A 57,255-nucleotide genomic window follows, 5' to 3' on the forward strand; every position below is an offset into this window, starting at 1 on the left:
GTTCAACTCCCAGCCGCCGCGCCACTTCTCCTGGTCCTCGTAGCGGCGCGGATAGCCCTGGCCCGGGCGGGTCTCGACGTTGTTGAACCAGACGTACTCCATGCCCTGCCGGTTGGTCCACGCCTGCTTGCAGGTCACCGAGCAGGTGTGGCAGCCGATGCATTTGTCGAGGTTCATGACCATCGCGATCTGAGCCATCACTCGCATGTCAGTACTCGACCTCCTGGCTGCGGCGGCGGATGACCGTCACCTCGTCGCGCTGGTTGCCCGTCGGGCCCAGGTAGTTGAACGCCCAGCTCAACTGGGCGTAGCCGCCGATGAGATGGGACGGCTTGAGGATCAGCCGGGTCAGCGAGTTGTGGATGCCGCCGCGCTTGCCCGTCGCCTCCGTCTTGGGGACGTTGACCGTGCGTTCCTGCGCGTGGTGCATGTAGACCGTGCCGGCCGGCATCCGGTGCGAGACGACCGCGCGGGCCACGACCACGCCGTTGCGGTTGACCGCCTCGATCCAGTCGTCGTCCCGCACGCCGATCGCGTCCGCGTCCTGCGGGGACATCCAGATGGACTGGCCGCCCCGGGAGAGGGCGAGCATGAACAGGTTGTCCTGGTACTCGGAGTGGATGGACCACTTGTTGTGCGGAGTGAGGTAACGGACCGTCACTTCCCGTTGCCCGTCCGGGCCGAGCTTCGGTTCGTTGAACAGCTTGTTCATGTCGAGCGGCGGCCGGTACACGGGAAGCGCCTCGCCCAGCTCGTGCATCCAGTCGTGGTCGACGAAGAAGTGCTGGCGGCCGGTGAGCGTGTGCCACGGCTTGAGGTGCTCGGTGTTCAGCGTGAAGGCTGTATACCGTCGACCGCCGGCCTCGCTGCCTGACCACTCCGGCGAGGTGATCACCGGGACGGGCGCTGCCTGGGTGTCGGCGTACGTGATCCGCTTGCCCTCGTGCTCGGCGGCCAGATGGGCCATCTCCTGGCCGGTGCGCTCCTCCAGGGTGTGGAAGCCCTGGGTGGCGAGCCGGCCGTTGGTGGTGCCGGACAACGACAGGATGGTGTTGGCCGCCTTCACCGCCGTATCCAGGGACGGGCGCCCCGCCGCAGGGCCCTCGCGGACCACGCCGTTGAGCTCCCGCAGGTGCTCGACCTCCTCGTCCGGTCTGAGGGCGATTCCCTTGCAGGGCAGGCCCAGTTGCTCCACCAGCGGGCCGAGCGCCCGGAACTTCGCGCCGATCGCCGTGTAGTCCCGTTCGACGACCGTCAGGTTCGGCATGGTGCTGCCGGGGACCGGATCGCACTCGCCCTTCTTCCAGTCCAGGACGACCCCGCCGGGCTGGGCGATCTCGCCCGGGGTGTCGTGCTGCATGGGGGTCGCGACCAGGTCCTTGCGGACGCCGAGGTGCAGGACGGCCATCTCGCTGAGCCGGTCGGCCAGCGCCTTGAAGGTGTCGAAGTCGGTGCGGGCCTGCCAGGGCGGGTCCACGGCCGGGGTGAAGGAGTGCACATAGGGGTGCATGTCCGTGCTGGAGAGGTCGTTCTTCTCGTACCAGGTTGCCGCCGGGAGGACGACGTCCGAGAGCAGGGTGGACGACGTCTGCCGGAAGTCCAGGGACAGCAGCAGGTCGAGCTTGCCCTCCGGGGCCTCGTCCCGCCAGGTCACGTCCCGTGGTCGCTCGGCGGGTTCGGCCTCCGTCGCGCTCAACGACGAGTTCGTGCCCAGCAGATGCTTCGTGAAGTACTCGGCGCCCTTCGCGGACGAGCCCAGCAGGTTGGCCCGCCACAGCGTCAGCACGCGCGGCCAGTTCTCGGGGGCGTCGGGGTCCTCGCAGGCGAAGTTCAGTGTGCCCGCCCGGAGTTCGGCCACCGCCTTCGCCACCGGGTCGCCGAAGGCGGCGCCCAGCTCCAGGGGGTTGCGGTCGAAGGTCGGGTACGACGGCATCCATCCCGCGCGTGCCGACAGGGCGAGACAGTCGGCGCCCGTCATCCCCTTGAACCGGCCCTCACCGAGCGGCGAGGCCAGGACGTCGGCGGTGAACTTGTCGTAGCGCCACTGGTCGGTGTTGAGGAACCAGTACGCCGTACCGATCATCTGGCGCGGCGGCCGCGACCAGTCGGAGGCGGCGGCGAGGGTGGCCCAGCCGGTGACCGGGCGGCACTTCTCCTGGCCGACGTAGTGCGCCCACCCGCCGCCGTTGCGGCCCTGGCAGCCGGTCAGCTGGAGGAGGGCGAGGAAGGCTCGGTAGATCGTCTCGGAGTGGAACCAGTGGTTGGTGCCTGCGCCCATCAGGATCATGCAGCGGCCCTTGGAGCGCTCGGCGGTGCGCGCGAACTCCCGGGCGATCTTGACGCACTTGGCGGCCGGGACGGAGGTGTGCACCTCCTGCCAGGCGGGGGTGCCGGGGGCCTCGGCGTCCTCGTAGGAGGCGGGCCAGCTGCCGGGGAGGTCGGCGCGCTGAACACCGTATTGCGCCAGCAGTAGATCGTAGACAGTCGTCACCAGGGGGCCGTCCGCACCTCCCAGCCGCGTCGCCGGGACGCCGCGCCGTACGACGTCACCGCGGCCCTGGCCGTGCTCGCCGCCCTCGGTGTCGAAGCGGGGGAGGAGCACCTCCACACCGGTCGCGATGTTCTGGCCGTGCAGGGTCAACGTCGGTTCGATCGGGCCGAGTTCGAGGTTCCAGCGGCCCTTGCCGGAGTCGGTCCAGCGGAAGCCGAGGGAGCCGTTGGGGACGACCGCGCGGCCGCTCGCCGCGTCCAGGACGACCGTCTTCCACTCCGCGCCCTCGCCGGACTGGCCGAGGTCGGTGGCGCGCAGGAACTTGGACGGGACGTAGCCGCCGTCCTTCTCGTCGAGGGTGACCAGGAAAGGGAGATCGGTGAACTTCCGTACGTAGTCCGCGAAGAACGGGGTCTCGCGGTCGACGAAGAACTCCTTGAGGATGACGTGGCCCATCGCCAGCGCCAGCGCGCCGTCCGTGCCGGGGTGCGGGTGCAGCCACTCGTCGGCGAACTTGGCGTTGTCGGCGTAGTCGGGCGCGACCACGACCACCTTCTGGCCCCGGTAGCGGGCCTCCGCCATCCAGTGCGCGTCCGGAGTGCGGGTCACCGGGACGTTCGAGCCCCACATCATCAAATACGCGGCGTCCCACCAGTCGCCGGACTCGGGGACGTCCGTCTGGTCCCCGAAGACCTGCGGGGAGGCCACGGGAAGGTCGGCGTACCAGTCGTAGAACGACAGCATCGGGGCGCCGATCAGGGAGTGGAAGCGGGCGCCCGCCGCGTGCGACACCATCGACATCGCGGGGATCGGGGAGAAGCCGGCGATGCGGTCGGGGCCGTACGTCTTGATCGTGTGGACGTGGGCGGCGGCGACGATCTCGACCGCCTCGTCCCAGGTGGCACGGACCAGGCCGCCCTTCCCGCGCGCTTGCTGGTAGCGGCGGCGGCGCTCGGGGTCGTTCTGGATGTCCTCCCAGGCCAGGACCGGGTCGCCGAGCCTTTGCAGGGCCTCGCGGTACAGCTCAAGGAGGACACCGCGGACGTACGGGTAGCGGACCCGGGTGGGGGAGTACGTGTACCAGGAGAACGCGGCGCCGCGCGGGCAGCCGCGCGGCTCGTACTCGGGGCGGTCGGGGCCGACGCTCGGGTAGTCGGTCTGCTGGGTCTCCCAGGTGATGATGCCGTCCTTGACGTACACCTTCCAGCGGCAGGAACCCGTGCAGTTCACGCCGTGCGTGGAGTTCACGACCTTGTCGTGGCTCCAGCGGTCCCGGTAGAAGGCGTCCGCCTCGCGGCCGCCCGTCAGCCCGATGCTGTGCAGGTCGGGCGCGGGCTTGCCCGGCCGGAAGAACCTCCCGGCCCGCAACAGCGCCGCACCCGGCTCGCTGGGCGGTGTCTGGGTGTCCGTCACATGCGCTCCCTTGCTTGCCCGTGCTTTCGAAGCTAGGGCTGAGCAGGGGAGCGCACCTGTCGGCGGCACCCGTTCGGGTCAGGTCAGGCCTTGCGGGCGACCCCCGCGTACACCGGGACGATGCCCTCCGTCTGCGCCTCGACGTCGACGGGCTCGGGGCGCCAGCCGGTCACCGGGATCACGCCCGGGCCCAGCAGATCCAGACCGTCGAAGAAGCGCGCGAACTCGGGCAGCGAACGCGGATAGAACGGGGTGCCGCTCCTGCGGAAGTGCTCGGCGGCCTTCCCGATCGCCTCCGGGCTCAGATCGGGGGTGACCTGCGACAGGATCACGTAGCTGCCCGGGGCGAGCTCGCCGACGTACCGCTTGAGCAGGCCGTACACGTCGTCGCCGTCGGGCTCGGCGCTCAGGTAATGGGTGAGCGCCACCAGGGACAGCGCGACGGGCTCCGCGAAGTCCAGGGTCTCCGCGGCCAGCCGCAGGATGGTGTCGGGGTCCCGGACATCCGCGTGTACGTAGGTGGTGGCGCCCTCCGGGGTGCTGTGCAGCAGCGCCTGGGCGTGCCGCAGGACGATCGGGTCGTTGTCGGCGTACACGACCTTCGAGTCCGGGGCGACCTCCTGCGCCACCTGGTGGAGGTTCGGCTCGGTGGGGATGCCGGTGCCGATGTCCAGGAACTGGCGGACCCCGGCCTCGGCGGCCGTGCGCACCGCCCGGTGCATGAACCGGCGGTTGGCGCGTGCCCCGCGCACCGCCGTGGCGTCCGAGGCGAGGATCCTGCGGGCCAGCTCCTCGTCCACCGGGTAGTTGTCCTTGCCGCCCAGCCACCAGTCGTACACCCGGGCGGGATGCGGCCGGCTGGTGTCGACGGTGGTGGGCGCGCCTTCGGGTCCGGTCATGCGGTGTCTTCTCCTCGGGAGTCGTCGGGGGCCGGAAGGTTGCGGTACGAGGCTCAAGCCCTGCGAGGCTCAATACGTCGCCCGGCGCTCCCGCAGGATCTTCTTGGTGCGCTCGGCCGACGCGGCACGCGCCGTCATGTGGTCCAGGGTCTCCAGATGCGCGGAGACCTCCGCGCGGGAGTCCAGATACAGGGCGCCGGTCAGATACTCGGTGAACGCCATGTCGGGCAGTTCCGGCTCGGCGAAACGGAACAGCGAGAACGGCGCGTACGTCCCCGGGTGCGGGCCCGCCGCGAACTCGGCGATCTGCAGGGTGACACGGTCGCGCTCGCCGAACTCCAGGAGTTTCTCCAGCTGTTCGGCCATGACCTCGCTGCCGCCGACCGGCCGCCACAGCACCGTCTCGTCCATGATCACCCACAGATGAGGCGGGTCCGGCTTCTCCAGGAGCCGCTGCCGGGCCATGCGCAGCGACACATGCCGCTCGATCGTCTCCGAGCCCTGCTTGGCGATCGTGCCCGCCTCCATGACGCCCCGCGCGTACGCCTCGGTCTGGAGCAGCCCCGGCACGAAGTGCGGTTCGTAGGAGCGGATGATGCGGGCGGCGCCCTCCAGGCTCACATACAGGCTGAACCAGTCCGGCAGCACATCGTGGAACCGCTGCCACCAGCCCGGCTGGTTCGCCTCCTCGGCGAGCGCGACGAAGGCGTCCGTCTCCTCCTCCGAGACGCCGTACGTCGACAGCAGCAGCTGCACATACGGAATCTTCAGCGCGACCTCGGCCATCTCCATGCGCCGTACGGTCGCCGGTGCCACGCGCAGGACCTTCGCGGCCTCCTCGCGCTTGAGCCCGGCCGCCTCCCGCAGCTCCTGGAGCCGCTTGCCGAGCACCACCTGGCCCACTGTGGGCGCAGGCCGCCGCTCACTCACGCCACGCCTCCCCTACGCGCCGAAGTATGCAGGGCAGTGTGTCATGTCCAGGTGCCGGCCTCACAGGGTCGGCGGTGAGGCGCTCACCACGTGCGGTCATTACCTCGGGGGTAATCGACCCTTCGGGGCGCGGGAGGGATCGTGGAGACATCGGGTTCCGGGCCGGCGCACTCCGGTCCGGAACCCGGCCCTTGTCCCCAACTCGACCCCGCCGGAGGGTGATTCGTCATGTCCGCCACCCAGCTGTCCGCCCTCGCCCGCACCTCCGACCCGCACACCGCCCTGCGCCGCTTCCTCGCCCTCGACGCGGCCGTGACCGGCGCGAACGCCCTCGCCTACCTGGCCCTCTCCGGGCCGCTGGGCTCCCTGTTGGGCGTCGACTCCACGCTGCTGCTCGAACTCGGTGTGTTCCTGGCCGGGTACGCGGCGGTCGTCGGCCTGCTGGCCTCCCGGGCCCGCCCCGCCGCCCTGCCGGTGCGAGCCGTCGTCGAGGCCAACCTCGCCTGGGCGGTGGTGAGTTGCGTCGCCCTCGCCCTGTGGCTGACCCCGTCGACGGCGGGCGCGGTGTGGACCGTCCTCCAGGCCGTGACCGTCGCCGGGTTCGCCGCACTCCAGCACATCGCCCTGAAGGCCCGTCAGGACATCAGCGTCTGAAGGTACTTGACCGTCGCCGGGTCGGCCGGGAGGAACGTCTCGATGGCCAGCTCGGCGACGGTCACGTCCATGGGCGTGTTGAAGGTGGAGATGGAGGAGATGAACGACAGCACCCGGCCCTCGTGCTCGATCCGCATCGGGAGCGCGAAGTACGGTACGTCCTCCAGCGGTTCGCCCGGCCCGGTGTCGGGCACCGGATAGGCCGCCACCTCCTCGTACAGCTCCCGCAACGGCTGTGAGCGGTGCAGCGCGATCTGCCGCTCCATCTGCGCGAGCAGATGCCCGCGCCACTCACCTAGGTTGCGGATCCGGGGTGCCATGCCCTGCGGGTGCAGGGTCAGCCGCATCGCGTTGAGCGGCGGTTCGAGCAGGGACTCCGGGACGCCGTCGAGTAGCATGAGGACGCCCCGGTTGGCGGCGACCACGTTGTACATCGCGTCCAACACCAGCGCCGGATACGGTTCGTAGCCCTGGATGAGCCGCTCGATGCCCTCGCGCAGGGCGCCCATGGCCGGGTCGGTCAGCGGGGTCTCCGGGAAGCGCGGCGCGTAACCGGCCGCCAGCAGCAGCGCGTTGCGCTCCCGCACCGGGACCTCCAGATGCTCGGCCAGCCGCAGCACCATCTCCTCGCTCGGCCGGGAGCGGCCCGTCTCGATGAAGCTGATGTGCCGGGCGGAGGAGTCGGCCCGCAGCGCCAGTTCCAGCTGACTGACCCGGCGCTGCTCGCGCCAGGCCCGCAGCAGCGGGCCGACGCCCTTGTCGGCGGCAGTGATGGTCATACGAGGACCGTAGACGACGAAACCGCGGTCGACGAAGGGGTACGCCTCTGAAGGGACCCTTCTGACCAGGGCTTCGGTGGGCCGGGTGTGGCAGGCTGAAGGAGAACCCGCAGCCTTGGAAGGAGCGACGTCATGCCCGTCGAACCGCTGTCGCAGAAGGAGATCGAGGACCGGCTCGCGGAACTCCCGGGCTGGTCGCTCGACGGAGACCGCCTCGCCCGCTCCTACCGGCTGCCCTCGCACTTCGCGGCCACCGCGATGGTCGTCCACATCGCCCAGGTCCAGGAAGGGCTCGACCACCACTCCGACCTCACGCTCGGCTACAACACGGTGTCCCTGACCGTGAACACGCACAGTGTCGGCGGCGCGGTCACCGAGAAGGACTTCGAGCTCGCGCAGAAGGTGGAGGCGCTCGCCCCCGGCCACGGGGCCCAGTGAGGTGCTGGACTACGACAAGGAGGCCGACGCCTACGACGCCAGCCGCGGCGGCGAACCCCGGGCCGCCGCGGCCGCCGACGCCGTCCTCGGCCTGATCCCCGCCCGTGCCGCACACCTCCTCGACGTGGCCTGCGGCACCGGCATCGTCACCCGGCGGCTCGCCCGGGCCCGGCCCGCGCTGCGGGTGACGGGCGCCGACCTGACGTACGGCATGGCCCGCATGGCCGCCGTACGGCTGCCCGGCGCGATCGTGCTCGGCGACGGCCGCCGACTGCCGTTCGCCGACGGGGCGTTCGACGCGGTGACCAGCGTGTGGCTGCTGCATCTCATCGACCGCCCCGACGACGTGCGCAGCATCGTCGCCGAGTGCGCCCGGGTGCTGCGGCCCGGCGGGGTCTACGTCACCACCGTCGACAAGGCCGCCGCGCACGACGTCGGCAGCGACATCGACGACGTCCTCGCCCCGCGCCCGCGCCGGCCCGCCCCGGACGCCGCGCCCCGCGTCGAGGCGTACGCCGCCGCACAGGGCCTGGTCGACGCCGGACGGGCCCGCTTCCCCGGCCGGGGCCAGGGCCGCAGCCCCCGCCGGACCGCCGCCGACCTGCGGCGCGGCTGGTTCACCCTGCTGCCGCCGGGCGACCCGCGCACCGAGGCGTTCGCCGCCCGCCTGGAGACCCTGCCGGACCAGGACCGGCCGCGCCCCGACCCCGTCTTCGAACTGCGCGCCTTCAGGAAGCCCGGGTGAACTCCATGACCCAGTTGGTCAGCCAGGTGTCCCCGCCGTCGAGCGAGAAGGCCTGCTCCCAGCGGGCGCCGGTGGGGGAGACGTCCGACCAGACGAAGCGGACCTGTACGTCCTTGCCGTCGTGGGTGTCGTCGCCGTGGAACTCCCCGCGGCCACCCGTGAATTGACCGAAGACGGGCGGGAAGAGGGTCCCGGTGCGGCTGGACGCCCAGTTGAGCGACCACTGCTTCTTCTCCGGGTCGAAGAGCCGCAGGGTCGCCCCCTTCGAGGCCAGGTGCGGCATGTCGATCTCGTCGAGGTTCGCGGTGCCGTCGAACAGCGCCCAGCAGCGGCTGGTGCCCGGGAACTCCTCCCAGTCGCTGTCCGGGTCGAGGAAGTCGGTGCGGCGGCGGTGCTGGACCTGCCACTCGCCGTGGAAGAAGTCGAAGTCGTGCGGGCTGCTCATGCGCGGTCTCCAGTGGTTCCTTCGGGCAGGGAGTCGGCCAAGTAGGCGGCCAGGTCCGGGACTTCGGGGGCCAGCAGGTGCCGTACCCAGGCGTCCCGTTCGTGCAGGATCGGCGGCAGTTCCCAGACGCAGCCGATCCAGGGAAGGTCGGGCCTGATGAAGTGGGTGGGGTCGTTGTCCGGACAGCCGAGGACGGGCTGGCCGGCGGACGCGCCCCGGAAGTGCAGGACGTTGTCCCACACCCAGCTGTAGGCGTTGAGATAGGCGCCGTCGTCGCCTCCCCGGTGCAGCACGACGAACGTCGCGGGCGGGGTGCCGTCCGGCTCCGGCAGCAGCTCCGGGAGGATCTCGTACGCCGCCTTCTCGACCTCGGGCGCGATGCCGGCCGGGTCGGCGGTGACGTGGTAGCGCTTGATGTGCCGGCCCGCCACCTCGATGGGGGGTGGGACGGTCAGCAGTTTCTCGGTGAAGCTCATGGCGGGACGCTATGGCGGCTTCACTGACACCTTCTGTCAGTGAAGTCTGGGATTCTGGGCCGGTGAAGTCCAGTCGCCTCGTCTCGATCCTGCTCCTGCTCCAGACCAGGGGCCGGATGACCGCCGCCCAGCTCGCCGAGGAGCTGGAGGTGTCGGTGCGTACGGTCTACCGGGACGTGGAGGCGCTGGGCGCGGCGGGCGTCCCGCTGTACGGCGACGCGGGCCACGCCGGTGGCTACCGGCTCCTCGACGGCTACCGCACCCGTCTGACCGGCCTCACCACCGACGAGGCCGAGGCGCTCTTCATGGCAGGTGTGCCCGGCCCCGCGGCGGAACTGGGGCTGGGGGCGGTGCTGGCGGCCGCGCAGCTCAAGGTGCGGGCGGCGCTGCCGGTGGAGCTGCGGGCCCATGCGGACCGGGTGAGCGGGCGGTTCCATCTCGACGCGCCCGGGTGGTACGCGGAGGCGGAGGAGACGCCTTATCTGTCGGCGGTCGCGGACGCGGTGTGGAACAACCGTGTACTGAATATCGTATACCGTAGATGGCGTGCGCCCACGGACGTGGAGCGGCGCCTGGAGCCGTACGGGCTGGTCCTCAAGGCCGGACGCTGGTACGTCGTCGCCGGTCCCGGTCCCGGTCTCGGTCCCCGGACGTTCCGCGTCGACCAGATCCTCGAACTCGCCACCTCCGACGAGGAGTTCGGCCGTCCGGACGGCTTCGACCTGGCCGCGTACTGGACGGCGTACCAGCGCGACTTCCATGAACGCCTGTACCGGGAGGAGGCGGTGGTGCGGCTGGCGCCGGGGGTGACGCACCCGAGAGCGAGCGCGTACGGGCCGGAGCAGTCCGACGGCTGGACCTTGGCGCGGGTGCCGATCGAGTCCGTCGACCGTGCTCTCGGGGAGTTTCTGTCCATGGGTGCGGACGTCGAGGTGCTGGAGCCGCCGGAGCTGCGCGAGCGACTTGCCCGAACTGTAAGGGAGTTGGCGGCGTGGTACGCCGGATGAGCGGCAACCTTCCCGCGCGCGGTGGCGACCGGGTAGTGGAACCCGTCCGCCCTCCCAGGAGGTACGTCTCGTGCAGCACCCGCACCCGCACCCCCACAAGCACCGCAGACGAAGGGCCGTCCTCTCCGCGCTGACCGCCACCGCGGCACTCGTCGCCGCCGGGCTCACCCAGCTGGCCACCGGTACGGCGGAGGCCGCAACCGCCCGCCAGGTGGAGGCACTTGACCGGGGCGTCGTCAGCGTCCACACCGACGCGGGCAACCTGGTCAGCTGGCGCTGGCTGGGTACTGACCCGGGCGACGTCTCGTTCAACGTCTACCGGGCCGGTACGAAGGTCAACTCGACGCCGGTCACCGGCTCCACCAACTACTTCCACTCCGGCGCCCCTTCCCAGGCCGACTACACGGTCCGCGCGATCGTCGGCGGAGTGGAGCAGGCCGACTCCGTCCACGCCATCCAGTTCCGCACCGGCTACAAGGACGTGCCCATCAGCCCACCGGCGGGCGGCACGACCCCGGACGGCGTCGCCTACACCTACGAGGCCAACGACGCCTCGGTCGCCGACCTCGACGGCGACGGCGCCCTGGACTTCGTACTGAAGTGGCAGCCGACCAACCAGAAGGACAACTCCCAGTCCGGCTACACCGGCAACACCGTCCTCGACGGCATCAAGCTCGACGGCACCCGGCTGTGGCGCATCGACCTGGGGCGCAACATCCGCTCCGGCGCGCACTACACGCAGTTCCAGGTGTACGACTACGACGGCGACGGCAAGGCCGAGGTCGCCATGAAGACGGCGGACGGCACGGTCGACGGCACCGGCGCCGTGATCGGCAGCTCCTCGGCCGACTACCGCAACTCCAGCGGCTACGTCCTGTCCGGACCCGAGTACCTGACCATGTTCAACGGCCAGACCGGCAAGGCGATGCAGAGCGTCGACTACGTCCCGGCCCGCGGCACGGTGAGCTCCTGGGGCGACTCGTACGGCAACCGCGTCGACCGCTTCCTCGCGGGCACGGCGTACCTCGACGGCGCCCGTCCGTCGCTGATCATGGCCCGCGGCTACTACACCCGTACGGTGATCGCGGCCTGGGACTGGCGGGGCGGCGCCTTCACCCGCCGCTGGACGTTCGACACCAACTCCTCCACCAACTCCGGCAAGGGGTACGACGGTCAGGGCTCGCACAGTCTGTCCGTGGGGGACGTCGACAACGACGGCAAGGACGAGATCGTGTACGGCGCGATGGCCGTGGACGACAACGGGAACGGCCTGTGGACCACGAAGACGGGACATGGCGACGCCCAGCACCTGGGCGACCTCGACCCCTCCCACGCGGGCCTGGAGTACTTCAAGGTGTCGGAGTCGTCGTCGCAGCCCGCCGAGCTGTACATCAACCCCGCCAACGGCACGGTCAATTGGAGCCTGGCCGCCTGCTGCGACAACGGGCGTGGCGTCGCCGGTGACATCTACGCCGGCAACGACGGCGCCGAGGTCTGGTCCGCCTCCGACTCCTCCATCCGCGACGAGGCCGGCGCGACGAAGGGCCGCGAGCCCTCCTCCGTCAACTTCCTCTCCTGGTGGGACGGCGACACCACCCGCGAACTGCTCGACGGCACCCACATCGACAAATACGGCACCTCCGCCGACACCCGCCTCCTGACCGGCGCCTCGGTCCACTCCAACAACAGCACCAAGGCGACCCCGTCCCTCTCCGGCGACCTCTTCGGCGACTGGCGCGAGGAGGTCGTCTGGCCGACGTCGGACAACACGGCGCTGAGGATCTACTCGACGCCCTACGAGACGACAACGAAGATCACGACCCTGCTGCACGACACGATGTACCGCACGGGCCTGGCCTGGCAGAATACCGCCTACAACCAGCCTCCCCACCCGAGCTTCTTCATCGGCAACGGGATGGCCACGGCACCCAGGCCGACGGTCTACACCCCCTGACGGAGAGCGCGAAGAGGCCCCGCCCGGCAGGCTCTGCATTCCGGACGGGGCCTCGTCAGGTGCGGTCGGTTCCCGTGGGATCAGGTCAGTTCACAGTGCACGACTGGTCGCCCAGCTTGAACGCCGTCGGTTTGCCGTTCGTCCCCGACCAGCTCCCCGTGAAGCCGAAGCCGACGGACGAGCCGGCCGCCACATTGGCGTTCCAGCTGACGTTCTTCGCCGTCACCGCCGAGCCCGACTGGGTCCAGTCGGCGTTCCAGAGCTGGCCGATCGTCTGGCCGTTGGGAAAGGTCCAGCCAAGTGACCAGCCGCTCCAGGCGGTTGAACCCGTGTTGCTGAGCTGGACGTCGGCCTGGAAACCGCCCGACCACTGATTGGTGATCTTGTACGTCACCGCGCAGGCGCCCGTGGGTGTCGGCGTGGGGTCGGTGCCACCGCCGCCGTCACCGCCGCCCGTGTCGGAGCTGTCGCCGTAGATGACACCGCGGCCGTTGGTCGACACATAGACGCGGCCGTACACGCGCGGGTCGCCGGTGATCGCCGCCCCTGTCCAACCCCACTGGTGTGCCGCGTCGTTGATGCGGGTCCAGGTCGAACCCTGGTCCGTGGAGCGGAAGATCCCGCGTATGCCGCCGATCTTCGCGCTGGTGTAGAGGGTTTGGTACGACGCCCCCGTCGCCGCCTTGCCGAAGCCGATCGTGTCGGCCTGCTCGACGTTGGAGAGCTTGGTGAACGTCGTACCGCCGTTCGTCGAGTGCCACAGACCGTACGCGCCGTCCGTCGCACCACCCGCCAGCCACACGTCACCCTTGGTGCCGGGCAGCGCCTTGAAGCGCACGCTGTCCCCGGCCGGAAGACCACTCGCCGCGCTCGCCGTGAAGGTCGCGCCGCCGTCCGTACTGACGTAGAACTTCCCGGACTTGAAGCCGTAGAAGGTCTTCGCGTCGACCCGGTCGGACTCGACGATCGCCCCGGCCGGGATCCCGCTCGACGCCGCCCAGGACGAACCGAAGTCCGTCGTGTACTGCACACCCGCACCCTCCGGGCTCCACACGAACCGGCTGCCGTCCGAGGCCGCCGCGACCGTACCGCCGCCGCTCACGCCCGAAGGGTCGGTCCCGGCGAACCAGTTGGCGCCGTTGTCCGTCGAGAACGCGATGTGCGGTCCCGAGTCGAGGTTGCCGACCCGGACGACCGTGTTGGGGTTGGTCTCGGCGAAGTCCAGACTCGTGGTCGTGGTGAAGTTCGGCTGGGTGTACATCATCGACGGCACCTTGGTGAGGTCCGTGTGCCGGAAACCGCCGATGTCACCGAGCGCGCTGAAGAGCTGGGCGCCGCCGGACGGGGGCGCGGCGAGGTCGTTGACCGCGGTCTCCTCCAGGCCCTGCACCATCGGTTTGATGGTGAACTGGCTGCCGCTGTCCCAGTTCCCGAGGTTCTCGGTGCCGTAGATCGTCGCGCCCGTCCCGTACATCATGCGGTTCGAGTCGAACGGGTCGATCTCCAGCGCCTCCGTCATCCACCCGAGCTTCGGTGTCTGCTCCGGCGGCGAGGGATTGGCGCCCCAGGTCAGCCAGGGCGAGGACGAGACGTCCATGGTGTAGCGGTTCGAGCGGTTGGGATACGACGTGTAGTCCCAGGCCCGCGTCCAGGTGGCACCGCTGTCCGTGGAACGGAAGATCTGGGTGTCCGGCCACCAGGAGCTGTAGCCGGTCGCCATCAGCGTGCCGGGGTGCTGCCGGTCGACGGTCAGTCCGCTGAAGCCGTAGTAGGTGTCGGCCTCGGCGACCGGGCTGATGTTCGTCCAGGTGCCGGTCGCGGTCGCGTACCGCCACAGCTGGCCCTTGCCGCCGTCGTACGGACCGCCCTTGTCGCTGTATGCGATGTACAGATAGCCGTTGACGGTATCCAGTACACCCTTGTGCGCGAGGTATCCCGTCGGCTGCCCGGCCACCCGCGACCAGCTCGCGCCCCCGTCCGTCGACCGGTACACCGAGTTCTGCAGATCCGCGACCCCGACGTAGATCGTCTGCGTCGCGCTGCCCGCCGTACCCGTCTTCTCGTCGAAGGTGACCCAGACGATGCCCTGGTTGTCGCTGGCGTAGCCGGAGGTGTCGCTCGGATCCTGCGCGTAGTTGCCGACGTTGGGGAAGTTCGTCACCTGCGACCAGGTCACCCCGGAGTCCGTCGACCGCCACAGGCCCTTGCCGCTGGGCGCGCCCAGATACAGCACGCTGTTCTTGTTCGGGTCGATCGCCAGCCGCTCACCCATGCCACGCCCCGGCATGTTGCCGCCCAGCTTGAACGGCAGATCGGTCTTCTGCCAGCTGGTGCCCCGGTCGGTGGAGCGCAGGATCGCCCCGTTCCCCGGATCCCAGCTGTTCGTGTACGTCCCGACCGCCGCGTACACCTTGTTGGGATCCACGGAGTCGGAGGCGAGGCTGGCCACCCCCGTGTGCCCCCAGTCGTCCCAGCCGACCGAGTCCAGCAACGGCGTCCAGGTCTTGCTCGACTCCACCCAGCGATAGGCCCCGCCGATGTCGGTCCGGGCATACGCCAGATTCTTCTCACCGCGATTGAAGACGATCCCGGGGACGAAGCCGCCCCCGTCGATCCGGGCGTTCTTCCAGGTGTACGTGTCGGCGGCGATCGCCACCTTCGAGGCGGTACCGGCGGCCAGCGCGGGCGGCGTACCCGCGAGCAGCCCGGCCGCGAGCGCCAGCACGGCCGTGAGGATGCGTGTTCTTCGCACGGGAGTTCCTTTCCGGGGCGTGAGGGAGGAGGGGGGAAGGTACGAACGGCAAGCGCTTTCCATAGAGCCCGAGAGGTGCCGGGCGACCCCCAGTGCGGGAGGGGGCCGCCCGGCGAGTCGGCCTCACCGTCAGGTGGCGAGACCTCGTACGGGGAGCTTTTGAGCGGTACCGCAGGAGAAGGGGCCGGCTGCCGCGCCCCTGTCTTTCAGGGGCGCGGGGAACTGCGCGACCAGCCACAACGGACCCGCAGTCGAAGTACGGCCCTCTTGGCGGAGCGCCCGGCGGGGGCTATTCCAGAAGCTCCGCGTACGAACCCATGGCCAAGGCGATGTCCGCCTGAGCCCAGAACCGGTGATACGTGAACGACGGCGCCGCACCGCCCGCGAGATACGCCTCGATCTTCGACCAGGCCGGATCGTCCTCGTAGAACGACCGGATCGAATCGAAGGTCGACGACGAGTTGATCGCGTCCCCGTTCGGCATCGTCCCGGTCCAGCCGGACGGGATGTACACCCCGTCGTCGAACCGGTTGTAGTCCGTGCGGGTCTCCGGGACGGCGACGCCCAGGGAGTCCTGGTAGTTGGCCCACATGCCGTCGAGGAGCGCCTTGGCCGTCGTCGCGGCCTGGGTGTCACCGGAGCGGTCCGCGTAGTAGGTCAGGGTCTTGGCGTACGCGGCGGTCACGCCGACGTCGTTGGTGTAGTCGGCGACGGTGACGTGAAGTCCGGTGTTGGCGCCGGGACTTGACGCGTTCCAGGTGTCGGGCTGGCCGGACCACTGGAGCGTCGCGGGGATCTGGTAGGTGCCGTCCGGGTTGATCGTGGTCTTGGACAGCGCCCAGTCGACCCACTTGTCGAGGACCGTCTTGGCCTGCGCGTTCCCCGTCTGCTGGTAGTACTCGGCCACCCGCTCCATCGACCATGCCTGGAAGCCGAACCACTGGTTGGACGGCGGGTCGTGATAGACGGGCTGCTGGTCGTAGTACATGCCGTAGAAGGTCGATGTACCGGCCGGCGGTGTCGCGTACCGGCCCGCCCAGCTGTTGGTCGCACCGCCCGCGATGGCGCCCTCGTCGGACTGGAGCCAGCGGTAGAACTCCAGCTGCCGGGTGAGCGAGGTGTTCCAGTCCGCCGCGCCCGTCGAGGACTTGGGCTTGAGGTCGGCGTACGAGCTGAGCGCGTAGGCGGCCAGGGGGTTCTGGTAGCCGCCGTGCGCGTGGCTGGAACCGATGCGCCAGGCCCAGCCGGCGCTGGTGTCCGTCGCGCCGCCCCACGCGTAGTACCAGGACAGCAGGTACATCGAGGAGTTCTTGCCGCTGCCCGCCGCGCAGGCCGACGGCCCGACACAATTCCCTATCTTCTTGAAGTACTTGTCGTACATCGCGTACCGCAGATAGTCGCCCATCTTCGCGGCCTTGCCGATGGTCGCGGAGACGTCGGCGCCCTTGCCCTGCTCCTTCGCCCAGACGTCCGCCCAGTACGCGGCCTGCACGGCGCGCGCGTCGGCGTCCGGGGCGTTGGTGAACTTCCACTGCCTGGCGTACGAGGAGTCACCGGTGAACAGGTCCAAGTACCCGTTCTTTCCACCGTACTTGAAGGAGTCGCAGGTCGGCTGCGGCACCGTCTCCCACACCGACTCCTGCGCACCGCGCTGGAAGGTGTTGATGTACGACGGTCCGGTGTCGGTCGGTCCCGCCTCGCACTTGCCGGGCGAGTTGCCGTAGCCGTAGACGTTGTCGACGTCCTGGAGCCAGTGCATACCGTAGACATCGTCCGTACCGTATGCGGTCTTCAGTTCACCGGCGATCGGATCCGATCCCACCGACACCCCGGTGTCCAGCTTCGCCGGATACTCGTTGGGCGTGTCCAGCTCGGGCGCGTACGTCGCCGGCTTCGAGGCGTTGTAGAAGGAGTTCGTCGGCTGGTCGGCGTGCGTGGGGATCATGTACTTCTCCATGATGTCCCAGGCGCCGTTGAACTTGGACCAGTCGCCGGTCACCTTGCCGTACATGGCCTGCAGCCAGAGAAGGTAGCTGTACGCCTCCGACGTGGTCTCATGGCCGTGGTCCGGCGCCTCGACGATCAGCGTCTCGACCGAGTGGTAGGGGATGCCCTCGGGGGAGAAGTAGCCGTTCGCCGGGTTGGTGATCTTGCCGTACAACTCCAGGAAACGGGCGTCGTACTGCCCCGCGGCGGCGATCTGGGTGACCGCCACCGACGCCTTGGCGTGCCCGGTCGCCGTCGACTCGAAGGTCGCGGCGCCCGTACCGGAGGCGTCGGCCGTGATCGTGACGTTCTGGGCCGTGTTCCAGTTCGACGGGGTGAAGGTCAGGGAAGCCCCGCCGGTCACGGACAGACCCGAGTTGCCGCTCGCGCGAGCGGTCGTCACGGTCACGTTCGCGGACGGCTGCGTCGACAGCTTCACCGAGTACGTGCCCGTCTTGCCCTGCTGGACGGCGAGTTGAGTGGCCGAGGCCACCACGGCGGGACCCGAGGCGACCGTGATGCCGACCGGTGTGGACTCCGCTGCGGCGCCCAGACTGTCGTACGCCTTCGCGAGCAGCGAATGACTGCCCACGGTCAAACTAGAGACCGAGAGCGAGTACGGCGATGTCGTATCGGTGCCCAGCAGCGTGGTGTTGTCGTAGAACTCCACCTTGCTGATCGTCGCGCCGTCGGCGGCCGCGGCGGTCGCCGCGAGCGGGACGGCGTCGCCCTGGGTGTAGACGGCGCCCGCCGCGGGGCTGGTCAGCACCGTGATCGGTGGCTGGTGCGCGCCGACGCAGGTGGTGCCGTTGACGGCGAAGGACGTCGGGGCGGCGTTGGTGCCGCTGTAGGTGAACTGCGCGCCGGTGGAGACCGCGGCACCGGCCGCGATGGTCCCGTTGTAGCTCGCGTTGTTCACCGTGATCGCCTGACCGGACTGGGACCAGGTGCCGTTCCAGCCGTTGGTCAGCTTCTGGTTGCCCGTGTAGGCGTACGTGAGGTTCCAGCCGCTGATGGCGTCCGTACCGCGGTTGGTGATCGTCACGTCCGTGGTGAAGCCGGAGCCCCAGTCGTTCGTCTTGTAGTCGACGCTGCACTGAACTGCGGCTGCCTGTGCGGGAGTTGAAGCCGCGCTCAGCATCGCGAACGGCAGGGCCAGGGCGGCCGCGACAGCCGTCCATAAGCGCCGGGCAGCCCGGCGTCTCCTTCTCGGTGCCATGTGCTGGTTCCTCCTTGCGGCTCGGAGAAGTCAAGGCTTGAACCAGTGGGAGCGCTCCCATAGTGGGGAGGAGGGTGTGAGGGGTCAAGGTGCTTGAAGAGTCGAAAAGATTCGATGAAAGTGGTTGAGGGAAAGTCAAGTGACTCCTCTGTTCTTTGCCGTCACTTGGCGCTAGCTTCGTGAGCACCAGTGGGAGCGATTCCATCAGTCGACGCGTCCGTCACGACGCGCTGATCTGCAAGGAGTCGCTCATGCGACACCCCCCGCGTTCAGTACTTTTAGTCGTCGCCGGCGCCGTGACCCTGCTCGGGTCCGTGACGGTGCCGGCGGTCACGGCGTCGGGAGCCACCCCCGTCTGCGCAGTGGCGTACTCCGTCACCAGCCAGTGGGACACCGGCTTCCAGGGTGCTGTGACGATCACCAACAACAGTGCGGCCATGAGCGGTTGGAGCCTGAGCTTCGACTTCGCGAGCGGCCAGAAACTGAACCAGGGCTGGAACGCCAAGTGGTCCCAGTCCGGTACGACGGTGACGGCGGCCAACGAGAGCTACAACGGCGCGCTCGCCACCGGCGCGAGCGTCAGCGCCGGCTTCCTCGGCACCTGGTCTGGGAGCAACCCGGTACCGGCCTCGTTCAAGCTCAACGGCACCACGTGCAACGTCGACGCGGACCCCTCGCCCACGCCGACACCCACACCGACGCCCACGCCCACCGATCCACCGGGTACGGGCGACGGTGCGCCGCCGGCCCTCAAGGTCTCCGGGAACAAGCTCGTGGACGCCGACGGCACCACCCGTCGTCTGCTCGGCGTCAACCGTTCCGGCGGCGAGTTCATGTGCGTGCAGGGCCGCGGCATCTGGGACGGTCCGGTCGACGACGCCTCGGTCAAGGCGATCGCCGACTGGAAGGCCAACACGGTCCGCATTCCGCTGAACGAGGAGTGCTGGCTCGGTCTGTCCAACATCGACTCGGCCTATTCGGGCGCCCATTACATCAACGCCGTCAAGGACCTGGTGGCGAAGGTGAAGGCGCACGGCATGACGCCGCTGGTCGAACTGCACTGGACCTACGGGCAGTACACCGGGAACTCGGCGGGCTGCTCCGACGTGCACGCCAGTTGCCAGAAGCCGATGCCCGACATGCAGTACACCCCGTCCTTCTGGACGTCGGTGGCCAACACCTTCAAGGACGATCCGACCGTCGTCTTCGACCTGTTCAACGAGCCCTACCCGGACCGCGCGACCGCCACGACCACCCAGGCGTGGCAGTGCTGGCGGGACGGCGGCACCTGCTCCGGCATCGGCTATGAGGTCGCCGGTATGCAGGATCTCGTCGACGCCGTGCGCGGCAGCGGGGCGAGGAACCTGATCCTGGCCGGCGGGATCGCGTACTCGAACGACCTGAGCCAGTGGCTCACGTACAAGCCGACCGACCCGGCGGGCAATCTCGCCGCCGCCTGGCATGTGTACAACTTCAACACCTGTGCAAGCGAGAGCTGCTGGAACTCGACGCTCGCCCCGGTGGCGGCCCAAGTGCCGCTGGTCGCCGGGGAGATCGGCGAGAACACCTGTGGTCACTCCTTCGTCGACCAGGTCATGAAGTGGTTCGACGACCGTGGTCTGTCCTATCTGGGATGGACCTGGAACACCTGGGACTGCTCGTCCGGTCCCTCACTCATCTCCAACTACGACGGGACCCCCACGTCGTATGGCATCGGGCTGCGTGACCATCTGCGCGCCCTGAACGGCTGACACCCGCAACCGAGAGGGATACCCGCACTCATGAGTCGTACGAGAACCGCGCTCCTCGCTGCCCTGGCGCTGGTCGCCGGGGCCTCCGGGACGGCGCTCGCCGTGGTCCCGGGAGACGTCGGCATCGCCGCCATCCCCTGCACCGTGGACTACAAGATCCAGAACGACTGGGGCTCCGGCTTCACCGCCGCCGTGACCATCACCAACAACGGGGCCGCCAAGACCAGTTGGGCGGTCAAGTGGGCGTACGCCGGGAACCAGAAGGTGACCAACGGCTGGAACGCCAAGATCACCCAGAGCGGGACGGCCGTCACCGCGCTCAACGAGAGCTACAACGGCACGCTCGCCACCGGCGGTTCGACCAGCTTCGGCTTCCAGGGCACCTACAGCGGCACCAACGCGATCCCGACGAGCTTCACTCTCGACGGGGTGGCCTGCAACGTCGACGACGGCGGCACCGACCCCACGGATCCCACCGACCCGACCGATCCCGGAACCGGCACCCGCGTCGACAATCCCTACAGCGGCGCCAAGGTGTACGTGAACCCGGAGTGGTCCGCACATGCTGCCGCCGAGACCGGCGGCAGCCGGATCTCCAACCAGCCGACCGGTGTCTGGCTGGACCGGATCGCCGCCATCAACGGCGTGAACGGCGGCATGAGCCTGCGCGACCACCTCGACGAGGCGCTGCGGCAGAAGGGCTCCGGCGAACTCGTCGTCCAGTTCGTGATCTACAACCTGCCCGGCCGGGACTGCTCCGCCCTCGCCTCCAACGGCGAGCTCGGCCCGACGGAGATCGACAAGTACAAGACGCAGTACATCGACCCGATCGCAGCGATCTTCGCCGACCCCAAGTACGCCTCGCTGCGCATCGTCACCACCGTCGAGATCGACTCGCTGCCCAACCTCGTCACCAACACCGGCAGCCGTCCGACGGCCACCCCGCAGTGCGACGTGATGAAGGCCAACGGCAACTACCAGAAGGGCGTGGGCTATGCCCTCAACAAGCTCGGTGACGTGGCCAACGTCTACAACTACATCGACGCCGGCCACCACGGCTGGCTCGGCTGGGACGACAACTTCGCCCCCAGCGCGGCCATCATGAAGGAGGCGGCCACCACCGAGGGCGCCACCGTCAACGACGTCCACGGCTTCATCACCAACACGGCCAACTACAGCGCCCTGAAGGAGAACAACTTCACCATCAACGACACCGTCGCCGGCAAGTCCGTCCGCGAGTCCAAGTGGGTCGACTGGAACCGGTACACGGACGAGCTGTCGTACGCCCAGGCGTTCCGGAACCAGCTGGTCTCGGCCGGCTTCAACTCCAACATCGGCATGCTGATCGACACCTCCCGCAACGGCTGGGGCGGCACCGCGCGGCCCACCGGGCCGGGTGCGACGACCAGTGTGGACACCTATGTCGACGGGGGTCGCTATGACCGCCGTATCCACGTCGGCAACTGGTGCAACCAGTCCGGAGCGGGCCTCGGTGAGCGGCCGCAGGCCAGCCCCGCGGCCGGGATCGACGCCTACGTGTGGATCAAGCCGCCGGGGGAGTCCGATGGGGCTAGCTCCGCCATTCCGAACGACGAGGGCAAGGGCTTCGACCGGATGTGCGACCCGACGTATACGGGTAACCCCCGCAACGGGAACAACCTGTCCGGGGCGCTGGCCAATGCGCCGCTGTCCGGGCACTGGTTCTCCGCGCAGTTCCAGCAGTTGATGACCAACGCGTACCCGCCGTTGTCGTAACGGTGTGATGGCGACTGCCGGTTGACTGTGGTTGATCGCGCAGTGCCCCGCGCCCCTGACGGGGCGCGGAACGCCGCCGGGGTCTGTCAGTTCTCCTCTGACAGGCCCCGGCGGATCGCGAATTCCACCGGTGAGTAGTTGGCGTCTGTCCGTTCCAGTTCATGTGGGACCGCTGACATCAGCGGGGGCTGAGCCATGAAGCGGGGCCTCGTGCCGTGGTGCGGCTGGGCCGCGTGGACCAGGAAGGGGTGGCAGAGGTAGACGTCGCCGGGGCGGCCGGTGGCGTGGGCGACCGGGCGGTGGGCTGAAGCCTCCGCGACCTTCGGACCCAGCTCCAGGAAGGAGGCGCCCTCTTCGCCGTACGGCTCCAGCACGCGCGGTACGTCGAGATGGGAGCCCACCCGGATACGGGTCGGGGCGTCCGCCTCGGTGACCTCGCTGAAGAGGAACAGCATCAGCAGGGAGCGGTCCCTGGAGCGCAGGTTCGTGTGGGGCAGTCGGGCGCCCTCGGGGACGTAGCTGCCCTCGATGTGCCAGCCCGCGTCGTCCGGTTCCTCCTCGTGCGGGAACCGCAGAGGGAAGCTGCCCAGGGAGTAGCGCGACTGCCAGCGGCCCTCGCCGGTCAGTACGTCGAACGCCTCATGCAGCACAGGGGAGTTGACGGCCGCCGCGAACGGGCCCTGCGCCATGTCGGCGACCCACACCACCGGGTCCTTCCAGGTGGCCGGGTCCTCGGCGTCGTACCCCGTCTCCCGCCACAGCAGCCGGCCGCAGTGTTCGGCGACCCGTGGCGGAAAGGCGCCCTCGATCTTCACGAACCCGTCTTCGAGGAATTGCTCCACCATCGTGTCGTCCATGCGGCCATCCTGGGCTCACCCGAGGATCATGCGCATCTCATTTTTTGCCGCACCGGCAACAGCGGTGGCCTCCGCGCGGTGCGTCGGCGCACGCTGGCAGCACCCGGACGAGAGGCTGACCACCATGGCGCACGATCACCACGACGAGCACGGCCACCACGACCAGCACGGTCACGACAAGCAGCACGGCCACGACAAGCGGGACGGTCACGAGAAGCGGCACGGCCACCACCACGACCACACGGACATCGACTGGGCCGAGATGGCCCCGGTGATGGAGGAGCAGGCCGAGCTGTACGCGCCGCTGTACGAGCGGGCGGCCGCCTGGCTCGCCAAGCGGCAGACCGAGCCGGGGCTCGTCGTCGACGCGGGCAGCGGACCCGGGGTGGTCTCCTGTCTGCTCGCCGACACCTTCCCCGGCGCCCGGGTCGTCGCCGTCGACGGCTCCGAGCCGCTCCTTGAGCGGGCCCGCGACCGGGCCGGCCGGCTCGGTGTCGCGGACCGGTTCGGCACCCTCGCCGGTGAACTCCCGGGCGTACTGGCCGACTTGGACTACCCGGCCGACCTGCTCTGGGCCAGCTGGAGCCTGCATCACCTCGGCGACCAGAAGGCGGCCCTCGCCGCGTTCGCCGACAGGCTCGCCCCCGGCGGCACACTGGCGCTCCTCGAGGGCAGCCTGCCCACCCGGTACCTGCCCCGCGACATCGGCATCGGCCGCCCGGGACTCCAGGCCCGCCTCGACGCGCTGCACGAGGACTGGTTCACCGAGATGCGGGCCGCGCTGCCCGGCACCGTGGACGTGGTCGAGGACTGGCCCGCGCTGCTCACCTCCGTCGGCCTGCGGCACACCGGCACCCGCAGCTTCCTGCTCGACCTGCCCGCCCCGACCACGGACCGGGCCCGCCACGTCGCCGTCGCCACGCTCTCCCGGATCCGCGACGCCGTCGGCGAGCGCCTCGACGCCGAGGACCGCGCCACCCTCGACCGGCTCCTCGACCCCGACGACAAGGCGAGCATCCACCATCGCCCGGACGTCTTCTTCCTGGCGGCCCGCACGGTGCACACCGCGGTACGCGGCGTCTGACGCCCGGCGGCGAGCTTCGGCCAAGTGCCGTGCGGTCGGCGGCACTTGACTTCGAGAGCGCTCCAACTGATCTACTCCCCGGCATCCGCACCGCAATGGCCGCGGCGGCGGGACCAGACCACAGGGGGTAACCATGACCGAGTCTCCGGTCGCGCTCATCACCGGCGGCGGCAGCGGCATCGGCGCCGCCGTCGCCCGGCAACTGCTCGCCGCCGGACACCGCGTGGCCGTCACCGGGCGCGGGGAGGAGCGGCTGCGGGGCTTCGCCGAGGAGCTCGGGAATCCGGACGGGCTGCTGACGCTCGTCGGCAACGCGGCGGAGTACGACAGTGTGCGGTCGGCGGTCGACCGTACACTCAAGGAATACGGTCGACTGGATACAGTCGTCAGCAACGCTGGCTTCGCCACCCACGACTCCGTCGCCGACGGCGACCCCGCCGGCTGGACCGAGATGGTGCTGACCAACGTCCTCGGCCCGGCGCTGCTCATCCGCGCCTCCGTCGACGCCCTCAAGGAGTCCCGGGGCCGGATCGTGCTGGTCGGGAGCGTCGCCGGGTTCGTGCCCACGCCCGGCAACATCTACGGCGCCACGAAGTGGGCGGTGACCGGCCTCGCCGAGAACACCCGGCGTCAGGTCACCGAGTGGGGCATCGGGGTCACCCTCGTCGCCCCCGGCCGGGTCGAGACCCCGTTCTGGGACAGCTACGGCAGCCTCCCGCCCGGCCATCTCCTCACCGCCGACCAGCTCGCCGACTCGATCGTGTGGGCCATCCGGCAGCCCGAGGGCGTCGACGTCAACACCGTCGTCGTACGGCCGATCGGGCAGCCCAACTGACGTCCCCGGACGCACGGGCGGGGCCGGCGCCGATGTGTGGGTGATGCATGGACCGTCGGGGCGCGGGTACGCGGGCGATCGCCGCACCCGCACCCGTCGCGAGGACCCCGCTCAGTGACCCGTACCGACACCGCCCGAGACCACCGAGCACGCCCACGCTGCCCGGTGGTCCACGTGCCGGGCAGGCGGTCGCGGCCGTGACGCTGGCCGTGTCGCCGGTGTGCATCGAGCTGTCCGGCGCCGACGCGGGTACGGCCTCGGTGTACCGGTGTCTGCTCGCCCTGCCCGCGCTGGTGCTGCTGGTCGTCCCGGAGTACCGGCGCGAAGGGCCGCCGCCCCGGCGGCAGTTGGTGTATGGGCTGGTGGGCGGGGTGCTCTTCGCCGGTGACATGCTGCTGTGGACCAGGGCGATCACCGAGGTGGGCGCCGGTCTTTCGACCGTGCTGGTCAATGTGCAGGTCGTGCTGGTGCCGCTGCTGGCCTGGGCCGTGGACCGCGAGCATGTGCCGCGCCGGTTCCTGCTGTGGCTGCCTGTGCTCGGCGCCGGAGTGGTGCTCACCGGCGGACTGTTCGAGCGGGGCGCGAGCGGCAGCGACCCGGCCGCGGGCACCCTCCACGCGATCCTGGCGGCCCTCAGCTACTCCGGCTTCCTCTTCCTGCTGCGCCGCGGCGGCTTCCACGGCCATGTCCGTACGACGTACACCGCCGTGGTCCTCGCGGCGACCCTCGCCTCCGCCCTCGGCGGCTGGGCCTGGCACGCCTTCGACCCCACGCCGTCCCGGACCGCCCTCGGCTGGCTCGCCCTCGCGGCGCTGACCAGCGGGATCATCGGCTGGCTGATGGTCGCCGTCTACTCGCCCCGCCTGCCCAGCCACGTCGGCGCGGTCCTGCTGCTGCTCACACCGGTCGGGGCGCTGGCCCTCGGCGCGCTGGTGCTGGGGGAGCGGCCGACCCTCGCGCAGTGGGCGGGCTGTGCGCTGATCCTGGTCAGCGCGTACGCGACGGTGACCGGCCGAAGGGACGCCCCGCCGCTGCGGAGCGCCCCTCGCGACCGTTAGCCGATGTGGGCGACTAGCCGATGTGCACGACTTCGCAGCCGGTGACCACGTCGTTGCGCTCGACCCAGCAGGTGTCGTTACCGGCGTAGCCCCGGACGATGTCGGCCTCGCCGTCCTGGGCGTAGATGGTGTCGTCCCCGGCGCTGCCCCTGAGGAGGTCCTTGCCCGGGCCGCCCCTCAGGACGTCATTGCCCCAGTTCAGCGTGAAGCGGCTGCCGTCGCCGCCGTCCACGGTGTCGTTGCCCCCGTTGCCCTGGACGGAGTCGTTGCCCGCGTTCCCCCGCACCCGGTCGGCGCCCCCGTACCCCCTGACGTCGTCCGCTCCGATACCGCCCGCTGCCAGGTCGTCGCCCTCGCCCGCGAGCAGGGTGTCCCTGCCGGTGCCTCCGCAGATCACGTCCGCGTTGCCGCCCGTGTCCACCTGGTCGTTCCCGGCCAGCACGTTCACGACATCCTTCGTCGCGCCGGTGTTGACGGTGTCCGCCCCGGCGCCGCCCCACACCGTGGAGACGGTGCCCATGCACAGTGGCGGCGCGGCCGCCGTCTCCGCGTGGGCCGCGATCACCGAGCCGGTGAGCAGCGCGACGGCCGCGCAGGCCACGGTGACGGTCCGGGTTCGTGTTCGTGTGCTCATCGCTGTACCCCGTTCGTGGTTCGGATGCTTCGCCGACCACGATGAACTCGCCCGGCGCAGGCGGCCATTCGTCATTTGGCGAATCCCCGGGGCCCTCGGCGGTACCGTCGAAGGAGGTTGGCGAGAGGAGGCGGTCATGGGCCGTCACTCGGTCACGGCACGGGATCTGCGAGCGATGTTCGACGTCCTCGACGAGGCCCGGCACGACGACGGCGACGAGTTCCCGCCCCGCAGCCTGCTGCGCGGGCTCGGGCGGCTGATTCCGTGCGACGTGGCGGGGTTCGACGAGTGCGACATCCCCACCCGCCGCTATCTGTACGCCCAGGAGGAGCTGTACGCGGGCGACTACGGAGATCCGAACACCGATGCCTACTGGCGCTGGCGGCACCAGCACCCGCACTGCCGACTGGCCGAGCAGAGCTGCGGTCGCCTCGAAGTGGCCCAGAACCTGGACTACCAGTCCGCAAGGGAGATACGGAACCAGGCTTTCTACACCGAGTATCTGAGGCCGGTCGTCAACACGATCTTCGTGATGCTGCCCAGCGCGCCCGGCCGCGTCCGCTCGTACAACTTCTCCCGTGAGGACGCACGCCGCTTCAGCGAACGCGACCGCCTCGTACTGGAGTTGCTCCGCCCCCACCTGTACGCCGTCTACCGGGAAGCAGCCTCGCGGCGACAGGCCCCGGTGCGGCTCACCGTCCGCGAACTCGACGTCATGCGGGCCGTCGCCGACGGGCTCAGCACCGAGGCGATCGCCCGGCAGTTCACGGTGGCGCCCAGCACCGTCCGCAAACACCTGGAGAACACCTTCCGCAAGCTCGGCGTCTCCAGCCGTACCGCCGCCCTCGCCCGCCTGTTCCCCGAGCCCGACACGGGGACATGACGAAGGCCCGGGCGGCGCATCCGCCACCCGGGCCCCGAAAAGCCGTGCCGTCAGACCGAGTTGGACTCAGGCCATGTCCAACTCAGGCCGCGTTGAACGTCGACGGGTCCGGGCCCAGTCGTCGGTCCTCGTTGAGCGCGCTGATCGCCGCCAGGTCCTCGGTGTCCAGGCTGAAGTCGAAGACCTCGATGTTCTCCTTGATCCGGGACGGGGTCACGGACTTGGGGATCACGACATTGCCGAGCTGGAGGTGCCAGCGCAGGACGACCTGCGCCGGGGTGCGCCCGTGCTTCTGGGCGATGGCCACGACCGCGGGGACCTCCAGGAGACCCTTGCCGGAGCCGAGCGGCGACCAGGCCTCGGTGGCGATGCCCTGCTCCGCGTGGTACTCGCGGGCCGCGTGCTGCTGGAGGTGCGGGTGCAGCTCGATCTGGTCGACGGCCGGGATGACGGACGTCTCGGCGATCAGCCGCTCGAGGTGCGCGGGCTCGAAGTTGGACACGCCGATGGCACGGATACGGCCGTCGGCATGCAGCTTCTCGAACGCCTTGTACGAATCGACGTACAGGTCACGCTCAGGAGTGGGCCAGTGGATCAGGTACAGGTCCACGTACTCCAGGCCCAGCTTCTCCAACGAGGTGTCGAAGGCGCGCAGCGTGGAGTCGTAACCCTGGTCGCTGTTCCAGAGCTTGGTGGTGACGAAAATGTCCTCGCGGGGCAGGCCGGAGGCGGCGATGGCCTTGCCGGTGCCCTCTTCGTTGCCGTAGATCGCCGCTGTGTCGATGCTGCGGTACCCGGCCTCCAGAGCGGTGCTGACCGCCCGCTCGGCCTCGTCGTCCGGCACCTGCCAGACTCCGAACCCCAGCTGGGGCATCTCCACGCCGTTGTTGAGGATGATCGGGGGGACCTTGCTGCTCACGAGCTCTTGATCCTTACGGTTGTCGACAGGTGGTACTCCCATCGTCAACGATCAACAGCCTTCATGCATTCCTGACCGCGGAATCCGCCTGGATCCCACGTAATCCGCCGTGATCTGCTGGAATCTGCCGGAATCTGCTGCAAACGGCCTTACGCCCGGTACAGGGCCTCGACCTCGCCCGAGTACGTCGTCTCGATCGCCTTGCGCTTCAGCTTCAGCGACGGGGTGAGCAGCCCGTGCTCCTCGGTGAACGGCTGGGCGAGTATGCGGAACGTCCGGATCGACTCGGCCTGCGAGACCAGGGTGTTGGCGGCGACCACCGCCCGCCGCACCTCCGTCTCCAGATCTGCGTCCCGCACCAGCTCGGCCGCCGTCATCCGCGGCTTCGCGCGCATCGCGAGCCAGTGCTCGACGGCCTCCTGGTCGAGGGTGACCAGGGCGGCGATGTAGGGGCGGTCGTTGCCGACGACGATGCACTGGGCGACCAGCGGATGGTCCCGGACCCGCTCCTCCAGCAGGCCGGGCGCCACGCTCTTGCCGCCGGAGGTGACCAGGATCTCCTTCTTGCGGCCGGTGATGGTGAGGAAGCCGTCCTCGTCGAGGGAGCCCAGGTCGCCGGTGGCGAGCCAGCCGTCGTGGAGGGTCTCGTCGGTGGCCTTCTGGTTGTTGAGATAGCCCTGGAAGATGTTGGGGCCGTGCAGCCAGATCTCCCCGTCGTCCGCGATGTGCACGGTGACTCCCGGGATGGGCTGTCCGACCGAGCCGTAGCGGGTGCGGCCGGGCGGGTTGGCGGTCGCGGCCGCCGTCGACTCGGTGAGCCCGTATCCCTCGTAGATCTGTACGCCCGCGCCCGCGAAGAACAGGCCGAGCCGGCGGTCCATCGCCGAGCCGCCCGACATCGCGTTGCGGATCCGGCCGCCCATCGCGGCCCGCACCTTGGCGTAGACGAGCTTGTCGAAGAGCTGGTGCTGCACGCGTAGACCCGCCGAAGGGCCGGGCCCGATGCCCCAGGCCTTGGCCTCGATGGCCTCCGCGTACTTGACCGCGATCTCCACGGCCTTCTCGAAGGGCCCGGCCTTGCCCTCCTTCTCCGCTTTGCGGCGGGCGGCGTTGAAGACCTTCTCGAAGATGTAGGGCACCGCGAGGATGAACGTCGGCCGAAACGCGGCGAGGTCCGGCAGCAGGGCGGCGGCGTTCAGGTTCGGCTGATGGCCGAAGCGGACCCCGCGGCTGATCGCGGCGACCTCCACCATCCGCCCGAAGACATGCGCGAGCGGCAGGAAGAGCAGGGTCGCCGCCTCGTCGCCCTTCTTGGAGTGGAACACCGGCTCCCAGTGCTCGGCGACCGTGTCCGCCTCCCACATGAAGCTGCCGTGGGTGATGACACAGCCCTTGGGGCGGCCCGTGGTGCCCGAGGTGTAGATGATCGTGGCGACCGAGTCGGGAGTGACCGCCTGCCGGTGCCGGTGGACGACTTCGTCGTCGAGGGCGGCGCCCGCGTCGTACAGCTCGTGCACGGCGTCGGCGTCCAGCTGCCACAGCTGATGGAGCTGCGGCAGCCGGTCGATGACGGTGGCGATCGTCATCGCGTGGTCCTCGTGCTCCACGATCGCGGCCGTGCACTCGGCGTCGTACAGCATCCAGAAACACTGCTCGGCCGAGGAGGTGGGATAGATCGGCACCACCTGGGCGCCGATCGTCCACAGGGCGTAGTCGAAGAGGGTCCACTCGTAGCGGGTGCGGGACATGATCGCGACCCGGTCGCCGAACCGGATGCCCCGGGCGAGCAGCCCCTTGGCGAGGGCGAGCACCTCGTCCCGGAACTCCGCGGAGGAGACGTCCCGCCACTCGCCCTGCTCGTCCTTGCGGCCGAGCGCGATGTGGTGCGGGTCCTCCTGGGCACGCTGGAAGACGACGTCGGCCAGACCGCCCACAGGGGCCGGCAACGCCAACGGAGGGTTGGTGAACTCGCGCAAACCCCGCTCCCCGCTCCCTGGTCCCCGCTTTCGGTGACGCTCCGCACGCTCCGCTCAGCGCCGTGAAAGCTACCCCACCCGGCGGCGGGGCGGGAGGGGGGCCGGTTCCGGGCGATGTTCGGGTCGGCACAGGTCAGCGCAGGAAAATGCGCTCACATGGGGAAGGGTCGGACAGAAAACTGACGGTTGAGTAAGTTTCGGTCCCGTAATCTCCACCGAATCTGTACGACCCGACTACGGCCCGGGCCCGCTGGTGGAATGATCAGTTCCGCTGCGCTGCCGTCCTCTCTGTCAGCGTCCCGGCGCCCGAATCCGTCACACCCGGGCCGCCCGCCCTCGGCGTCCGGACCAGGGCGAGGACCAGCACCCCGCCCACCGTCGCCACCAGCCCCGCGACCACCGCCGCGGTGTTGAGCCCCGACGCGAACGCCGACCGCAGCACCTGCTCCGGGAACGCCCCGCTCAACTCCCCGGCGCCGCCGCCCGCGAGCGCGTGCGCCGCGTCGCGCGGCAGCGTGTCCCGCATCCGCGACGTCAGCGCCGTACCGAACACGGCGATCCCGAGCGCGTACCCCAGCTGCCGGAACGTGTTCACCGCACCGCCCGCCATCCCCGCCCGCTCGGGCGGTACGACGGCCAGCGCGGCCCCCGCGATCCCGGGCGCCACCAAACCCGTACCGAAGCCCACCAGCAGCAGCCCCGGCACCAGCGCGCCCGCGCCCGAGCCGGCGTCCAGCACCGCCATGCAGAACTGCCCGGAACCGATCAGCAGCAGCCCGCCCCCGACGGTGATCCGGGACGGCACCCCGTGCAGCAGCCGCCCGCCCACCGCCGACACCACGAACGCCGCCAGCGACAGCCACAGGAAGACCAGCCCGCCGCGCACCGGACTCATCCCCAGCACGGTCTGCAACCAGATCGACGTGTACGCCATCACGCCGAACGCCGCCCCGGTGAAAGCGAGCGCCCCCGCCATCACCCCGGCGAACGCCGGCACCCGGAACAGCCGCAGATCGATCAGCGGATCCGCCACCCGCCGCTCCACCAGCACGAAGCAGACCAGCGCCAGCGCCGCGAGCGCGAAGGCGGCGAGGGTGCCGGAAGCGGCCCAGCCGTGCGAACCCGCCCGCACCGCCCCGTACGTCACCCCGCCCGCGAAGCCCGCGAACGTCACCGTTCCCGCCCAGTCGACCCGGCGCCCGCGCGGACCCCGCGACTCCGGCACCACCTTCAGGGTCAGCCACACCGCGACCACGCTCACCGGCAGATTGACGTAGAAGATCCACCGCCAGCCCGGCCCCTCGGTCAGCAGCCCGCCCAGCACCGGACCGACCGCGGCCGCCGCGCCGCTCACCGCGCCCCACACACCGAGCGCCACCGAGCGCCGCCTGCCCTGATAGACCGAGCCCAACAACGGCAGCGTCGTCGCGAGCGTCGCCGCCGCGCCCACCCCTTGCGACACCCGCGCGGCGACCAGGGTCCCCGGCCCCGAGGCGACACCGCACAGCAGTGAGGACGCCGCGAACAGCGCCACGCCCGTCACATGCACCCGCCGGTGCCCGATCACATCACCGGCGGCCCCGATTCCGAGCAGCAGCGCGGCCAGTGCCAGCGCGTACCCGTCCATCACCCACTGCAGATCACTCAGCGACGCGTTCAGCGACCGCGCCATGCCCGGCAGCGCGACGACCGCGATCGTCACGTCCAGCAACAACATGAACGTGCCCAAGCACACCGCTGTGAGCGGCCCCCATGTACGCATGTCCTCTACTCCTTCTGTAGTGGAGTGCGTATGCCTGCGTACGATGGGCGCCTCGCGGCCGATCACAACCGAACGAGCGGACCAGGCGACCGAATCCGACAGGAGACTGCGTCATGGAGATGGAATCCGACATCTTCGACCGGCTCGACCTGCAACTGCTCGACGCCCTGGAGGTCAACGCCCGCGCCTCCTTCGCCCGGCTCGGGGAAGTGCTGGGCGTCTCCGACCAGACCGTCGCGCGCCGCTACCGACGGCTGTGCGCGGAGGGGGGCCTGCGGATCGTGGCCGTGCGCGACGCCGAACGCCTCGGCCAGGACCAGTGGACGATGCGGCTGCGCTGTGTCCCGGACAGCGCCCAGGCGATCGCCGACGCCCTCGCCAGACGGCCCGACACCAACTGGATCGGCATCGCCTCCGGCGGCACCGAGGTCATCTTCGGCACCCGGCCGCGCAGCCCCGGCGACCGCGACGACCTGCTGCTCGGCAAACTGCCGCGCACCCCGCGCGTCCTGGAGATCCGCGCCCACCAGATGCTGCACCGCTTCTACGGCGGGCCGACGGGGTGGCTGAGCAAGTTCGCCGTGCTGACGGCGGAGCAGAAGGAGGCCCTGCGGCCCGGCCCCGTCGCCACGGAGGGCCCGGCGCGCATCGACCCGGAGGACGAACCGCTGGTGACCGCGCTGGAACGGGACGGGCGGGCCACCTATCCCGAGCTCCAACGCGCCACCGGGCGCTCCGAGTCCGCCGTCAAACGCCGCCTCGCCGCGCTGCTCGCCTCGGGGGCCGTGTACGTCGACGTGGAGTACCACTCCGAGACGATCGGCTATCCCCTCGCCGCGGTCCTGTGGATCACCACCGCCCCGGCCGCCCTGCGGTCCGTCGGCGAGGCCCTCGCCGCCCACGACGAGATCGCGCACGCCTCGGCGACCGCCGGGCCGTGCAGCATCGTCGCAACGGCGGTCGTGCGGAACACGGCGCATCTCTACGCCTACCTCAGCGGGCCGCTCGGGCGGCTGGAGGGGGTGCGGCACGTGGAGTCGTCGGTGTTCCTGCGGCGGGTCAAGCAGCTGACGTATCCGGTGCCGGTGCGTTGAGTGTCGTCCGCTGCGCCGTTGTGGCCAGTCGCGCCCACGCGGCGGAGCCGCATAGTGATACAGCCCCGCGCCCCTATCGGCGTTGCACTTACCGTCTGTGCAAACGGTCGCCGCCCGCCAGGATCGCCGCCGCCAGCGCGTCCGCCGCCTCCTGGGCCGCCGTACGCCTGTGGCCGTGCACCAGTACGAAGTCCACCTGGCCCAGTTCCGGCAGGCCCGCCCGGTCCGGCATACGGACCAGGCCCGGTGGTACCAGGCCCCGTGAGTGGGCCATCACGCCCAGGCCCGCCCTTGCCGCCGCGATCAGGCCGTTGAGGCTGCCGCTCGTGCAGACGATGCGCCACTCGCGGCCCTGGCGTTCCAGGGACTCCAGGGCGAGGGCGCGGGTGATGCCGGGTGGGGGGTAGACGATCAGCGGGACCGGGCGCTCGGGGTCCAGGCGGAGGCGTTCCGCGCCGATCCAGACCAGCTTGTCGTGCCAGACCAGCTCGCCGCGCGGATCCTCGGCCCGCCGCTTCGCCAGCACCAGGTCCAGCTTTCCGGCCGCCAACTGCTCGTGCAGGGTGCCCGAGAGCTCGACGGTCAGTTCCAGGTCGACCTCGGGGTGGTCGGAGCGGAAGCCCTCCAGGATCTCCGGCAGGCGGGTGAGGACGAAATCCTCCGACGCCCCGAAGCGCAGGCGGCCGCGGAGCCGGGTACCCGTGAAAAATGCCGACGCCTGTTCGTGCACCTCCAGGATCCGGCGCGCGAAGCCGAGCATCGCCTCGCCGTCCTCCGTGAGCTCCACGGAATGCGTGTCCCGGGTGAACAACTGCCGCCCGGCCGCGTCCTCCAGACGCCGTACATGCTGACTGACGGTCGACTGACGCAGCCCGAGCCGCCGGGCGGCCTGCGTGAAGCTCAGCGTCTGGGCCACCGCCAGAAACGTACGCAACTGGGACGGGTCGTACATGCCCCGCAGCTTATCGCGGAACGTGATGACAGTCAGAGCCGTATGCCGGATTCCCGATCGCGAGCCGGAGGAGGACGATGAAGGGGGGTCCTGCGGCCCCGGTACCACCCGACAGACACCAGCTAGATGGAGCACCGTGAAACGCCTGCGTTGGCCGAGTTGGATGCCGATCGACCCGTACATCCTGCTGCTCCTGGGAACGGTGGGCCTCGCCGCCCTCCTCCCGGCGCGCGGGACGGGTGCGGACGTCGCCTCCGGCGCCTCCACCGCCGCGATCGCCTTCCTCTTCTTCCTCTACGGCGCCCGCCTGTCCACCCGTGAGGCACTGGACGGACTCAAGCACTGGCGGCTCCATGTCACCGTCCTGGCCTGTACGTTCCTCGTCTTCCCGCTGCTGGGGATGGCCGCCCGCGGACTCGTCCCGGTCCTGCTGACCCAGCCGCTCTACCAGGGCCTGCTCTTCCTCACCCTCGTCCCCTCGACCATCCAGTCGTCGATCGCCTTCACCTCCATGGCCCGCGGCAACGTGCCCGCCGCGATCTGCGCCGGCTCCTTCTCCTCGCTGGTCGGCATCGTCATCACCCCGCTGCTCGCGGCCGCCCTGCTGGGCAGCAGCGCGGGCGGCTTCTCGGCCGACTCGCTCGTCGAGATCGTGCTGCAACTGCTGGTGCCGTTCGTGGCCGGGCAGCTGCTGCGCCGGTGGATCGGCGGGTTCATCACGCGCCACAAGAAGGTCCTCGGACTGGTCGACCGGGGCTCGATCCTCCTCGTCGTCTACACCGCGTTCAGCGAGGGCATGGTCCAGGGCATCTGGCACCAGGTCAGCCCGCTCCGGCTGGGCGGACTCCTCGTCGTCGAGGCCGTACTGCTCGCCGTGATGCTCGCGCTGACCTGGTACGGCGCCAAGGCGCTGCGCTTCGACCGCGAGGACCGGATCGCGATCCAGTTCGCGGGCTCGAAGAAGTCCCTCGCCTCCGGACTGCCCATGGCGAGCGTCCTGTTCGGCGCGCACGCCTCGCTGGCCGTGCTGCCGCTGATGCTCTTCCACCAGATGCAGCTGATGGTCTGCGCGGTGATCGCCAAGCGCCGCTCCCACGACCCGCTCCCCGCGGGCGAGGGCGAGGGAGCGGGTGAGGGGCCGGGAGCCGAGGTCAGCCCGTCCGCTTCAGGGTCAGCGTCACGAACCGCGGTCGGTACAGGGACACGTTCCGGTTGAGCTGGGCGGCCGCGGCGTTCGGCTCCAGCCAGTTGACGTCGTAGCTGAGCACGAGCCGCCCTTCGCCGCTCCCCTCGCCCGAGGCGCCGCCGGACACGGCGAGCTGGATCTGCGGGTTGTACGCCGCCACCTCGCCGTCCGGCAGCGCGGCGACGAAGTCCTTCGTCGGCCCGTGCCACGGCCCGGTGGGGGAGCAGGCCCAGTAGGAGGTGACGGTGGTCAGGCCCGCGGTGCCCGCCGCCATCGTGAACAGGACGTACGTCCCGTCCTTGCGCACCACGGAGAAGGCGCTGCCCACTCCGGTGCGCTTGCGCTCATCGCCGAGCACGCGCGCCGGGTGGGCGGCGGAGGTCCACTCGGAGCCGTTCCAGAACTGCCAGGCGGCGGGCTCATGGAGCCTGCCCACCGCCACCCGGGCCACATACGCCGACGACACCGGCCGCGAGGCCGCCTGCCCGTCGTCCCCGCCGAAGACGTACGTCCAACCGCCCTCCTCGACGATCGTCGTGCCGAACTGGACGCGCCGGGAGGCGTCGGGAACCAGCCGCTGGTCGAACACCGTGGTGATGGACTCGACCCGCAGATCGGGCAGCGAGAGCGTGGCGACCTCGGTGGCGGTGGGCATCCCGTAGATCCACGGCGCCGCCCCCGCCGTCCGCACCCACAGCAGCACCCGCACCACCTGCTCGTCCGACCCGGGCGAACGGGGCTCGACCGTCGCCGCGACCGGCCACCGCCACTGGTTCGGGCCCGGATCGGGGAAGAGCGGGGCGGGGAGAGTGGACTCCAGCCGGCCGTCGCGCATCAGCACCGCCGAGTTCCGCACCAGGGGGGCGGTGGTGTCCCGCCAGGCGAAGGACTCGCCGACCGGGTTCGGCGGGGCGTACACCTGGCCGAGGTAGGTGTCCGAGAACAGCCACAGCACCCGGCCGTCCGGCAGCCGCACCGAGTGGGTGCCGTCGCCGCCGGTCCAGTCGTCGGCGCGGGTGGCGTCGTCGCCGTAGCGGGCGAACTCGGAGGTGAGGCGGTCGTCGGTCGACCACGAGCCGACCGAATACGGTATACAGTCGCCCGAATCCGGTCGATCGTCGTCCTTCGGCAGAGCCGTGAGCAGCACGGCTCCGAGAACCAGGGCCAGCAACAGGCCGAGCCCCGTTCCCGTCCGCTGTCGTGCTCGTACGTCGTCGGGCACCCACGGGACGTTAGTGGCTGTCGCTCACCTGGTCCATGGGCAGCCAGAGGACGGTGTTCCGCGTCCGGGTGTCACCGCCGGCCAGTTCCTCGTCGCCGAGCGCCCGGTCCCAGACCCGGACGTCGTCGATCGCCCCGGTGAAGAACGCCCGGCCGTCCATGCGCTGCCCGATGTGCACACCGAACGGCGAGTTACGGCTGACCGAGCCCGGCACGTCCGCCGTACTGACCGCCGTACCGTCCAGGAACAAGGTCAGCCGCCCGCCGCCCCGCCGGAGCGCCAACCGGTGCCACGCGCCGTCGTTGTAGGCACCGCTCGTCCGCACGGAGGCCGACCGGGGCGCCGCGGCCCCGTCCCGGACCGTGATCAGCCCCTGCACGCGGTCGTTCGCGGGCTCGCCACGCAGCCACACCTGAGGCTGCGTAGTCCCGATCCCGCCCATCCACAACAGGGGCTGCTCCCCGGCCGTCGCGGAGTACCTGAACCACAGCGACGCCGTGAAGTCCCTTGTCCCGAGCGGCGGTTCGTCGCGATAGGGAAGGCGTACGGCGTCGTCGGCGCCGTCGAAGGACAGCGCGCCGCCGTGTACGCCCGCCGTCTCCTCCGCGCCGCCGAGCACGCTGGCGCGCCGCGCATACGGGGCCAGGTCGGCGGTGGTGGGGTCGGGGCCGCGGCGCCGGGCGAGCCAGTCCTCGGTGAAGCGGGCGAAGCGGATCTCGTCCCGGGCGTCGACCGCGCCGCCCTCGTAGAGCAGGCCGACGGTGTCGTGCCCGATGGGCGCCATGTCGGAGTAGCCCGACCAGTCCGCGGTGACGACCGTGCCGCGGTCGACACTGTCCCAGGTCCGGCCGCCGTCGTAGGAGGAGCGGACCATCATGGTCCGGCGCCGGTCCGGGTCGGCCGGGCAGGCCAGCAGGAGACGGCCGCCGAGGCGGACCATCGAGCCCTGCACCTGGGGTGTGTAGAGGTCCGGCAGCGCGCGGAACGGCGAGACGAAACTGTCGCCCCCGTCGCGGCTGACCGTCTGGCCGCGGTGCCCGAGGTCGGTGCCGTCCTGCTCCCGGCCGCTGACCAGGAGGGAGCCGTCGGCGCGCTCGACGAGGGTCAGTTCGGACGGCTTCTGACGGAAGGTGCCGTCGGCGGCGATCGGCCAGGAGTCGCGCGCGCCCACCCTCCAGTGGTCCCCGCCGTCGTCGCTCACGATCAGCGCGGCGTGGTTGGCGCTGACTCGACTGCCGTCCCAGGACTCGGTGTTGACGCCGAGCACCAGTCGCCCGGCGTGCCGGCCGCGGGTGAGCTGGACGCCGTGCACGGGCCCGGTGGCGTACCAGGAGTTCCACTCCGGCGGCAGGATCTCGTCGCTCAGATCGCGCGGCGCGGACCAGGTCAGACCGTCGTCGTCGCTGTACTGGAGACGCGGGGTGCGGTCGCACGGAATGTCGCAACTCCCGCTGTCCGTACGGCCCGTGTTGTACGTCTCGGCCAGCAGGATGCGGCCGGTCTCGCGGTCCACGACCGGCGCCGGGTTGCCGTGGGTGTCGCCGCCGCCGTCGTTGACCACCCGGAGCGGACCCCACGTGCGGCCGCCGTCCGTGGAGCGCTTGAGGACGATGTCGATGTCGGCGGCGTCACCGCAGTTGAGGACCCGGCCCTCCGCGAAGGCGAGCAGGGTGCCGTCCGTGCTCCGCACGATCGCCGGGATACGGAAACAGGCGTACCCGGGGTCCTGGGAGGCCTTGAAGAGGATCTGCTGCTCGAACGGCGGTGAGGTGACGGACGACCCCGGGGCGACGGATGCCGACGTGACGGGCGGTGGTGCGGCGGTCGGTCGGGCGTGTGCGGGGAGCGGGGAGACGAGGAGCGCCAAAAGGGTGACGGTGACGGTTCTCAGACGTGCGCGAAGCCTCGACGGCACGGTGCGACCTGCCCTTCATTCATCCGGACATCTGGACATCCCACGTCCAACGTGCACGTCACAGAGGCTAGTTGGGGTCTCCGACACCCCACAAGACGCGTGCGTTCACCCGTCGGCGGGGCACCAGGGGCAGGATCGGCAGAACGGCGGCGGTGGCGGGCGTGGTCGTGCCCGTGCCCGCTCTGCGGCAGACCAAGGCGTCCGGGTCGCTCGCCGGGACCTGGAGGGTGTAGCCGTCGGGGCAGGCGGGGCCCGGAACGCCCTGCGGGCCGGGGTCGCCCTTGTCGCCCTTGGGGCCCTGCACCCCCGGGGTCCCCTGGGTGCCGTCGACGCCCGCGGGGCCCACCGGTCCGGCGGAACCCTCGGCACCCGCGGGGCCCGGAGCGCCGGTATCCCCGGGCGCCCCGGTCTCGCCGGGCGAGCCTGACGGGCCTGACGGGCCGGGGGAGCCCTCCGGTCCCGGCGGCCCCGACGGACCGGGCTCGCCCCGCGGGCCCCGGGCGCCGGGTGCGCCGCCGGCCCCGGTCGCCCCGCGGTCGCCCTTCGCGCCCCGCTCGCCCGGCAACGATGCCGGCACCCGGATCCGGTCGATCAGGTCGTCGACCGCCTCGGACGGATCGGGCGCCGCCGGCGTGCCGCCGCCTGCCTCGACCTGGGCCCGCAGCTCCCGCACGTCCTGCGCCAGTGTGGACACGGCCTTGCCGCGCGCGTCCGCCTCCGCCTGCAACTCGTCGGCGCGGCGGTCCCCGGCGTCGATACGCGCCCACAGGATCACCGCGATCCCGCTCAGCGCGACCAGCACACAGACGAGGAAGACGCTGCGCCACCTCGGGGCGAGCAGTCGCTCGAAGCGAGTCCTCACGACGTACCTCCCAGTCGGTGGATGTCGAGCCTGAGCCGCGCGATCTCCGACTGGTCGGCGGTGTGCAGCGAGGTCAACTCGTCGATGCGCGAGTCACGTTCGGCGACCTGGCGTTCGAGCCGGTCGCGTTCCGTCTGGAGCTTCTCCGTCAGGCTGGAGTAGCCGCTCAGCGCGTTCTCCCCGCGCTTGCCCAGATAGGCCACGGCGGCTGCGCCCAGCACGCCCGCGGCCGCCAGTAACGAGCCGAGCAGGGTGGTGCCGGCATCCAAGTGACTGCCTCCTACCGGGACTACGGGCCGGTTCCGACAAGACACGGCCCGTTGAACTCACCGTCATCAACGAGCCACTTGCCGCCGGGGTGTGCCACGGGTGCCGACTCCGCCGGACGGGTGGTGGCAGGGCGTCAGGGCTGACGTCAGGTACGCGTAATGCCGAACGCGAGCTTTTCAGCGGCTTGTTGATCCGGATTTCCGGTACGGAGGGCTGATGACGGATAACGTTCCGTCATGACCGCACCCCTCGCCCTCGATGCGCGCAGCGCCCTCGTTCTCGTCGATCTGATGGACCGGATCGTCGCGCTGCCCCTGGAGCCCCGTAAGGGCACCGAAGTCCTGTCCGTCGCCGAGGAGTTGGCGGCCGTCTTCCGTGCGGCCGGTGCCCTTGTCGTGCTCATCCGCGTGGAGCGCCCCGGGGTCGCCGAACAGCCGCCCGGCAGCGACCTTGTGGCCGGGCTCGCGCAGGATGGCGACCTGGAGATCGTGAAGGGGACGATCGGCGGCTTCCAGGGCACCGGACTCGACGACCGCCTCCGCGAACTCGGCGTCACCACCCTGGTGTTCGGCGGCATTGCCACCAACCTCGGCGTGGAGTCCACCGCCCGCGCCGCCGCCGACCTCGGCTACGACCTGGTCTTCGTCGAGGACGCCATGGCCGCGTTCACCGCCGCCGAGCACGAGGCGTCCGTACGGCTGGACTTCCCGCGGCTGGGGTCGGTGGTGCGGGCGGCCGAGGTGGCCTTCGCGCGGGAGGGCTAGGGCCCGCGACGCCGGCACGCCGTCGGACAGGTGCAAGCGGACCCGGTGAAGTCGGCTGCGGTACGGCAGCGCCGTCAAGGGGCGCGGGACTGTATCGATGTGCGGCTTCGCCGCGTGGGCGCGACCAGCCACGACGGCGCCGCAGACGAACGCCGACATGTCGCCGCACATCCAGCGGAGCGCTCAGCGGCGGGGCCCCGCGGCGCAGGGGGCGCTCCCCGCCGTGAGGGGCCCCGCCGTCGTGCAGCGGGGAACCCGGTCAGCCCTGGGTGGCCGCGGCCCTGAGGGCGATGCGGTCCTGTCCCGCGTACACGTTCATGGAGGCGCCGCGCAGGAAGCCGACGAGAGTGAGCCCCGTCTCGACGGCGAGGTCGACGGCGAGGGAGGACGGCGCGGACACCGCGGCCAGGACCGGGATGCCGGCCATGACGGCCTTCTGCGCGAGCTCGAAGGAGGCTCGGCCGGAGACGAGGAGGATCGTGCGGGACAGCGGCAGGCCGTCGTTCTGGAGGGCGCGGCCGACCAGCTTGTCGACGGCGTTGTGCCGGCCCACGTCCTCCCGTATGTCGAGGAGTTCGCCGTCCTCGCTGAACAGGGCCGCCGCGTGCAGACCCCCGGTCCGGTCGAAGACCCGCTGTGCCGCGCGCAACCGGTCGGGGAGGCTTGCGAGCAGGTCGGCTTCGACTCGGACCGGGGGAGTGTCGGAGATGGGCCAGCGGGTCGTCGTACGGACCGCGTCCAGGCTGGCCTTGCCGCACAGGCCGCAGGACGAGGTGGTGTAGACGTTCCGCTCCAGGGTGATGTCGGGGATCACCACACCGGGCGTGGTCCGCACGTCGACCACGTTGTAGGTGTTGGAGCCGTCGACGGTCGCCCCCGCGCAGTAGACGATGTTCTGGAGATCGGATCCGGTCGCCAGGACACCCTCGCTGACCAGGAAACCGGCGGCCAGCGCGAAGTCGTCGCCCGGCGTGCGCATGGTGATCGCGAGCGGCTTTCCGTTCAGCCGGATCTCCAGCGGTTCCTCGGCGACCAGGGTGTCCGGCCGGGTGGAGACCGCGCCGTCCCGGATGCGGAGCACCTTGCGTCGTTCCGTGACTCGTCCCATGTCCTGATCAGCCCCGGTTCTGTACGTGCGGGTGGCCGAAACGGCCCTTGATGCGGAGATCGCCGTGGGTCACCGGGTCGTCGTGCGGCGAGGTGACCTTCACGGTCCCATTGTCCTGCACCCGCGGAACGGGCCCGAGGCCCACCCCGCGGATGCCGGTCGCCGGGGGCTGCCTCACGCGGCGGTCCGGTGCGCGAGGAGGTCGCTGAGGGCGTGGACGGTGTGGAGGGTGGGGACGTCGACGCCGGTGATGTCCGCCAGCTCGATGACGGCGGTGAGCAGGACGTCGAGTTCCAGGGGCTTGCCGGCTTCCAGGTCCTGGAGGGTGGAGGTGCGGTGGTCGCCGACGCGTTCGGCGCCCGCGAGACGGCGTTCGATGGAGATGGGGACCCGGCAGCCGAGGGCCTCCGCGACGGCCAGGGTCTCCTCCATCATCGTCTCGATGACCTTGCGGGTGCCGCCGTGGTGGCACATCTGCCGCATGGTCGCGCGGGCGAGCGCGCTGATCGGGTTGAAGCTGATGTTGCCCAGCAGCTTGAGCCAGATGTCGTTGCGCAGGTCGGGTTCGACCGGGCATTTGAGGCCGCCGGTCTGCATGGCGTCGCTGAAGTCCTTGCAGCGCGGGGAGAGCGACCGGTCGGGTTCGCCGATGGAGAAGCGGGTGCCCTCCAAGTGGCGTACGACGCCCGGGCCTTCGAGTTCCGTGGCGGCGTAGACCACACAGCCGATGGCGCGCTCGGGCGCCAGTACGGCGCTGACGGTGCCTCCCGGGTCGACGCTCTCGATGCGCTGCCCGTCGTACGGGCCGCCGTGCCGGTGGAAGTACCACCAGGGGATGCCGTTCTGGGCGGCGATGACCGCGGTCGACTCGTGCAGGAGCGGCTCGATGAGCGGCCCGCACGCCGCGTACGAGTTGGCCTTCAGGCCGAGGAACACAAAGTCGACGGGGCCGATGTCGGTCGGGTCGTCGGTGGCGTGGGGGCGGGCGGTGAAGTCGCCGCGGGGGCTGATCACGCGCACGCCGTGCTGCCTCATGGCCGCCAGATGCGGTCCACGGGCGATGAGGTGGACGTCGGCGCCCGCGTGATGCAGGGCGGCGCCGACGTAGGCGCCGATGGCTCCGGCGCCGAGGACTGCGACCTTCACTGTGAGGGTGCTCCGTTCGGTCGAGGGTGTACCGCGGAGAGATGCACGAAGCCGACCGGCTGCACAATACCGAATGCCGTCGACTCCATATTGTCTACAGTATGGTCAGCCGGTCGACAAGAGTTCGCGCAGCGCGGGAGACGGCAGAGGGAACCGGCGAGCGGACGGCCGAGGCCCCGATCACCGTCCGACCGTTCGGCGCGTTCTGCATACCGCTCATCGCATACGTTCGACGCGCCGCCTTCTCAACTCCCCCGGTTCTCCCTACCGTCCCTGATCATGAGTCCCCCTGTCGCGCCGGCCGGCTGGAGCCGCTGGCTCGTTCCCCCCGCCGCTCTCTCGGTCCACCTCTCCATCGGCCAGGCCTACGCCTGGTCCGTGTTCAAACCGCCCCTGGAATCCTCGCTCGGCCTCAGCGGTACGCAGAGCGCCCTGCCCTTCCAGCTCGGCATCGTCATGCTCGGGCTGTCGGCCGCGTTCGGCGGCACGCTCGTGGAGCGCAACGGGCCGCGCTGGGCGATGACCGTCGCCCTGGTCTGCTTCTCCTCCGGGTTCCTGCTGTCCGCGCTCGGCGCGTACACCGAGCAGTACTGGCTGATCGTCCTCGGCTACGGCTTCGTCGGCGGCATAGGCCTCGGCATCGGCTACATCTCGCCGGTGTCGACCCTGATCAAGTGGTTCCCGGACCGCCCCGGCATGGCCACCGGCATCGCCATCATGGGCTTCGGCGGCGGCGCGCTGATCGCCTCGCCCTGGTCGGCGCAGATGCTGGAGTCCTTCGGCTCCGACAGCTCCGGGATCGCGGCGGCGTTCCTCGTGCACGGACTGTCGTACGCCGTCTTCATGACCCTCGGCGTGCTGCTCGTACGGGTGCCGCGTACCGAGAAGCCCGCGGGCGAGAGCGGGCCGAGCGTGCTCGAAGGGCCGCAGGTGTCCGCCCGCAGCGCCGTGCGGACCCCGCAGTTCTGGTGTCTGTGGGTCGTGCTCTGCATGAACGTGACCGCGGGCATCGGCATCCTGGAGAAGGCCGCTCCGATGATCACGGACTTCTTCGCCAACACCTCGACAACGGTGTCGGCGTCCGCCGCGGCCGGTTTCGTCGCGCTGCTGTCGGCGGCCAACATGGCGGGCCGGATCGGCTGGTCGTCCACCTCGGACCTGATCGGCCGCAAGAACATCTACCGCGTCTACCTGGGCGTGGGCGCGCTGATGTACCTGCTCATCGCGCTGGTCGGCGACTCGTCCAAGCCGGTGTTCATCCTCTGCGCGCTGGTGATCCTCTCCTTCTACGGCGGCGGCTTCGCCACGATCCCCGCCTATCTGAAGGACCTGTTCGGCACCCACCAGGTCGGTGCCATCCACGGGCGGCTGCTCACCGCCTGGTCCACGGCCGGTGTCCTCGGGCCGCTGATCGTGAACTGGATCGCCGACCGGCAGGAGGAGGCCGGCAAGGACGGTTCCTCCCTCTACACGATGTCCCTGTTCATCATGATCGGGCTGCTCGCGATCGGTTTCGTCGCCAACGAACTGGTCCGGCCCGTCCATGCCCGCCACCACATCCCCGCACCGAGGGAGGCCGCCGATGTCGCAGTCCGACAGCAGTCAGAGTCCGCCTGACCGGCGCCCGCTGATCGCCTTCGCCTGGCTGTGGGTGGGCACACCGCTCGCCTACGGCCTGTACGAGCTCGTACAGAAGGCGACGCAGCTGTTCACCAAGTGAGTGTTCGGGAAGTGTTCGGGCGTCCGAGGGTCTGACAGAAGCCCACAACCCGGGCGCCCGATTCCTGTGCCAACACCTGCCGCCGTACCCGCGAGTCACTGATCAGACTGGTGGATCCCGCTACCCAAGGCAACGAGGGGGACCACCCATGAACGGCTCGCGCATCACCGCCGTCGGCCACTACCAGCCCGCCAAGGTACTCACCAACGAGGACCTGGCGGGCATGGTCGACACCAGTGACGAGTGGATCAGGAGCCGGGTGGGCATCCGCACACGTCATGTCGCCGGGCCCGACGAGCCGGTCGACGAGCTCGCCGCGCACGCCGCCGCCAAGGCTCTCGCCGCCGCGGGCCTCGTTCCCGGCGACATCGACCTGGTCCTGGTGGCCACCTCGACCGCCGTCGACCGCTCCCCGAACATGGCCGCGCGGGTCGCCAAACGGCTGGGCATCCCCTCGCCCGCCGCGATGGACGTCAACGTGGTGTGCGCGGGCTTCACCCACGCGCTGGCCACCGCCGACCACACCGTGCGCGCCGGTGCCGCGACCCGGGCGCTGGTCATCGGCGCCGACAAGATGACCGACGTGACCGACTGGTCCGACCGCACGACCTGCGTGCTCGTCGGCGACGGGGCGGGGGCCGCCGTCGTGGAGGCCTGCCCGCCCGGCGAGGAGCCCGGCATCGGGCCGGTGCTGTGGGGTTCGGTGCCCGAGATGGGGCACGCGGTGCGCATCGAGGGGCAGCCCGCGCGGTTCGCGCAGGAGGGGCAGAGCGTGTACCGCTGGGCGACCACCCAGCTGCCGCCGCTGGCCCGCAAGGCCTGCGAGCGGGCCGGGCTCGCGCCCGAGGAACTCGCCGGGGTCGTGCTGCACCAGGCCAACCTGCGGATCATCGAACCGCTCGCCGAGCGGATCGGCGCCGTCAACGCCGTCGTCGCCCGCGACGTCGCCGAATCGGGTAACACCTCCGCGGCCAGCGTCCCGCTCGCCTTCTCCAAGCTCGTGGAACAGGGCGCGCTCTCCACCGGTGATCCGGTGCTGCTCTTCGGGTTCGGCGGGAACCTGTCGTACGCCGGTCAGGTCGTCCGCTGCCCGTGACGGGGCGGTACGGCAGAGTGTGACGCGGTCGACTCCGTGACGGACTGGCTACGGTGCGCCGTAGGCTGTAGACGAAAGACAATTCAGAACGACTTTCCGACCGCAGTCTTCTCGCGCTGCCCAGGAGGGGGACCGACCGATGTTGTCGACGCCAGGACTGCCGCAGGGCGCGGTGCCCAAGCTCGAACGCCCCGGACCGCTGCGTGACCGGGTCTACGAGGCGCTGCTGGAACTCATCACGACCCGTGCCCTGCAACCCGGCCAGCACCTCGTGGAGAGTGAACTGGCGGGCCATCTCGGGGTGTCACGGCAGCCGGTGCGTGAGGCGCTCCAGCGGCTGAACACCGAGGGGTGGGTCGATCTGCGGCCCGCCCAGGGCGCGTTCGTGCACGAGCCCACCGAGGAGGAGGCCGACCAACTCCTCACGGTCCGCACCCTGTTGGAGGCCGAGGCGGCCCGCCTCGCGGCGGCGAACGCCTCCAAGGCGGGCATCGACGCGCTGATCGACATCCACGGGCAGGGACTGGGGGCCGTCGCCTCGGACGACGTGGAGGCCGCGGTCCTGCTCAACGCCCGTTTCCACGCCAAGATCATGGAGCTGGCCGGCAACGCCGTCCTGGCCGAACTGGCCGCACAGGTCGACCGGCGGGTCCGCTGGTACTACGCGCCGATCGCCCGGCAGCGCGGAGCACAGTCCTGGGCCGAGCACCGCGATCTGATCGACGCGATCCTGGACCGTGACGAGGCACGGGCCACGCATGTCATGCGCGAGCACACGGAGCACACGCGGCGCTCGTATCACGCCCGCGCCAAGGCCTGAACCCGGCTGCCCCAGCGGGCCTCCACCGCGAGCATCCCCACCAACACGGCCACCAGCGCGAGGAGTTCGACGGCCGCGGAGGTGCGTACGCCGAGCAGCGCGGCCGCCAGTGCGACGGGTACGGCCGCGAGGCGGAAGCGCACGGGGCGCAGCCGCAGCACCGCACGGAACGCCACATCGCCGGCGAGGAAGAGCGCGACACCGCCGGCGAGCGCCAACGCCGGTGCGGTGTGCGGGTGTTGGGTGAGATGACCGAGGGTCTTCTTCACGCCCGCGGCCAGAAAGGCGATGCCGAGCAGCATCGGCAGGAAGGCGTAGTAGTACGCGTTCATCGCCAGCCGGAAGCGGGCCGGCGGGGGCGTCGCGGCGAACGCCGCCTCGGCGAGCCGCTCGTCGCGCACGAAGTACGTCCACCACAGGGCCGTCACCACGGCGAGCGCGAGGAACGCCCCGCCGAACAGCCCCGCGGTGAGCGGGAGATCGCCGATGCCGATGCCGATCGCGATGACGGACTCGCCGAACGCGACGATCAGCAGCAGTCCGTGGCGTTCCACGAAGTGCGCCGGATCCAGGCTGCCGAGCTGGGCCCGAAGGGCGTCGGGTGTGCGGCCGTCGGCGCGGCCGGGACCGCGCTCGGCTATGAACGGGGTCACGAACTGCAGCACCAGCGCCAGCAGCCACAGCCCGTCCGCGGCGAGGCCGTCGACCGTTCCGGCCGCCGTCACCGACAGGGCGGCCAGCGCGTTCGGCACGCCGTACCAGATCGAGTCGTAGCCGTGACTGCGGGTGTACAGGGCGGTGTGCACGACGACCACCAGCAGGAAGCCGAGGCCGAAGACCACACCGGTGTCGTCGAAGACGCGCGGGATCGCCAGCGCGCACACCATGAACCCGGCCATGCCGAGCATCAGCAGCAGCCGTCGTGAAGGGCGGTCCGGCGGGACCTGGTTGGTGAGATACGCGTAGGCCGCGTACATCCAGAACAGCACGACGAAGACCAGCGCGACCCGTCCGGCCGTGGCGAAGGACAGGTCGGCCGTGAGCAGCACGGTGAGCTGGGTGAGGACGAAGACGAAGACGAGATCGAAGAAGAGCTCGAGTGTCGTGACGCGGCGGCCCGGATCCGCCACGTGCCCCGGTGCCTCCACTGCGGAGTTCATGCGTTCCCCCTGGATGCGTTCCCCTTGGAGCGATGCTGACCAGATCGTATGGGCGTGATCGGGAATGGGGCTCGACACTTTCCTTTGTCCTGTGAGTGGAGAAAGTCGCGGGTAATTCGTGCACAGCTTCTTCCCAGGTTCGGCAGCCACTGCTACGTTCCCCTCGAAAGCCAGACAGTTGGCGGCCGGTCCAGGCGGGGAGGGGCTAGTGAGACGCATGACGGCACGACCCGCGAACGCTCATCAGGCCCGGCTGCTCAAGCTGTTGCGCGACGGAGGACCCAACTCCCGCGCACAGCTGGGTGATGAGGTCGACCTGTCACGGTCCAAGCTGGCCGTGGAGGTGGACCGGCTGCTGGAGACGGGCCTGATCGTGGCCGACGGACTCGCCGCCTCGCGCGGTGGCCGCCGATCCCACAACATCCGGCTCGCCCCCAAGCTGCGTTTCCTCGGCGTGGACATCGGCGCGACCTCGGTCGATGTCGCGGTCACCAACGCCGAGTTGGAGATCCTCGGGCATCTCAACCAGCCGATGGACGTCCGTGAGGGCCCGGTCGCGGTCTTCGAGCAAGTCCTGTCCATGGCCGCCAAGTTGAAGGCGACAGGGCTGGCGGAGGGCTTCGACGGCGCCGGCATCGGTGTCCCGGGGCCGGTCCGTTTCCCCGAGGGGGTGCCGGTCGCGCCGCCGATCATGCCGGGCTGGGACGGTTTCCCGGTGCGGGAGGCGCTCAGCCAGGAACTGGGCTGTCCGGTGATGGTCGACAACGACGTGAACCTGATGGCCATGGGGGAGCAGCACGCGGGAGTGGCGCGCTCCGTGGGCGACTTCCTCTGCGTCAAGATCGGCACCGGTATCGGGTGCGGCATCGTCGTCGGCGGTGAGGTCCACCGCGGGGCGACGGGCAGTGCCGGAGACATCGGGCACATCCGGGCCGTGCCCGACGGCCGGCCGTGCGCCTGCGGCAACCGGGGCTGCCTGGAAGCCCACTTCAGCGGGGCGGCCCTCGCCCGGGACGCCGTCGAGGCCGCCCAGCAGGGGCACTCCGCCGAACTCGCCTCCCGGCTGGAGACGAACGGCACCCTGACCGCCATCGACGTGGCCGCCGCGGCCGCCGCCGGTGACGCCACCGCCCTCGACCTGATCCGCGAGGGCGGCAACCACACCGGCCAGGTCATCGCCGGCCTGGTCTCCTTCTTCAACCCCGGCCTGGTGGTGATCGGCGGCGGGGTGACCGGCCTCGGCCACACCCTGCTCGCCGCGATCCGCACCCAGGTCTACCGCCAGTCGCTGCCGCTGGCGACCGGCAACCTGCCCATCGTCCTGGGGGAGTTGGGACCCACCGCCGGAGTCATCGGCGCGGCCCGGCTGATCAGCGACCACCTGTTCTCACCCGCGTAAGCACCCGCTGTCCTCACCCGCGTAAGCACCCGCTTCGACACCCACACCCGTACGGCGCCCTGCCCCGCCCTGCCCGAAAACGCCTCGCCCTGCCCTGAAACCGGCCCGCACGCCCGCCAAGGGGACCTCATGGCACCAGAACCACCGCTGCTCAGCATGTCCGGCATCACCAAGTCGTTCCCCGGAGTCCGGGCCCTCGACGGCGTCGACCTCGACGTCCAGGCCGGTGAAGTGCACTGTCTGCTCGGCCAGAACGGGGCCGGCAAGTCCACCCTCATCAAGGTCCTCGCCGGCGCCCACCAGCCCGACACCGGCACCATCCGCTGGCGCGGCGAGGAGGTCACCCTCCGTTCGCCGATCGCCGCGATGCGCCTCGGCATCGCCACCATCTACCAGGAACTCGACCTGGTGGAGCACCTGTCGGTCGCCGAGAACGTCCACCTCGGCCATGAACCCACGGCGGCCGGATTCGTCGTACGCGGCAAGGCGGCCAAGTCGTCAACCGCCGCTCTGCTCAAGCGACTCGGGCATCCGGAGATCGATCCGGCGCGGCTGGTGGGCGAGTTGTCGGCGGCCCAGCAGCAGATCGTCTCCATGGCGCGGGCGCTCTCCCACGACGTACGGCTCATCGTGATGGACGAACCGTCCGCCGCCCTCGACCCGGACGAGGTCGACAACCTCTTCCGGATCGTCGGCGACCTCACCGCCGAAGGGGTCGCCGTCGTCTACATCTCGCACCGCCTTGAGGAGATCCGGCGGATCGGCGACCGGGTGACCGTGCTGAAGGACGGGCGGGCCGTCGCGGGCGGGCTGCCCGCCAAGTCGACGCCGACCCGGGAGGTCGTGGCGCTGATGACGGGACGGAACGTGGAGTACGTCTTCCCGGACCGGCCCGTCTCCGCCCCGACGGGCACGCCGGTGCTGGAGGTCCGGGGGCTCGCCCGGGAGGGCGAGTTCGAGGCGCTCGATCTCACCCTGCACCCGGGGGAGATCGTCGGACTGGCCGGGCTCGTCGGGTCCGGGCGATCCGAAATACTGGAGACCGTATACGGTGCGCGGAAGCCGACATCCGGGCAGGTGCTGGTCGACGGCCGTCCGCTCAAGCCGGGCAGTGTCCGCGCCGCCGTCCGCGCCGGCCTCGGCCTCGCCCCCGAGGAACGCAAGGCGCAGGCCCTGCTGATGCTGGAGTCCGTCACCCGCAATGTTTCGGTCTCCTCCATGTCCCGCTTCTCGCGCGGCGGCTGGATCGACCGCGGCGCCGAACGGGGCGCGGCACGGGCGGCGACCCGCGAGCTGTCCCTGCGGCCCGACAACCCGTCCGTCCCGGTGCGCACCTTGTCCGGCGGCAACCAGCAGAAAGCCGTCCTCGCCCGCTGGCTTCTGCGCGGCTGCCGGGTGCTGCTCCTCGACGAGCCGACGCGCGGGGTCGATGTCGGTGCCCGCAGTGAACTGTATGCAGTCGTCCGTCGACTGGCGGACGAGGGCCTCGCCGTCCTGCTCGTCTCCAGCGAGGTGCCCGAAGTGCTCGGCCTCGCCGACCGCGTCCTGGTCCTGCGCGAGGGCCGCGTCGTCCACACCGCCCCCGCCCGCGAACTCGACGAACCCCGCGTACTCGACCTCGTCATGGAAGGAAGCCCGGCGTCATGACGCAGCACGTCTCACCGCCCCGGGGCGGCACCGGAAAGACCGCCCCCGTGGCCCGACAACCCTCCTGGCGCCTGGTACTGGCCCGGGCCGACGTCCGCACCCTCTCCCTGCTCGGGGTCCTCGCCGCACTGATCCTGGTCGGCGGCATCACCAAGCCGGACGAGTTCCTCGACACCCGCAACCTCCAACTCGTCCTCACCCAGGCCTCGGTGATCGGTGTCGTCACCGTCGGCATGACCTTCGTGATCATGTCGGGCGGCATCGACCTCTCCGTCGGCGCGATCGTCGCCCTCGCCTCCGTCTGGGCGACCACCGTCGCCACCCAGGAGTACGGCTTCGGCGGCATCCTCCTCACCGCCGTACTCGTCGGCCTCGGCTGCGGCCTGGTCAACGGACTGCTCATCGCGTACGGCGGAATGGTCCCGTTCATCGCGACGCTCGCCATGCTCGCCTCGGCGCGCGGCCTCGCCCTCCAGATCACCGACGGCAAGACGCAGATCGTCACCGTCGACAGCGTCCTCGACCTCGGTCTGCGCGACGCGTACGTGCTCGGGATCCCGCCGCTCGTCATGGTGTTCGCCGTCGTCACGATCATCGGCTGGCTCGTCCTCAACCGCACCACCTTCGGCCGCCGCACCGTCGCGGTCGGCGGCAACGCGGAGGCCGCCCGGCTCGCCGGCATCGACGTCCGCCGCCAACGCCTCTACCTCTACCTGCTGTCGGGGCTGTGCTGCGGCATCGCCGCCTTCCTGCTGATCATCCTGTCCGGCTCCGGCCAGAACACCAACGGCAACCTCTACGAACTCGACGCGATCGCCGCCGCGATCATCGGCGGCACGCTGCTCAGCGGTGGCCGAGGCACCATCACCGGCTCCGTGCTCGGAGTCCTGATCTTCACCACGATCACCAACATCTTCGCCCTGAACAACCTGCAGAGCGACGTCCAGCAGATCGCCAAGGGCGCGATCATCGTCGCCGCCGTGCTGGTCCAGCGCCGTACCGCAAGCACGACCTGAGGAAAGGGTTCACCGCCATGCAGCCACTCGAAAGCCGACTCCCCACCCGCAGAGGACTTCTTTTCGGGGCCGCCGCCGTGTCCGCGGGTGCCGTCCTCGCAGGTTGCACGAGTAACGAGTCCGACGACGAGCCCGCCGCGAACGACCAGCCGGCCGCCGACGACAAGCCCGGCAAGCAGGTCACCATCGGCTTCGCCGGACCGCAGGCCGACCACGGCTGGCTCAACGCCATCAACGACAACGCCAAGAACCGGGCGAAGAAGTACTCCGACGTCACACTGGAGATCACCGAGGGCTCCAACGACACGGCCGCGCAGATCGGCCAGATCGAGACCCTGATCAACAAGAAGGTCGATGTCCTGGTGATCCTGCCCGCCGACGGCAAGGCGCTCACCCAGGTCGGCCTGAAGGCGATGCGCGCGGGCATCCCGGTCGTGAACCTCGACCGGATCTTCAACTCCCCGCAGGCGTACCGGTGTTGGATCGGTGGCGACAACTACGGAATGGGCCTGAACGCCGGCCACTACATCGGCGAGAAGCTCAAGGGGAAGTCGGACGCCCGGGTCATCGAACTCGCGGGCCTGGACAACCTGGAGCTCACCCAGCAGCGCACCAAGGGCTTCGACGACGCGCTGAAGAACTACCCGAACGTCAAGAAGGTGGCACGTCAGGCGGCCGAGTTCACGGTCGAGTCAGGTCAGGCCAAGATGGCCCAACTCCTGCAAGCGCAGTCGAAGTTCGACGCGCTGTGGAACCACGACGACGACCAGGGTGTCGGCGCGCTGCGGGCCATCGAGCAGGCCGGGCGGGACGACTTCCTGATGGTCGGCGGCGCGGGCGCGCTCTCCGCGTTCCAGGCCATCAAGAAGGACGACGGCGTCCTCAAGGCGACCGTCCTGTACCCGCCGACCATGGCCGCCTCCGCGATCGACCTCGCTCGCGCCCTCGGTCAGGGCAAGGGCATCGGCGGGCTCGCCGAGTTCGAGATCCCGGCCTCGCTCACGCTGTACTCGGCCGTCGTCGACAAGACCAACGTCGACCAGTACATGTCCACCGGCTTCAAGTGAGGCGTTCCGCCCGATGTGCCGGTCAGGTCCGTCGGGCGGGAGGCACCCCCCACCGCGCCACGACGACGAGGAGGACATTCCGCATGGCACAGCCGCAGCAGTCAGAAGGGGCCGAGAAGCCGCCACTCCGGGTCGGCATGGTCGGCTACGCCTTCATGGGCGCCGCCCACTCCCAGGGCTGGCGGACCGTGGGACGCGTCTTCGACCTGCCCAGGCAGCCGGTGCTGGCCGCGATCTGCGGACGCGACCCCGCCGCCGTGCGGGCCGCCGCCGACCGGCACGGCTGGGCGGCGGCCGAGACCGACTGGCGTGCGCTGATCGCCCGGGACGACGTCGACCTCGTCGACATCTGCACCCCCGGCGACAGCCACGCCGAGATCGCCCTCGCCGCCCTCGCCGCGGGCAAGCACGTGCTGTGCGAGAAGCCCCTCGCCAACACCGTCGAGGAGGCCGCCGCGATGGCGGAGGCCGCCGAAGGGGCGTACGGGCGCGGGCAGTTGTCCATGGTCGGCTTCAACTACCGCCGGGTGCCCGCCACCGCGCTCGCCCGGAGGATGGTCGCCGAGGACCGGCTCGGAAAGCTGCGCCACGTCCGGGCGACGTACCTTCAGGACTGGCTCGTGGACCCGGAGTTCCCCCTCACCTGGCGGCTGCGCAAGGAACTGGCGGGCTCGGGCTCGCTCGGCGACCTCGGGGCGCACATCATCGACCTCGTCCAGTATCTGGCGGGGGAGCGGCTCGCGGGGGTGTCCGCCCTGCTGGAGACCTTCGTACGGGAACGCCCCCTGCCCATCGGCGCCACCAGCGGCCTCTCCGCCGGGGCGTCCGCCGGCACCGGCCCGGTCACCGTCGACGACGCCGCCCTCTTCACCGGCCGCTTGACCTCCGGCGCCCTCGCCTCCTTCGAGGCGACCCGTTTCGCGACCGGCCGCAAGAACGCCCTGCGCATCGAACTCAACGGCGAGCGCGGCTCGTTGGCCTTCGACCTGGAGCGCCTCAACGAGCTCTCGTACCACGACGCCACCGAGCCCGGCACCCACGCCGGCTTCCGCCGCATCCTCGTCACCGAGCCCGACCACCCCTACCTGGACGCCTGGTGGCCGCCCGGCCACGGACTCGGCTACGAGCACAGCTTCGTCCACCAGGCCCGCGACCTCGTCCACGCCATCGCCGAAGGCCGCCGCCCCGAGCCCTCCTTCGCCGACGGACTCCAGGTCCAGCGCGTCCTCGCGGCCGTCGAGGAGAGCGCCGAGAAGAACTCCGTCTACACGCCCATAGCCCTCTGAGGAGGCGGAAGAGACATGCCGCGCACGTTCACGCTCTTCACCGGCCAGTGGGCGGATCTCCCTCTGGAGGAGGTCTGCCGTCTGGCCCGCGACTTCGGCTACGACGGACTCGAACTCGCCTGCTGGGGCGACCACTTCGAGGTCGACAAGGCCCTCGCCGACCCGACGTACATCGCCTCCCGCCACCAACTCCTGGAGAAGTACGGCCTGAAGTGCTGGGCCATCTCCAACCACCTGGTGGGCCAGGCCGTCTGCGACGCCATCATCGACGAACGCCATGCGGCGATCCTGCCGAGCGAGGTGTGGGGCGACGGCGAGCCCGAAGGCGTACGGCAGCGGGCGGCCGCCCGGATCAAGGACACCGCGCGGGCGGCGGCCGCCTTCGGCGTCGACACCGTCATCGGCTTCACCGGCTCCTCGATCTGGCACCTGGTCGCCATGTTCCCGCCCGCCACCGAGGCGATGATCGAGCGCGGCTACGAGGACTTCGCGACCCGCTGGAACCCGATCCTCGACGTCTTCGACGCGGAGGGCGTCCGCTTCGCGCACGAGGTCCACCCCAGCGAGATCGCCTACGACTACTGGACGACCGTACGCGCACTGGATGCGGTCGACCGTCGACGGGCTTTCGGCCTCAACTTCGACCCCAGCCACTTCGTCTGGCAGGACCTCGACCCGGTCGGCTTCCTCTACGACTTCCGCGACCGGATCTACCACGTCGACTGCAAGGAAGCCCGCAAACGCCTCGACGGCCGCAACGGCCGCCTCGGCTCCCACCTGCCCTGGGGCGATCCGCGCCGCGGCTGGGACTTCGTCTCCGCCGGACACGGCGACGTCCCCTGGGAGGACGTCTTCCGGATGCTGCGCTCCATCGACTACCAGGGCCCGATCTCGGTCGAGTGGGAGGACGCCGGCATGGACCGCCTTCAGGGCGCCCCGGAGGCCCTGAAGAGCCTGAAGGCCTACGACTTCGAGCCGCCGTCGGCCTCCTTCGACGCGGCGTTCGGAAACTGACCGGCCGTCAATTCACCCCGGGATGACGGCGCATCCCGGCGCACCCGCACCCGCCCGTACAACCGGCCCCACTCCGGAGGCACTCGTGCACGGGAAAGACAGCACCACCGGCACCGACAGAATCGAGACCCACAGACGCCGCCTCACGTTCCGCAAGGCGGCGGCCCTGCTGAGCGGCGCCCTCCTCGCGGGCGCGTCGCTCACCCTCACCGCCCCCCAGGCCGACGCGGCGGACAACACCGAACTCGCCGGCAAGCTCGACGTCCATGACGGGGGTGACGGACAACGAGTGCTGGTCTTCTCCAAGACGGCCGGCTTCCGGCACGACTCCATCCCCGACGGTGTCGCCGCGCTGAAGCAGCTCGGTGAGACGAACGGCTTCACGGTCGACGCCACGGAGGACGCCGGCGCCTTCACCTCCGGCAACCTCCGCCGCTACGACGCGGTCGTCTTCCTGTCGACGACGGGCGACGTCCTGGACGCCGCCCAGCAGACGGCGTTCGAGGGCTACATCCGGCACGGCGGCGGCTACGTCGGCATCCACGCCGCCGCCGACACCGAGTACGACTGGGCGTTCTACGGTGGCCTCGCCGGCGCATACTTCCAGTCGCACCCGGCGATCCAGCCCGCGACGGTCGTCGTCGAGGACCGCGCCCACCCGGCGACCTCGGCACTGGGGCAGACCTGGAACCGGACCGACGAGTGGTACAACTACCGCTCCAACCCCCGGGAACGGGCCCATGTCCTCGCCTCGCTCGACGAGACGTCGTACACGGGCGGCACGATGAACGGCGACCACCCGATCGCCTGGTGCCAGAACTACCAGGGCGGCCGCGCCTTCTACACGGGCGGCGGCCATACGAAGGAGTCGTACGCGGATCCTGTATTCCGTCAGCACCTCGTCGGCGGAATCCTGTATGCGGTCGGCGAGACACAGGCCGACTGTCGACCGGAGAACGGATACCGTCCACTGTTCGACGGTACGGCGGCCTCGCTCGACGGCTGGCGGCAGGCGGGCCCCGGTTCCTTCGCCCTGGACGGCAATGGCACGATCATGTCAACCGGCGGTATGGGGATGCTCTGGTACGCCGTCTCCGGCTTCGGCGCCTACTCGCTGAAGCTCGACTGGAAGCAGGCCGGCGACGACAACTCCGGCGTGTTCGTGGGCTTCCCACCCTCGGACGACCCGTGGTCGGCCGTGAACAACGGCTATGAGATCCAGATCGACGCCACGGATGTCCCGGAGAAGACCACCGGGTCCGTCTACGGCTTCCGCTCCGCCGACCTGAAGAAGCGCGACCGCGCGCTGAACCCGCCGGGCGAGTGGAACACGTACGAGATCCGCGTGGAGGGCGAACGGCTCCGCGTCTGTCTCAACGGCGTGAAGATCAACGATTTCACCAATACCGACCCGGCCCGGAGCCTCACCGACGGTCATATCGGCATCCAGAACCACGGAGCCGACGACCAGGTGTCCTTCCGGAACGTCCGGATCAAGGAACTGCCCGTCAAGGGCGGCTGAGCGGCGGCAGGCGGGGGACGCCGGACCTCCGCCCGCCGTCTTTCCTCAACAGGCGGTCCCCTGAGGGGGTTCGCGCCTCAAGGACGGCCCCCGAACCGGGTTTCCGCTTCAACCGGCTGCCCCTCGCACGGGGTTCACGCACGACGCGTTCCACAAGGAGGCTGCCCATGTCCGCGTCCGTTTCCTCCGACCGGGTCGGCGTCCGGCTGACCGGGGCGCGCGGCTCGTTCGCCACCACCGTCGTCGCCGGACACGCCGCCACGACCGCGGGCCTGTCCGGGCCGCTCGCCGAACTCGGCTTCTCCTTCAAGGATCCGGTGGGGGAGGGGGCGGCGGCGCTCGCGGAGCAGTACGCGGTGCTCGGGGGGTTCGCGGGGGTTCTGGGGGAGGCGCGGTGAGGCGGATACCGGGGGTGCGCGTGGCGGGGTGGGCCGGTGCGGCGGGGGTGAGCCTGGACGCGGGGCGCCTGGTGCGCCGGAGCCGCGTACGTGCCGGGAGCGAACCGGGGTGGAGCCCGGACTCGGGTCGGCCTGTGCGCCGGAGCCGCGGACGCGCCGGGGCCGAACCGGGGTTGAGTCCGGACACGGGTGGCGCCGTGCGCCCCAGCCGCGCACGAGCCTGGGTTGAACTCCTGCGGCTGCCCGCCCTGTTCACCGTCCCCGGCGACGCCCTGGCCGGCGCGGCGGTGACCGGCATGCGACCCGGACCCCGCACCCTGCTGGCCATCGGCTCCTCGCTCTGCCTCTACGAGGCCGGTATGGCTCTCAACGACTGGGCGGACCGTGTCGAGGACGCCGCCGAACGCCCCCACCGTCCCCTCCCGTCCGGCCGTGTCCGACCGGCGGCGGCCCTGACGGCGGCCTGTGCCCTCACCGCGGGCGGCCTGACCCTCGCCGCCCGCGCGGGGCGCCCCGCTCTCACGGTCGCCGTACCTCTGGCGGCCACCGTCTGGGCGTACGACCTCGCCCTCAAACACACCGCCGCGGGCCCCGTCGCCATGGCGGCAGCCCGCGGCCTCGACCTGCTCCTGGGCGCCGCGGCCACCACGGGCCGTACCCGGGAAGCGCTCCCCTCGGCCGCGCTGCTCGGCACCCACACCCTCGCGGTCACCACCGTCTCCCGCCAGGAAACCCGGGGCGGCAACCCCGTCCCACCTCTCGCGGCGCTCGCCACGACCGCCACCCTGACCCACCTGCTCAGCCGGAGACCGCCGGCAGGCCGACGGGCAGCAGCCGTTCCCGGCCTGCCGACAGCCTCCTCGACCACCTCGACCACCTCGGACACCCT

Annotated in this window: 48 protein-coding genes and 2 pseudogenes (2 of these 50 cut by a window edge); 27 read left to right on the forward strand and 23 right to left on the reverse strand. The window is 70.5% G+C overall.

Features of this window, described 5'->3' with window-relative positions; all coding sequences use genetic code 11:
* The 4 genes from narH to ABZ928_RS03835 all read right to left on the reverse strand — a co-directional run.
* Positions 1–207 carry the beginning of a nitrate reductase subunit beta gene (narH, locus tag ABZ928_RS03820; protein ID WP_361514841.1) on the reverse strand. The gene continues 1,398 nt to the left of window position 1, outside the view, so the window shows 207 of its 1,605 coding nt (coding positions 1–207); it begins with the start codon at positions 205–207; its stop codon lies off the left edge, out of view.
* Between the two features lies 1 nt (position 208).
* Positions 209–3,904, reverse strand: a complete 3,696-nt coding sequence (locus tag ABZ928_RS03825; protein ID WP_361514842.1) for a nitrate reductase subunit alpha — start codon at positions 3,902–3,904, stop codon at positions 209–211.
* 83 nt (positions 3,905–3,987) lie between these two features.
* Complete coding sequence (locus tag ABZ928_RS03830) at positions 3,988–4,803, reverse strand: SAM-dependent methyltransferase (protein ID WP_361514843.1); 816 nt, start codon at positions 4,801–4,803, stop codon at positions 3,988–3,990.
* A gap of 69 nt (positions 4,804–4,872) precedes the next feature.
* On the reverse strand, positions 4,873–5,733 hold the full coding sequence (locus tag ABZ928_RS03835) for a helix-turn-helix transcriptional regulator (protein ID WP_361514844.1): 861 nt from the start codon (positions 5,731–5,733) through the stop codon (positions 4,873–4,875).
* Between the two features lie 228 nt (positions 5,734–5,961).
* On the opposite strand from ABZ928_RS03835, the gene ABZ928_RS03840 reads away from it, so the two are divergent.
* Positions 5,962–6,387: a hypothetical protein gene (locus tag ABZ928_RS03840; RefSeq protein WP_361514845.1), complete on the forward strand. Its 426-nt coding sequence runs from the start codon at positions 5,962–5,964 to the stop codon at positions 6,385–6,387.
* Here ABZ928_RS03840 and ABZ928_RS03845 read toward each other — a convergent pair.
* Positions 6,369–7,166, reverse strand: a complete 798-nt coding sequence (locus ABZ928_RS03845; protein WP_361514846.1) for a helix-turn-helix transcriptional regulator — start codon at positions 7,164–7,166, stop codon at positions 6,369–6,371. The genes ABZ928_RS03840 and ABZ928_RS03845 overlap by 19 nt on opposite strands.
* Before the next feature lie 132 nt (positions 7,167–7,298).
* Here ABZ928_RS03845 and ABZ928_RS03850 point away from each other — a divergent pair, with 132 nt between their 5' ends.
* A complete protein-coding gene (locus ABZ928_RS03850; protein WP_361514847.1) occupies positions 7,299–7,604 on the forward strand; it encodes a 4a-hydroxytetrahydrobiopterin dehydratase in 306 nt (101 codons plus the stop codon).
* A gap of 1 nt (position 7,605) precedes the next feature.
* Positions 7,606–8,349 (forward strand): class I SAM-dependent methyltransferase, encoded by a 744-nt coding sequence (locus ABZ928_RS03855; RefSeq protein WP_361514848.1) that lies wholly within the window; start codon positions 7,606–7,608, stop codon positions 8,347–8,349.
* Here the strand turns inward: ABZ928_RS03855 and ABZ928_RS03860 are convergent.
* Both ABZ928_RS03860 and ABZ928_RS03865 read right to left on the reverse strand, forming a co-directional pair.
* Positions 8,333–8,794 (reverse strand): hypothetical protein, encoded by a 462-nt coding sequence (locus ABZ928_RS03860; protein ID WP_361514849.1) that lies wholly within the window; start codon positions 8,792–8,794, stop codon positions 8,333–8,335. The genes ABZ928_RS03855 and ABZ928_RS03860 overlap by 17 nt on opposite strands.
* On the reverse strand, positions 8,791–9,270 hold the full coding sequence (locus ABZ928_RS03865; protein WP_361514850.1) for a hypothetical protein: 480 nt from the start codon (positions 9,268–9,270) through the stop codon (positions 8,791–8,793). The genes ABZ928_RS03860 and ABZ928_RS03865 overlap by 4 nt, the downstream gene beginning before the upstream one ends.
* A 62-nt stretch (positions 9,271–9,332) precedes the next feature.
* Between ABZ928_RS03865 and ABZ928_RS03870 the strand changes: the two genes are divergently transcribed.
* Positions 9,333–10,277 (forward strand): YafY family protein, encoded by a 945-nt coding sequence (locus ABZ928_RS03870; RefSeq protein WP_361514851.1) that lies wholly within the window; start codon positions 9,333–9,335, stop codon positions 10,275–10,277.
* A 70-nt stretch (positions 10,278–10,347) separates the two neighbouring features.
* The gene (locus tag ABZ928_RS03875) at positions 10,348–12,231 is read left to right on the forward strand and encodes a rhamnogalacturonan lyase (RefSeq protein WP_361514852.1); all 1,884 of its coding nucleotides are present in this window, start codon (positions 10,348–10,350) and stop codon (positions 12,229–12,231) included.
* An 85-nt stretch (positions 12,232–12,316) separates the two neighbouring features.
* Here the strand turns inward: ABZ928_RS03875 and ABZ928_RS03880 are convergent, their stop codons facing one another.
* A complete protein-coding gene (locus tag ABZ928_RS03880; RefSeq protein ID WP_361514853.1) occupies positions 12,317–14,983 on the reverse strand; it encodes a cellulose binding domain-containing protein in 2,667 nt (888 codons plus the stop codon).
* A gap of 289 nt (positions 14,984–15,272) precedes the next feature.
* Positions 15,273–18,188: a glycoside hydrolase family 48 protein gene (locus tag ABZ928_RS03885; RefSeq protein ID WP_361514854.1), complete on the reverse strand. Its 2,916-nt coding sequence runs from the start codon at positions 18,186–18,188 to the stop codon at positions 15,273–15,275.
* A gap of 251 nt (positions 18,189–18,439) precedes the next feature.
* Here ABZ928_RS03885 and ABZ928_RS03890 point away from each other — a divergent pair, with 251 nt between their 5' ends.
* Positions 18,440–19,939: a cellulase family glycosylhydrolase gene (locus ABZ928_RS03890; RefSeq protein ID WP_361514855.1), complete on the forward strand. Its 1,500-nt coding sequence runs from the start codon at positions 18,440–18,442 to the stop codon at positions 19,937–19,939.
* Positions 19,940–19,969: 30 nt separating this feature from the next.
* Positions 19,970–21,694 (forward strand): glycoside hydrolase family 6 protein, encoded by a 1,725-nt coding sequence (locus tag ABZ928_RS03895; protein WP_361514856.1) that lies wholly within the window; start codon positions 19,970–19,972, stop codon positions 21,692–21,694.
* A gap of 86 nt (positions 21,695–21,780) precedes the next feature.
* Here the strand turns inward: ABZ928_RS03895 and ABZ928_RS03900 are convergent, their stop codons facing one another.
* Entirely contained in the window at positions 21,781–22,551 is a 771-nt protein-coding gene (locus ABZ928_RS03900; RefSeq protein WP_361514857.1) for a phytanoyl-CoA dioxygenase family protein, read from the reverse strand.
* Positions 22,552–22,675: 124 nt separating this feature from the next.
* Here ABZ928_RS03900 and ABZ928_RS03905 point away from each other — a divergent pair, with 124 nt between their 5' ends.
* From ABZ928_RS03905 to ABZ928_RS03915, 3 genes are all read left to right on the forward strand, one after another.
* The gene (locus tag ABZ928_RS03905) at positions 22,676–23,635 is read left to right on the forward strand and encodes a methyltransferase domain-containing protein (protein WP_361514858.1); all 960 of its coding nucleotides are present in this window, start codon (positions 22,676–22,678) and stop codon (positions 23,633–23,635) included.
* 133 nt (positions 23,636–23,768) lie between these two features.
* Positions 23,769–24,470, forward strand: coding sequence for an SDR family oxidoreductase (locus ABZ928_RS03910; protein ID WP_361514859.1), 702 nt, complete (start codon positions 23,769–23,771; stop codon positions 24,468–24,470).
* 197 nt (positions 24,471–24,667) lie between these two features.
* Positions 24,668–25,528, forward strand: a complete 861-nt coding sequence (locus tag ABZ928_RS03915) for a DMT family transporter (protein WP_361514860.1) — start codon at positions 24,668–24,670, stop codon at positions 25,526–25,528.
* 13 nt (positions 25,529–25,541) lie between these two features.
* On the opposite strand, the gene ABZ928_RS03920 is transcribed toward ABZ928_RS03915, so the two are convergent.
* Positions 25,542–26,162, reverse strand: coding sequence for a calcium-binding protein (locus ABZ928_RS03920; protein WP_361514861.1), 621 nt, complete (start codon positions 26,160–26,162; stop codon positions 25,542–25,544).
* A gap of 136 nt (positions 26,163–26,298) precedes the next feature.
* Between ABZ928_RS03920 and ABZ928_RS03925 the strand changes: the two genes are divergently transcribed.
* Positions 26,299–27,045, forward strand: a complete 747-nt coding sequence (locus tag ABZ928_RS03925) for a helix-turn-helix transcriptional regulator (RefSeq protein WP_361514862.1) — start codon at positions 26,299–26,301, stop codon at positions 27,043–27,045.
* Between the two features lie 82 nt (positions 27,046–27,127).
* Here the strand turns inward: ABZ928_RS03925 and ABZ928_RS03930 are convergent, their stop codons facing one another.
* From ABZ928_RS03930 to ABZ928_RS03940, 3 genes are all read right to left on the reverse strand, one after another.
* Positions 27,128–27,964 carry an aldo/keto reductase gene (locus tag ABZ928_RS03930; RefSeq protein ID WP_361514863.1) on the reverse strand — a complete coding sequence of 279 codons (837 nt, stop codon included), beginning with the start codon at positions 27,962–27,964 and terminating at the stop codon, positions 27,128–27,130.
* Between the two features lie 149 nt (positions 27,965–28,113).
* On the reverse strand, positions 28,114–29,940 hold the full coding sequence (locus tag ABZ928_RS03935) for an AMP-dependent synthetase/ligase (RefSeq protein WP_361514864.1): 1,827 nt from the start codon (positions 29,938–29,940) through the stop codon (positions 28,114–28,116).
* Positions 29,941–30,202: 262 nt separating this feature from the next.
* Positions 30,203–31,702: an MFS transporter gene (locus tag ABZ928_RS03940; protein WP_361514865.1), complete on the reverse strand. Its 1,500-nt coding sequence runs from the start codon at positions 31,700–31,702 to the stop codon at positions 30,203–30,205.
* Positions 31,703–31,815: 113 nt separating this feature from the next.
* Between ABZ928_RS03940 and ABZ928_RS03945 the strand changes: the two genes are divergently transcribed.
* Positions 31,816–32,796 (forward strand): Lrp/AsnC family transcriptional regulator, encoded by a 981-nt coding sequence (locus ABZ928_RS03945; RefSeq protein WP_361514866.1) that lies wholly within the window; start codon positions 31,816–31,818, stop codon positions 32,794–32,796.
* Positions 32,797–32,884: 88 nt separating this feature from the next.
* On the opposite strand, the gene ABZ928_RS03950 is transcribed toward ABZ928_RS03945, so the two are convergent.
* Positions 32,885–33,748 carry a LysR substrate-binding domain-containing protein gene (locus ABZ928_RS03950; RefSeq protein WP_361514867.1) on the reverse strand — a complete coding sequence of 288 codons (864 nt, stop codon included), beginning with the start codon at positions 33,746–33,748 and terminating at the stop codon, positions 32,885–32,887.
* A 163-nt stretch (positions 33,749–33,911) separates the two neighbouring features.
* Between ABZ928_RS03950 and ABZ928_RS03955 the strand changes: the two genes are divergently transcribed.
* Entirely contained in the window at positions 33,912–34,964 is a 1,053-nt protein-coding gene (locus ABZ928_RS03955) for a bile acid:sodium symporter family protein (protein WP_361514931.1), read from the forward strand.
* Here ABZ928_RS03955 and ABZ928_RS03960 read toward each other — a convergent pair.
* The 4 genes from ABZ928_RS03960 to ABZ928_RS03975 form a co-directional block, all read right to left on the reverse strand.
* Entirely contained in the window at positions 34,900–36,156 is a 1,257-nt protein-coding gene (locus ABZ928_RS03960) for a hypothetical protein (protein ID WP_361514868.1), read from the reverse strand. The two genes, ABZ928_RS03955 and ABZ928_RS03960, sit on opposite strands and share 65 nt — an antisense overlap.
* 10 nt (positions 36,157–36,166) lie before the next feature.
* Positions 36,167–38,071 carry an exo-alpha-sialidase gene (locus ABZ928_RS03965; RefSeq protein ID WP_361514869.1) on the reverse strand — a complete coding sequence of 635 codons (1,905 nt, stop codon included), beginning with the start codon at positions 38,069–38,071 and terminating at the stop codon, positions 36,167–36,169.
* Positions 38,072–38,138: 67 nt separating this feature from the next.
* Entirely contained in the window at positions 38,139–38,933 is a 795-nt protein-coding gene (locus ABZ928_RS03970; RefSeq protein ID WP_361514870.1) for a collagen-like protein, read from the reverse strand.
* The gene (locus ABZ928_RS03975) at positions 38,930–39,202 is read right to left on the reverse strand and encodes a hypothetical protein (RefSeq protein ID WP_171146965.1); all 273 of its coding nucleotides are present in this window, start codon (positions 39,200–39,202) and stop codon (positions 38,930–38,932) included. Before ABZ928_RS03975 ends, ABZ928_RS03970 begins: the two co-directional genes overlap by 4 nt.
* Before the next feature lie 237 nt (positions 39,203–39,439).
* Here ABZ928_RS03975 and ABZ928_RS03980 point away from each other — a divergent pair, with 237 nt between their 5' ends.
* A complete protein-coding gene (locus ABZ928_RS03980) occupies positions 39,440–39,967 on the forward strand; it encodes an isochorismatase family protein (RefSeq protein ID WP_361514871.1) in 528 nt (175 codons plus the stop codon).
* A gap of 259 nt (positions 39,968–40,226) precedes the next feature.
* Here ABZ928_RS03980 and fdhD read toward each other — a convergent pair whose 3' ends face one another.
* From fdhD to ABZ928_RS03995, 3 genes and pseudogenes are all read right to left on the reverse strand, one after another.
* Positions 40,227–41,075, reverse strand: coding sequence for a formate dehydrogenase accessory sulfurtransferase FdhD (gene fdhD / locus ABZ928_RS03985; protein ID WP_361514872.1), 849 nt, complete (start codon positions 41,073–41,075; stop codon positions 40,227–40,229).
* 7 nt (positions 41,076–41,082) lie between these two features.
* Positions 41,083–41,196: pseudogene (locus ABZ928_RS03990) on the reverse strand (Fe-S-binding domain-containing protein); the annotation flags it as partial.
* Positions 41,197–41,249: 53 nt separating this feature from the next.
* Complete coding sequence (locus ABZ928_RS03995; protein ID WP_361514873.1) at positions 41,250–42,221, reverse strand: 2-dehydropantoate 2-reductase; 972 nt, start codon at positions 42,219–42,221, stop codon at positions 41,250–41,252.
* 279 nt (positions 42,222–42,500) lie between these two features.
* On the opposite strand from ABZ928_RS03995, the gene ABZ928_RS04000 reads away from it, so the two are divergent.
* From ABZ928_RS04000 to ABZ928_RS04015, 4 genes are all read left to right on the forward strand, one after another.
* Positions 42,501–43,838, forward strand: coding sequence for an OFA family MFS transporter (locus ABZ928_RS04000; RefSeq protein ID WP_361514874.1), 1,338 nt, complete (start codon positions 42,501–42,503; stop codon positions 43,836–43,838).
* Complete coding sequence (locus ABZ928_RS04005; RefSeq protein WP_361514875.1) at positions 43,804–43,941, forward strand: hypothetical protein; 138 nt, start codon at positions 43,804–43,806, stop codon at positions 43,939–43,941. The genes ABZ928_RS04000 and ABZ928_RS04005 overlap by 35 nt, the downstream gene beginning before the upstream one ends.
* A 148-nt stretch (positions 43,942–44,089) precedes the next feature.
* The gene (locus ABZ928_RS04010; RefSeq protein WP_361514876.1) at positions 44,090–45,037 is read left to right on the forward strand and encodes a beta-ketoacyl-ACP synthase III; all 948 of its coding nucleotides are present in this window, start codon (positions 44,090–44,092) and stop codon (positions 45,035–45,037) included.
* Positions 45,038–45,176: 139 nt separating this feature from the next.
* Complete coding sequence (locus ABZ928_RS04015; RefSeq protein WP_361514877.1) at positions 45,177–45,857, forward strand: GntR family transcriptional regulator; 681 nt, start codon at positions 45,177–45,179, stop codon at positions 45,855–45,857.
* On the opposite strand, the gene ABZ928_RS04020 is transcribed toward ABZ928_RS04015, so the two are convergent.
* A complete protein-coding gene (locus ABZ928_RS04020; RefSeq protein WP_361514878.1) occupies positions 45,836–47,017 on the reverse strand; it encodes a low temperature requirement protein A in 1,182 nt (393 codons plus the stop codon). The two genes, ABZ928_RS04015 and ABZ928_RS04020, sit on opposite strands and share 22 nt — an antisense overlap.
* Before the next feature lie 217 nt (positions 47,018–47,234).
* Here ABZ928_RS04020 and ABZ928_RS04025 point away from each other — a divergent pair, with 217 nt between their 5' ends.
* The 9 genes and pseudogenes from ABZ928_RS04025 to ABZ928_RS04065 all read left to right on the forward strand — a co-directional run.
* Positions 47,235–48,416, forward strand: a complete 1,182-nt coding sequence (locus ABZ928_RS04025; protein ID WP_361514879.1) for an ROK family transcriptional regulator — start codon at positions 47,235–47,237, stop codon at positions 48,414–48,416.
* Between the two features lie 129 nt (positions 48,417–48,545).
* The gene (locus tag ABZ928_RS04030) at positions 48,546–50,063 is read left to right on the forward strand and encodes a sugar ABC transporter ATP-binding protein (protein WP_361514880.1); all 1,518 of its coding nucleotides are present in this window, start codon (positions 48,546–48,548) and stop codon (positions 50,061–50,063) included.
* Positions 50,060–51,079 (forward strand): ABC transporter permease, encoded by a 1,020-nt coding sequence (locus ABZ928_RS04035; protein WP_361514881.1) that lies wholly within the window; start codon positions 50,060–50,062, stop codon positions 51,077–51,079. Before ABZ928_RS04030 ends, ABZ928_RS04035 begins: the two co-directional genes overlap by 4 nt.
* Before the next feature lie 17 nt (positions 51,080–51,096).
* Positions 51,097–52,146: a substrate-binding domain-containing protein gene (locus ABZ928_RS04040; protein ID WP_361514882.1), complete on the forward strand. Its 1,050-nt coding sequence runs from the start codon at positions 51,097–51,099 to the stop codon at positions 52,144–52,146.
* A gap of 83 nt (positions 52,147–52,229) precedes the next feature.
* On the forward strand, positions 52,230–53,432 hold the full coding sequence (locus tag ABZ928_RS04045) for a Gfo/Idh/MocA family oxidoreductase (protein WP_361514883.1): 1,203 nt from the start codon (positions 52,230–52,232) through the stop codon (positions 53,430–53,432).
* Positions 53,433–53,447: 15 nt separating this feature from the next.
* On the forward strand, positions 53,448–54,446 hold the full coding sequence (locus ABZ928_RS04050; protein ID WP_361514884.1) for a sugar phosphate isomerase/epimerase family protein: 999 nt from the start codon (positions 53,448–53,450) through the stop codon (positions 54,444–54,446).
* Positions 54,447–54,531: 85 nt separating this feature from the next.
* A complete protein-coding gene (locus ABZ928_RS04055; protein WP_361514885.1) occupies positions 54,532–55,968 on the forward strand; it encodes a ThuA domain-containing protein in 1,437 nt (478 codons plus the stop codon).
* Positions 55,969–56,237: 269 nt separating this feature from the next.
* Positions 56,238–56,366: pseudogene (locus ABZ928_RS04060) on the forward strand (myo-inositol-1-phosphate synthase); the annotation flags it as partial.
* A 173-nt stretch (positions 56,367–56,539) separates the two neighbouring features.
* Positions 56,540–57,255, forward strand: partial view of an SCO3242 family prenyltransferase gene (locus ABZ928_RS04065; RefSeq protein WP_361514886.1) — the 5' portion only. It continues 232 nt past the right edge of the window; only the first 716 of its 948 coding nucleotides appear in the window; its start codon is at positions 56,540–56,542; its stop codon lies off the right edge, out of view.

This window comes from Streptomyces sp. NPDC046909 (assembly GCF_040644695.1).
GTDB lineage: Bacteria > Actinomycetota > Actinomycetes > Streptomycetales > Streptomycetaceae > Streptomyces.

Bases quoted from the DNA above. Each gene is read 5' to 3' on its own strand.
- ABZ928_RS03830 (WP_361514843.1), bottom strand. From the start codon at position 4,803: ATGACCGGACCCGAAGGCGCGCCCACCACCGTCGACACCAGCCGGCCG.
- ABZ928_RS03840 (WP_361514845.1), top strand. From the start codon at position 5,962: ATGTCCGCCACCCAGCTGTCCGCCCTCGCCCGCACCTCCGACCCGCAC.
- ABZ928_RS03845 (WP_361514846.1), bottom strand. From the start codon at position 7,166: ATGACCATCACTGCCGCCGACAAGGGCGTCGGCCCGCTGCTGCGGGCC.
- ABZ928_RS03850 (WP_361514847.1), top strand. From the start codon at position 7,299: ATGCCCGTCGAACCGCTGTCGCAGAAGGAGATCGAGGACCGGCTCGCG.
- ABZ928_RS03860 (WP_361514849.1), bottom strand. From the start codon at position 8,794: ATGAGCAGCCCGCACGACTTCGACTTCTTCCACGGCGAGTGGCAGGTC.
- ABZ928_RS03865 (WP_361514850.1), bottom strand. From the start codon at position 9,270: ATGAGCTTCACCGAGAAACTGCTGACCGTCCCACCCCCCATCGAGGTG.
- ABZ928_RS03885 (WP_361514854.1), bottom strand. From the start codon at position 18,188: ATGGCACCGAGAAGGAGACGCCGGGCTGCCCGGCGCTTATGGACGGCT.
- ABZ928_RS03890 (WP_361514855.1), top strand. From the start codon at position 18,440: ATGCGACACCCCCCGCGTTCAGTACTTTTAGTCGTCGCCGGCGCCGTG.
- ABZ928_RS03895 (WP_361514856.1), top strand. From the start codon at position 19,970: ATGAGTCGTACGAGAACCGCGCTCCTCGCTGCCCTGGCGCTGGTCGCC.
- ABZ928_RS03900 (WP_361514857.1), bottom strand. From the start codon at position 22,551: ATGGACGACACGATGGTGGAGCAATTCCTCGAAGACGGGTTCGTGAAG.
- ABZ928_RS03905 (WP_361514858.1), top strand. From the start codon at position 22,676: ATGGCGCACGATCACCACGACGAGCACGGCCACCACGACCAGCACGGT.
- ABZ928_RS03910 (WP_361514859.1), top strand. From the start codon at position 23,769: ATGACCGAGTCTCCGGTCGCGCTCATCACCGGCGGCGGCAGCGGCATC.
- ABZ928_RS03920 (WP_361514861.1), bottom strand. From the start codon at position 26,162: ATGAGCACACGAACACGAACCCGGACCGTCACCGTGGCCTGCGCGGCC.
- ABZ928_RS03925 (WP_361514862.1), top strand. From the start codon at position 26,299: ATGGGCCGTCACTCGGTCACGGCACGGGATCTGCGAGCGATGTTCGAC.
- ABZ928_RS03940 (WP_361514865.1), bottom strand. From the start codon at position 31,702: ATGCGTACATGGGGGCCGCTCACAGCGGTGTGCTTGGGCACGTTCATG.
- ABZ928_RS03945 (WP_361514866.1), top strand. From the start codon at position 31,816: ATGGAGATGGAATCCGACATCTTCGACCGGCTCGACCTGCAACTGCTC.
- ABZ928_RS03950 (WP_361514867.1), bottom strand. From the start codon at position 33,748: ATGTACGACCCGTCCCAGTTGCGTACGTTTCTGGCGGTGGCCCAGACG.
- ABZ928_RS03955 (WP_361514931.1), top strand. From the start codon at position 33,912: ATGCCGATCGACCCGTACATCCTGCTGCTCCTGGGAACGGTGGGCCTC.
- ABZ928_RS03980 (WP_361514871.1), top strand. From the start codon at position 39,440: ATGACCGCACCCCTCGCCCTCGATGCGCGCAGCGCCCTCGTTCTCGTC.
- fdhD (WP_361514872.1), bottom strand. From the start codon at position 41,075: ATGGGACGAGTCACGGAACGACGCAAGGTGCTCCGCATCCGGGACGGC.
- ABZ928_RS04000 (WP_361514874.1), top strand. From the start codon at position 42,501: ATGAGTCCCCCTGTCGCGCCGGCCGGCTGGAGCCGCTGGCTCGTTCCC.
- ABZ928_RS04005 (WP_361514875.1), top strand. From the start codon at position 43,804: ATGTCGCAGTCCGACAGCAGTCAGAGTCCGCCTGACCGGCGCCCGCTG.
- ABZ928_RS04010 (WP_361514876.1), top strand. From the start codon at position 44,090: ATGAACGGCTCGCGCATCACCGCCGTCGGCCACTACCAGCCCGCCAAG.
- ABZ928_RS04015 (WP_361514877.1), top strand. From the start codon at position 45,177: ATGTTGTCGACGCCAGGACTGCCGCAGGGCGCGGTGCCCAAGCTCGAA.
- ABZ928_RS04020 (WP_361514878.1), bottom strand. From the start codon at position 47,017: ATGAACTCCGCAGTGGAGGCACCGGGGCACGTGGCGGATCCGGGCCGC.
- ABZ928_RS04025 (WP_361514879.1), top strand. From the start codon at position 47,235: ATGACGGCACGACCCGCGAACGCTCATCAGGCCCGGCTGCTCAAGCTG.
- ABZ928_RS04030 (WP_361514880.1), top strand. From the start codon at position 48,546: ATGGCACCAGAACCACCGCTGCTCAGCATGTCCGGCATCACCAAGTCG.
- ABZ928_RS04035 (WP_361514881.1), top strand. From the start codon at position 50,060: ATGACGCAGCACGTCTCACCGCCCCGGGGCGGCACCGGAAAGACCGCC.
- ABZ928_RS04040 (WP_361514882.1), top strand. From the start codon at position 51,097: ATGCAGCCACTCGAAAGCCGACTCCCCACCCGCAGAGGACTTCTTTTC.
- ABZ928_RS04045 (WP_361514883.1), top strand. From the start codon at position 52,230: ATGGCACAGCCGCAGCAGTCAGAAGGGGCCGAGAAGCCGCCACTCCGG.
- ABZ928_RS04050 (WP_361514884.1), top strand. From the start codon at position 53,448: ATGCCGCGCACGTTCACGCTCTTCACCGGCCAGTGGGCGGATCTCCCT.